The following is a 56,319-nucleotide window of genomic DNA, read 5'->3' as shown; positions in this document are numbered from 1 at the left end:
ACCCCGAGTATGCGGACTCGCGTTTGGCCGGCAGCGTCGACGGGAACCTGTCGAGCGCGTCGAGGATCTCGACCTGGGCGGCCTCGTTGTGGCGTGCGCGGTCGAGCAGCGCCGGCAGCGAACCGATGTTGTGCGTCCCGAAGACCACGTCGACCCACGGCGCCCGCTTGAGGACGGTGTCCTTGTCCTTCTGGGCGAGGCACCCGCCGACCGCGATCTGCATACCGGGACGGCTCGATTTGACGGGCGCGAGATGCGACAGATTGCCGTAAAGCTTGTTGTCCGCGTTCTCCCGGATCGCGCAGGTGTTGAACACCACCAGATCGGCCTCGGCGCCGTCGGCCGCACGGACGTATCCGGCGCCCTCCAGGAGGCCGGAGATACGTTCGGAATCGTGCACATTCATCTGGCACCCGTAGGTACGCACCTGATAGCTGCGCGTCTGATGAGCCGGCTCGCCGACTGGCGATGTTGCCAGGTCGCGGGGCTCCGAGAGGTCGATACTCACTCCTACCAGGGTACGGATCGGTGCAAATCGACTCCTGAGGACATCATTGCGACACCCCGAGGCGACGTTTCGCGTTCCAGCGCGACTGAGGCCGATTACGCGGTTAGGGTGCCTTATGACCGTTTCGCCGAATGACGCGTCGCAGACGCAAGCAGCATCGGGAACCACCGGGTCGCCGATGATCGTCATGAAGGATGTGCAGAAACACTTCGGTTCGCTGCACGTGCTCAAGGACATCAATCTCGAAGTGCCGACCGGGCAGGTCGTCGTGGTGCTCGGGCCGTCGGGCTCGGGCAAATCGACCCTGTGCCGAACCATCAACCGGCTCGAACCCATCGACAGCGGCGAGATCTACGTCGAAGGGAAACTGCTTCCCGCCGAAGGCAAGGACCTCGCCGGGCTGCGCGCCGACGTCGGCATGGTCTTCCAGTCCTTCAATCTGTTCTCGCACAAGACGATCATCGACAACGTCACCCTCGCGCCGACCAAGGTGCGCAAGAAGAGCAAGGCCGACGCCACCAAACAGGCTCTCGCCCTGCTCGAGCGCGTGGGCATCGCCACCCAGAAGGACAAGTACCCCGCGCAGTTGTCCGGCGGACAGCAGCAGCGTGTGGCGATCGCGCGATCGCTCGCCATGGAACCCAAGGTGATGCTGTTCGACGAACCCACCTCCGCGCTCGACCCCGAGATGGTCAACGAGGTGCTCGACGTGATGGTGTCCCTCGCCAAAGAGGGCATGACCATGCTGGTGGTGACCCACGAGATGGGCTTCGCACGCAAGGCGGCCGACCGCATCATCTTCATGGCCGACGGCGCAATCGTCGAGGACACCGATCCGGAATCCTTCTTCACCCAACCGAAGTCGGAGCGGGCCCGCGACTTCCTCGGCAAGATCCTGGGCCACTGAGATGGCACGCAACTCGACAAAACGTCTCGGTGTTCTCGTGTTCGCCGTGGCGATCGTCGGCGGATTCCTTGCCGCGTGCGGCAGCACCGAACCGCGCAACCTGCTCGATTCCATCCGGGACGGCAACGTGGTCCTCGGCGTGAAGTTCGATCAGCCCGGCCTCGGCCTGTACGACCCCGAGACCGGCGGGGTCGACGGCTTCGACGCCGATGTGTCGACGTACGTCGTGAACGCCATCGCCGATCAACTCGGCGTCGACCATCCGAAGATCACCTGGCGTGAGACGCCGTCGGCGCGCCGCGAGGCGATGATCGAGAACGGCGAGGTCGACATGATCGCCGCCACCTATTCGATCAACGCGGCACGGTCGAAGAAGGTCGACTTCGGCGGGCCCTACCTCACGACCTATCAGGGCCTGCTGGTCCGCGAGGACGACGACTCGATCAACACCCTGACCGATCTCAACAAGGGCAAGAAGCTGTGCTCTGTCTCGGGGTCGACGTCGGCGCAGAACGTCAAGGCGCAACTGCCGTCGGTCCAACTCCAGGAGTACGACACGTACTCGGCCTGCGTCGAGGGACTACGCCGGGGCAAGGTCGACGCACTGACCACCGACGAGGCGATCCTGGCCGGCTACAACAACTTCTGGGGTGAACAGTTCAAGCTCGTCGAGATGACCTACCCCAAGGCAGCGTGTGTGACGAGCAGCGGCAAGAAGGTGCTGAAGAAGGCCGGCGCGCCGTTCTCCACCGAGCGCTACGGCATCGGGCTCGGCAAGGGCGACACGGCGTCGCAGGAAGCGATCAACGCCGCCCTCGACAAGATGCTCACCCCCGAGGCCGGCGGAACCTCACCGTGGACCAAGGCGCTGCAGGACAACCTCGGCACCTCGTATGTGGACATGATCGCCACCCGCGCCGAACGCAACGACAGCTTCTCCTACAAACCCGACCCGGGCAATCTCGAGTTCCTCGACTCCCCGTCGACACCGTGCCCGGCCGATCTGCAGTGAGGAAGGTGACACGACATGAGTGAACTCTGGGAATCCATGGGGCCAGAACTCTGGCCTGCATTCTGGGTAACCCTTCAGCTGACCTTCTTCTCCGCGATCGGCTCGCTGGTCTGGGGAATCATTCTCGCCGGCATGCGTGTGTCGCCGGTACCGGTGATGCGCGGATTCGCGACCGTGTACGTCAACGTCTTTCGCAACACACCGCTCACGCTGATCATCCTGTTCTGTGCCATCGGCCTCTCCTACAACCTGGGCGTCACGTTCTCCTCGACGCTCAAGACCAACAACTTCTGGCTCGCCGTGGTCGGCTTCATCGCCTACACGGCGACCTTCGTCTGCGAGACACTTCGCTCCGGCTTCAACACGGTGCCCCTCGGCCAGGCGGAGGCGGCGCGGTCACTCGGACTGTCGTTCACCCAGGTCTTCGGGGTCATCGTGCTGCCGCAGGCGCTCCGGTCGGTGATCGGTCCGCTCGGCAGCGTCCTCATCGCCCTGACGAAGAACACCACCATCGCCTCCGCGATCGGTGTTGCCGAGGCGTCGCTGTTGATGAAGACAGAGATCGAAACCTACTCCGACCAACTGTTCTTGATCTTCGGCATCATCGCCGTCGGATTCATGATCATCACCCTCACCGAAGGATTCATCTTCGGCTGGCTGGCCAAGCGACTGGCGGTGAAGCGATGAGCGCCGACGCAACCGTCCTCTATGACGCACCCGGGCCCAAGGCCCGGATGCGCAACCGCATCATCGCGGTCGTCTTCATCGCAGTCCTGATTGCGATCGCGGCATGGGTGATCATCGTGCTCGCCGGCAACGACCAGTTCCTCGGCGAGAAGTGGAGCCCCTTCCTCAAGTGGAGCACCTGGTCGGGGTACATCCTTCCCGGCCTGTTCCGCACGTTGGCGGCAGCGGCGGTATCCATCGTCCTCGCCCTGATCCTCGGTGCGGTGCTGGGTATCGGACGACTCTCCGATCACCTATGGGTACGCCTCGTCGCCGGGTTCTTCGTCGAAGTGTTCCGGGCAATTCCGGTGCTGATCCTGATGGTCTTCACCTGGTTCCTGTTCGCGATCTACGGCATCGTGCCGGCGTCACAGTTGGCCTTCGCCGCGGTCGTGACCGGATTGACGCTCTACAACGGGTCGGTCATGGCAGAGATCCTGCGCTCGGGTATCAACTCGCTGCCCAACGGCCAGACCGAGGCGTCCAAGGCCCTGGGTCTGCGCAAGGGACAGATGATGCGCGTCATCCTGCTGCCGCAGGCGATCACGGCGATGATGCCGGCGCTGGTCTCTCAAATGGTCGTCGCGCTGAAGGACAGTGCGCTCGGCTACATCATCGGCTACTCGGAGATCATCCGGTCGGCACTGCTGTCGTCGGCCCGCTACGGCAACTACATCCCGGCGCTGTTCGTGGTCGCGGTCATCATGATCGCCATCAACTTCGCTCTGTCGTGGTTTGCGACCTGGTTGGAGAAGCGGCTGCGCTCGGGTCGCCGGAAGGTCGACACACCCGACCACGACCAGGCCGACGCCGCCGCGATGGAGAACATGCCGTTCATTGCCAAGTCGTCGCGGTCAACCGGCACTTAGGGCGTGTCTCCTAGGCGTACCTCGAGCTCCTCGGTCACGACGTCGATCGCCATCGACTGCGCGTAGCCCCGCCGAACCAGCATGCCGACCAGCCGGCGAAAGGCCTTGTCGCGCTCGGCCGGGTCGGCAGCCACGCGCTCGGCCGCGGAAGGGGTCAGTTTGCGCGCGACGAGGCTCGCGGCCATCGCCCGTTCGTCGTCCGGGTCCACCTCCGCGAGGGTGGCGCTGATGGTGGATTCGTCGATTCCCTTGGCCCGCAACTCGTGCCGTAGTGCCACCCGACCGCGGCCCGAATGCGCGTGCCGCGAGCGCACCCATTCCGTGGCGAAGTCGGTGTCGTCGATGAGCTGGTGACGGTCGAGCCGAGCCATCACGTCGGCGACCGTGTCCTCGTCAAAACCCTTGCGCGCCAGCCGCTGCGCCATTTCTTGGCGAGAACGCGCTCGGACCCCGAGAAGCCGTAGCGCCGCGTCCCAGGCACTGGGACCGGTGGGCTCCTCGGGGTCCGAGGCGTCGGTCATCCGGTTCAGAACTCCACCGGGGCAGGTGCGACATCGTCGGCGTCGACGACCGCGCCGATACCCAGTTTCTCTTTGATCTTCTTCTCGACCTCGTCGCGGATGTCGGTGTTCTCGAGCAGGAACTTGCGGGCGTTCTCCTTGCCCTGGCCGAGTTGATCGCCCTCGTAGGTGAACCACGAGCCGGACTTGCGGATGAAGCCCTCGGCCACGCCCATGTCGATCAGCGAGCCCTCCTTGGAGATGCCCTGGCCGTAGAGGATGTCGAACTCGGCCTGCTTGAACGGCGGCGCCACCTTGTTCTTGACGACCTTCACCCGCGTGCGGTTACCGACCGCGTCGGTACCGTCCTTCAGCGTCTCGATGCGCCGGACATCCAGTCGCACAGACGAATAGAACTTCAGCGCCTTGCCGCCCGTGGTGGTCTCCGGCGAGCCGAACATCACGCCGATCTTCTCGCGGAGCTGGTTGATGAAGATGGCCGTGGTCTTGGAGTTGCTCAGCGCCGAGGTCATCTTGCGCAGCGCCTGGCTCATCAGGCGGGCCTGCAGGCCGACGTGGCTGTCTCCCATCTCGCCCTCGATCTCGGCGCGCGGCACGAGCGCGGCCACCGAGTCGATGACGAGGATGTCGAGCGCACCCGAGCGGATCAGCATGTCGGCGATCTCCAGTGCCTGCTCGCCGGTGTCGGGCTGCGACACCAGCAGTGCGTCGGTGTCGACACCGAGCCGGGCCGCGTAGTCGGGGTCGAGCGCATGCTCCGCGTCGATGAAGGCCGCGATACCGCCCTGCGCCTGCGCGTTCGCCACGGCGTGCAGCGCCACGGTGGTCTTACCCGAGGACTCCGGTCCGTAGATCTCGACGATGCGTCCACGCGGCAGACCACCGATGCCGAGCGCGACGTCGAGCGCGATCGAGCCGGTCGGGATGACCTCGATCGGCTGGCGGGTCTCCTCTCCGAGCCGCATCACCGATCCCTTGCCGAAGTTCTTGTCGATCTGCGCGAGAGCCAGGTCGAGAGCCTTCTCGCGGTCTTGCGGGGCTGGTGCCATGGGGTTTCTCCTCCGTTGTCCGGCAGGTGACTTCTGTCCGGCTGGTGATTTCGATGTCCGGGATTTCACGTCTGCACGTTATCTGCGGGCTATGACAAAACTGTTCTTCTGCGGCATTGCGTTCTTCTGTGACACTCTCTTGGACGCGAGAGCCTCGCTCCCGGTTCCCTCTGACCCACAGCATGGACGAACACGTGTTCGATGGCAAGGCGACACGCGCGTCAGATCTGCCCGAGTCCCGACGATCGGTTAGCGTCATCTGCGTGGTGGGGCAGGTCGGGGCGAGAGTGGATCAATCGATCCGTCTCAGGGGCAACCCCTGGGTACATTCCACAGTTGGTCTCTGCGTCCGACGCCGGACGGCACGCTTCGCGTGCTTCACGGCGCCGCTGCTGCACGTTCCGGTCATCCCGACCGGCCCTCATCCGTGAGGCCTTGCGCCGATGGCAACAACCCGAGCACCGCGGCCACCCGATCGACCTGCCCGGTCCGGCACCGATCGATTCCCTCCCCTACGAACTGCCCGTCCTCACCGGTGTCGACGATGTCGCGGCCTGGCTGGCTCTCACACCGGCGGAGGTGGATTGGTTCGCCGACCGCGGGTCGTGGCTGACCACAGCACGCCCGGCCCTGCGGCACTATCGGGTGTCCCACCGCGAAAAGCGCACCGGCACAAGGATCATCGAAGCACCCAAACCCATGTTGCGGGAAACACAGCGCCGGATCCTGCGCCGTCTCGTCCAACGGATTCCGGCGCATCCGGCTGCGCGCGGCTTTGTTCCCGGCGGCTCGACCGCGGCCTTCGCGTGGGCGCACAGCGATCGACCGGTGGTCCTGCGCGCCGACCTTCGCCATTGTTTCGAGTCGATCACCGTGTCGCGGGTCCGACACGTGTTCGCGCAGGCGGGATATCCGGCGGGTGTCGCACGGGTACTGGCCGAACTGTGCACCACCACGACACCTCCCGACCAACTCATCGACGTCGATCCCGCGCACGCCGGGTTGCTGCGCCGACGCCATCTCCCGCAGGGTGCGCCGACGTCACCACACCTGGCGAATCTCGCATTGCTCCGCCTCGACCAACGACTCGACGGATACGCCCGACGAAATCAGTTGCGTTACACACGATATGGCGACGACCTGGCAGTCTCCGGGGATGCCATGGACGCCGACCGCGCGCTGTGGACGCTGCTCCGGATCGTCGAGGACTGCGGGTTTGTCGTGCACCCGGAGAAGGTGCGCATCATGCCGGCGCACCAGCGTCAGCGCCTGGCCGGCCTCGTGGTCAACGACCGCCCGCAGGTGTCGCGCGAAGACTACGACCGGCTGCGGGCCTTGCTGCACAACGCGGCCCGGCACGGCCCCGAATCACAGAACCACAGCGCCCACCCGGATTTCCGCGCGCATGTGTACGGCCTCATCGCCTGGGTCGGCGCGACCTCCGAAACCCGACGCAGACGTCTGCTGGACATGGCCGACCACGTGCACTGGTAGGCGCCTACCACCGTTGCTTCGGCACGTCGAAGTCCCGGCAGATGGCCACCCACACGTCGCGTGGGTCCTCCCCGTCGTCGATGGCCTGTGCGCCCGTGCGGCCACCGAACTCGGTCAGCACATGGTCGACAAGGATCGAATCTGCCGACGGCACACCGAATTCCGCAGTCATCAGATCGGTGAACTCGGTCAGGCGCACGGTCCCACCCTACGTTCCCTCCCGGCGGCGATGGCGACCACGTGTCGTGCCACCGCGACCGGGTCGACGACATCCGCGTTGGACGCGCCGATGCGCCGTGCAGCGTCGGTGAATCCGGGATCGGCAAGGATCGTGCGGGCGGCATCGGTGATCGCGTCGGCGGTGACCGGGCGCACCAAACGACCCGCCCCCAGACGGTTCACCCGGTTGGCGAGTTCCCACTGGTCACCGCCGCCCGGCACCGTCACCACCGGCACTCCGGCGAGCAGCGCCTTGGCCAGCATCCCGTGCCCGGCACCGCACACCGCGAGGTCGGCGTCGGCGAGGATCTCGTCTTGACGGCCCAGGCCGGACACCACCGTCATGTTCGGGTGCCCGGTAACCACATCCGGCGGGTCGAGCGACGAAACCACCACGCGGACCGGCGATTTCAGCTCCGACAACCCGCGCAACGTCGCCGTCACCATGTCCTGCGCTCCGGTGACCGCGGTCGACGGCGCGACGATCACCAGCGGCCCGGGCCCCCTCGGCGCGTCGAACGACTCGTCGGTGGGCTCCCACAACAGCGGTCCGATCAGATGGGTGCGAGCCGGCCAATCCGGCCGATACACCTCCAGTCCGGGAAGCGTCGCCACAAATCGGGCGTCGGGGCAAGACCCGGCGCCGGTCAATCCGACGGTGGCGCGGGCGCTCTCCCGCTGCCGCTCCCCCTGACGGACCGACGTGGCGCTCAAGGCGCGCATCGCGCTGTCACGTAACCGTCCGCGAACGCCGGTGCCCGCAGCGAGTCCCGAGCCGACGGGTGGCAATCCCTTCGACGGCAGATACAGCGGGTGCGGCGACAGCTCGATCCACGGCAGCCCACACATCTGGGCCGCCCAACCGCCTGCCACGGTGATGACGTCGGAGATCACCAAGTCGTGATCACCGCTGTCGATCAACGGCCGGAGAGCAACCGCCATCCTGGCCGCACGCGCGGACAACTTCTCGCCGGCATCGGCATCATCGTCGTTCTCGGCCACGGCGAGTCCAGGCAACTCAGTGATGTCCACCTGGCGCCGACGAGCCGCATCCTGCCATCGCAGGCCGGTGAAGACGGTTGGCGCATCGCCTCCGGTGGCGAATCGCTCGGCCAGCGCAAACGCCGGAAAGGCATGTCCCGCATCGGGACCCGCGACTATCGCAACGCGCAGCGTCAGCTACCCGCTTGTCCGGGCTCTTTGGTGACCGACGGAGGCGCCGGAGCCGCGGCGGGCGGCGCAACCGCGCCCTGAGCGCCCGCGGACGGGAGGGCCTCACCGCGCATGCTCGCACGGATCTGCTCCAGTCGTGAGTGTCCGGCCATCTGGATGCCCGCCTGCTCGACCTCCGCCATCCGACCCTGCACCGAGTTCTGGGCCAGCTCGGCCGACCCGAGTGCGTTCGCGTATCGACGTTCGATCTTCTCGCGGACCTGGTCGAGGTTGGGGGTGTTGCCCGGCACCGACAGCTCGCTCATCTGATTGAGCGAGGCGCTCACCTGCTCCTGCATCTTCGCCTGCTCCAGCTGGCTGAGCAGCTTCGACCGCTCGGCAAGCTTCTGCTGCAGGACGAGTGCGTTGCGTTCGACCGCCTTCTTGGCCTGCGCGGCGGCCTGCAGCGACTGATCGTGCAGTGATTTCAGGTCTTCGACGCTCTGCTCCGCGGTCACGAGCTGGGCAGCAAATGCCTCCGCGGCGTTGGTGTACTCGGTCGCCTTCTGCGTGTCACCGGCGGCCGCGGCCTGATCGGCCAGCGTCAGCGCCTGCCGGGTGTTGGCCTGCAGCTTCTCCACCTCTTCGAGCTGGCGGTTGAGCTTCATCTCCAGCTGACGCTGGTTGCCGATGACCGACGCGGCCTGCTGACTCAACGCCTGGTGCTGACGTTGCGCATCCTCGATGGCCTGCTGGATCTGCACCTTGGGATCGGCGTTCTCGTCGATCTTCTGGTTTCCGAGTGCCATCAGGTAGCGCCACATCTTCACGAACGGGTTCGCCATGCTCGTCGTCACTCCAATTCAGCGGTAGAGAACTTTGCACCCCAATTTAGCGTCTGAGACGGCGCAATGGTGGCGGCGTCATCTGCTTGACGCCGTCGGAGACGGTCTCAGGCTGCGGCGAGTGCCGTTGCCTTGCGATGATCGGCCGGGGCCGGGATGACCACGGTGGACTCGAACTCGGAGCCGGCCAGTTCGGCAGGCCGCATCGCGTTGCCCGCGTCGAGGAGCAGATCGGCGATCTCCACGTCGAGCGCATCACAGATGGCCGCGAGCAGTTCGCTCGACGCCTCCTTCTGTCCGCGCTCCACCTCCGAGAGGTAGCCGAGGCTCACCCGGGCGTCGGTGGACACCTCGCGCAGCGTCCGGCCCTGGTCTGTACGCACCCGGCGCAGGCTCTCGCCCAGTGCCTCGCGCAGAAGCATCGCCATCGAGACCCCTCTCCGTCTGATTCCCCTGACCTGCCACCCATACGGGTGCACTCAGGTCATTCAACGCACCGGCCGGTCGTTCCGTTCCCCGACGATCCGTTTGAACGACAGTAGTCGAAGTTCTGGCCGGGCGCCGTTCACACCCCGGTCTGTCGTTCGGACGCGTCATCGCGCAGCGAACCATTGCGTCCAGGCGCCGCGTCGTGATCTCGGGTCGACTCCGACTCGTCCTCGCGCCCCTTGGTCCGGGCCGACCAAGCCTGCCACGTGTAGTCGAGACCGCTGAGCACCGTGATGACCAGAGCAACGCCCATGATGATGTCCGCCGCGACCTGCCAGGCACCACTGAGCGGAAGTAGATAGAGCCCGATCGACACCGCTTGCAGGAGGGTCTTGAGCTTGCCACCGCGACTGGCCGGGATGACGCGGTGCCTCAGCACCCAGAATCGCAGGGCCGTCACCCACAGCTCGCGCGCGAGGATCACCGCAGTCACCCACCACGGCAGGATGTCGAGGATCGACAGCCCGATCAGCGCCGCCCCGATCAGCGCCTTGTCGGCGATCGGATCCGCGAGTTTGCCGAAGTCTGTGATGAGGCCGCGTTCGCGCGCCACTCGTCCGTCGTACCGATCGGTGAGCGCGGCCACCGCGAAGATCACCGCCGCCACGATCCGCCACGTGGTGCTCTCGCCGCCGTCGACGAACAATGCGATCAGAAAGATCGGGACCAGGATGATCCGGAACACGGTGAGGGCGTTCGCGATGTTCATCACCGGCACCGGGTCGACCGGATCGGTGATGTGGTCGGGACCACGTCCCGCATTCGCGATGGGGTGCTCGCCGACCGCCCGCCGCATCCGTTCGGTCATGGGCACACGCCCTGCCGTGTCGCCTGTTTGCCGGCAAGGTGGTAGATCCGCACGTGCCCAGCGTATCGGCCCGTTCCATACGCGGTTGCGACGAGGTCGGAACCAGCCCCGGACACTCCCATGCCGAGAAGGCAAGATGTCCGTATGCACAGTGACGCCGACGGCACCGGAACGCCTGCCACGACCCCCGGGTCGACCGTGATCCGTCGCGCACGAACCTCCGACGTACCGCGCATCAAGGAGCTCATCGATCAGTACGCGGGCCGCATTCTCCTCGAGAAGAACCTGGTCACCCTCTACGAAGCCGTCCAGGAGTTCTGGGTCGCCGACGTCGACGGCGTGGTCGTGGGATGCGGTGCGCTCCACGTGCTGTGGGCCGACCTCGGCGAGGTGCGCACCGTCGCCGTCGACAATGCCCATGCCGGACGCGGGATCGGCCACGTTCTCGTGGGACGCCTCATGGACGTCGCACGTGAGCTTCAGCTCTCCCGGGTCTTCGTGCTCACCTTCGAGACCAGCTTCTTCGCCCGGCACGGATTCGTCGAGATCGAGGGCACCCCCGTCACCCGCGAGGTGTTCGAGGAGATGTGCCGGTCCTATGACACCGGCGTCGCCGAGTTCCTCGACCTGAGCTACGTCAAGCCGAATACGCTGGGTAACACCAGGATGCTGGCCAACCTCTGACCCGACCCCCATTCGACCCAACACCACCGAGGAGCACACAGTGGCGATCTTCGCCGTCCACTACACATATCGCCCCGCCAAGGCAGCGATCCGTGACCAGCACCGCGCGCTGCACCGCGAGTGGCTCGGCGAAGAACACAGCGCCGGCAACATCCTCATCGCCGGCCCCTACCCCGACGGCACCGGCGCGCTGATCCTCGTCCGCGCCGACGACCTCGACGGTGCCGAGGCATTTCTCGCGAACGATCCGTTCAACGCGCACGAGGCCATCGACGCCGTCGAGGTCAAGGAGTGGACCAACATCTACGGTCCGTTCGGTGACTGATTGCTACAGCCTTCGCGTCACGGCTCCGACGGTCGCTGCTTCTCCGGTTCTGACGGCTCGGCGGCTTCCACCTGTTCGGCATCCGGCTTCTTCGACGACAAGAGGCTGGCCACCGTCGTGATCACCAGCGTGCCGACGATGACGCCGAGCGACATCGGTGTCGATATCTCCGGGACGCTGACGTGCTCGCCGCCGTTGATGAACGGCAGGGTGTTCTCGTGCAGCGCGTGCAGCACGAGTTTGACGCCGATGAACGCCAGGATGAACGACAGCCCGAAGGACAGGTAGACGAGGCGGTCGAGCAGTCCGCCGAGCAGGAAGTACAGCTGGCGCAGACCCATCAGTGCGAACGCGTTGGCCGTGAACACCAGGTAGGCCTCCTGGGTCAGTCCGTAGATCGCCGGGATCGAGTCCAGGGCGAACAACACGTCGGTGAACCCGATGACGATGAGCACGGTGAGCATCGGGGTGGCCAGCCGCTTGCCGTTCACGCGGGTGAACAGCTTGTCGCGGTCGTATTCGTCATGGGTGCGCAGGACTCGCTTCACGAACCGCTCGAGTCGGCTTTCGCGCTGCTCCTCGTGTTCGACGGGATCGTCGCTCTCACGCAGCAGCTTGATCGCGGTGAAGATGAGGAATGCACCGAACAGGTAGAACACCCAGCTGTAGGCATTGATGGCCGCGGCACCGACCGCGATGAAGATACCGCGCATCACCAGCGCCATCACGATGCCCAGGAGCAGCACCTTCTGCTGATACTCCTTGGGCACGGCGAACTTCGACATGATGATGACGAAGACGAACAGGTTGTCGACGGACAGTGCCTTCTCGGTGACATAGCCGGCGTAGTACTCACCGCCGTAGGTGCCACCCCACTTCCACCAGACGAAGAGGCCGAAGATCAGTGCGATCGTGATGTAAACCGCCGACCAGGTACCGGATTCCTTCAGCGACGGCGCGTGGGGAACACGCACGTGGGCAAAGAAGTCGAAGACGAAAAGCGCCAGGATCACCACACAGGTGATGACCCAGACGGTGGGCGAGACAACCATGAGACCTACTACCTCCAGCGCGCAGCGTTACGTTGCGATGCCAGAGGTCTCTCCCGCCCGGGGGTTGAACCGGACCGGCGCATCCGGGCCGGGACATGAGCACACGGTGTTCGGCACCGGATGACATCTCGACCGTATTGACGGAAACGCCACGAGATCGGGGATACTCCCCTCTTCGATCGTTGCCCAGCCTAACCGAACAATTCCGACATGGAAACCCGGCCGGTCCTATTCGGTGGTTTCGCCCGCGTCGTCACCGCCACCGGTGATCGACGCGATCACACCGGCCAGGTCCTCCGGCTTCACCAAGACCTCACGCGCTTTGGACCCCTCGCTCGGTCCGACAACGCCGCGGGTCTCCATCAGATCCATGAGCCGCCCGGCCTTCGCGAATCCGACGCGAAGCTTGCGCTGCAGCATCGACGTCGACCCGAACTGACTGGACACCACGAGTTCGATGGCCTGCAGGAGATCGTCGAGGTCGTTGCCGATGTCGGCGTCGATGTCCTTCTTGTCACCGGCCTTCGCCGTCGTCACGCCCTCGGTGTACTCCGGATCGGCCTGTTCGCGGCTGAAGTCGACGACCGCGCCGATCTCCTCGTCGGTGATGAACGCACCCTGCATACGGATGGGCTTGTTGGCGCCCATCGGCAGGAACAGTCCATCGCCCATGCCGATGAGCTTCTCGGCGCCGGGCTGATCGAGGATCACGCGCGAATCGGTGAGCGAGGACGTCGCGAACGCCAGCCGCGAGGGCACGTTGGTCTTGATCAGGCCGGTCACAACGTCCACCGAGGGACGCTGGGTGGCCAGGACCAGATGGATACCGGCAGCACGCGCCTTCTGGGTGATGCGCACGATCGCATCCTCCACGTCGCGTGGCGCGGTCATCATGAGGTCGGCGAGCTCGTCGACGATGGCCAGGATGTACGGATACGGCTTGTACACGCGTTCGGAGCCGAGCGGCGTGGTGATCTCGCCGGAGTTCACCTTCGCGTTGAAGTCGTCGATGTGGCGGACGCGCGACGCCTTCATGTCCTGGTAGCGCTGCTCCATCTCCTCGACCAGCCACGCCAGCGCCGCCGCCGCCTTCTTCGGCTGTGTGATGATCGGGGTGATGAGGTGCGGGATGCCTTCATACGGCGTGAGCTCGACCATCTTCGGGTCGATCAGGATCATCCGCACCTGGTCGGGTGTGGCACGCGTGAGCAGCGACACCAGCATCGAGTTCACGAAGCTCGACTTGCCCGATCCGGTCGATCCGGCGACCAGCAGGTGCGGCATCTTGGCCAGATTGGCGCTGACGAAATCGCCCTCGATGTCCTTGCCGAGGCCGATCACCAACGGATGCTTGTCTTTTCGGGTCGATGACGCGTTGAGCACATCGGCCAGACGCACCATCTCCCGATCGGAGTTCGGCACCTCGATACCGACTGCCGACTTGCCCGGGATCGGCGCCAGCAGGCGCACGTTGTCGGTGGCGACCGCGTAGGCGATGTTGCGCTGCAGCGCGGTGATCTTCTCGACCTTGACGCCGGGTCCGAGTTCCACCTCGTAGCGGGTGACCGTCGGACCGCGCGTGTAGCCGGTCACCGCGGCGTCGATCTTGAACTGTTCGAGCACACCGGAGATGCGGTCGATCATGTCGTCGTTGGACCGGCTGCCCTGCTTGGGTGGATCTCCGTCGATCAGCAACGACGACGGTGGCAGCCGATAGTCGCCCTCGGGCACATCGGGTGCCGCAGGCGCGGCGGCCGGTTCCTTCTCCACGCGAGGTTTGCGGGGCGCTCGCGGCTTGCGCGGTGCCGGTCGACCGATCTCCTCGGTGATCTCGTCGACAATGGGTTCGGTGACCTCGTCGACGATCTCGTCGGTGGGTGCATCCGCGAGGCTCCGCGACGTGGCGCGCGATCGGCGGCTCGGGGTGACGTCGGGGGGATAGTTCTCATACGGATCACCGGAGTAGGCACGGTCACGAATCTGGCCGGCGGTCATACCGCGAGCCGAGCCCGCCCAGTCCGGCTCGTCGTAGCCGTCCACGTCGTCGTAGTCGACCGGGCCCGCATCGTCGTAGTCGTCGGAGTCGTAGTCGTCGTCGATGTGCTCGGTTCTCGCGGAACGGCCGGACGGATCTCCGAGTCCGAAGTAGCCCGCCGCAAAGTCGATGACCTCACGCACGGTCCGCCCGCTCAAGAGCAGCACGCCGAACGCGGCGCACAGCAGCAGGATCGGTACCGAGATCCAGATGGTCACACCGTTGGTGAGGGGTGTCCCGACCGCGAATCCGAGGAACCCGGACGCCCCGGACCGTCCGGGTAGGTCGATGGGAGCGCCCGCGATGAGGTGCATCAGGCCGAGGATCGGGAGCACCACGAGCAGACCACCACCGATGTAGCGGGCCCGGCGCTCCGGCGCGGGCGGTCGCCGCATCAGCACCACCGCGAGCGCCACGAGCGCAACGGGCAGCACCAGCACCACCGAACCGATGATCGCCCGGATCAACGCGTCGACGAACGCACCCACCGGTCCGGCCGCGCCGAACCACACGCTGGCACCGACAAGCAGTGCGAAGGCCAGCAACCCGAGCGCGACGCCGTCCCGGCGGTGCGAGTGGCCGGCCGAGGTTCGGTTCTGGTCGCGTCGACGTCGTACGAGGGATTCGCTGTCCTCGAAGCCGCCGTCGTCGGAGCCGCCGTCATATCCGACGACGTACCCCGTGTCGTCGCGATACTCGCCGTCGGGCGCGTCGAAGTCCGTCAACTCCTGGTCGTCATAGTCGTCGTAGTCTGCGCGCGCGTCGGCGCGCGGTCCGCTGCCGATGGTCGAACCGGCCCGTGCCATGCTGCCGACGCCCTTGGCGAGCAGCGACCACCCGGCGCCGATGCCCTTGCCGACCGATGCCGCGCCGCTGGCGGCGATCGACCGCCGGTGCAGGTCGGCCGATTCCGCTACCGCAGCGTTGCTTGGTGCCGGCTTTTGGGTGGTCTTCTTCGCGCGGCCCGACGCCGACGCCTTCCCGGTGCCCTGATTACCGGTGCCCTGACTACTGGTGCGCTGCCTCCCGGCGGTCTGCCCGGTCCGCGACGAGCGCGTTCCCCCGGACTTCGCGGACGACGTTCTGCCCCGGGACGTTGTCGTCCCACCACGCGACGCGGACGCGCGTGAACCCGTGCTCGCTCTCGAAGCCATGCCGACAGCCTAGTATCAGAGAGTCACCGCAGTCACATGAGCAACACCGGCAACACGATCGCGTATCGAATTCGTGACCCCTTCGAGTCAGCGTCCCTTCGGCGTTGCTGACGATCGTGGAGGCAGGAAGAGTGCGGCCGCGTCTCGGAAACCGCACTTGTCGCGAGAAACCTCAGGTGTGGCCACAAACCGCTGGTGCGCCTCGGGTTTCTGACCAGACACGCGGTTTCTGACATCGCGACACGCCGAACGAGGTCCCGTCCCAGCGCAGTCCTCGGAACCGGGGACACCGTCGTCGAACGAAGGAATCGCGATCCGCCGCCACAAAAAGTAGGGGAAGAAACTTCTTCCCCTACCCTTGGAGTCCTCCCCCAGAAAATTCTCGCGGACGACTACGAACCTCGGGGAAGAAACTCTTCCCCTAGATTTTGCGGGCCGGACGCTGGCGCATTTGCCCAGTGCACAGCGTCGGTCACCTAACTCTTCGAGTCAGAAGCCGCGCTTGCTGGCCTTCACCGCGGCAACCGCGGCATCGTCGCCAGAGAATTCGAGGTCAACGGGCGCGCGACCGAACGCGAATAACGTCAGTTCGCCCGGGGTGCCGGTGATGGTGACCGGATCGCCGTGGCCGACCGTCACGAGGTCCTCACCGGAGTCGGTTCGCAACGTCACCGTCGCCGGCACGTTCTTCATCGCCATCTTGCCGATGCTGCGGGCCGGGGTCCGCAGGTCGGAACTCAGCTGCTCGGAGAGTTGCCGTGGCACCCATGGTCCGTCGGGATCGGCGCCGCCGCGCAGCACATCCTCGTGGTGGACGAACATCTCCCCCAGGTTGGCCCAGCGATCGACCAGCTTGAACGGTGAGTACACCGGTGGACCGCCGGCCAGTTCGTCGAGGAGGACGTCCCAGTCCTTGGCAGCGGCGGCGCTGCGGACCTTCTCGGTGTGCGGGGCGAACTGTTTGATCAGGATGCCCGGACCGGTGTCGAGTCGTCGTTCGCGAACCACGAGGTGCGCCAACAGGTCTCGGGTGGTCCATCCTTCACAGAGGGTTGGGGCGTCGGGCCCCTTGGCTCGAAACGTGTCGACGAGGGCTGCGCGTTCATCTTGGGCACTGGTCACTCCGCCCACCCTAGCCCGACAAAGGAACGTGTGCGGAACATCGTCCCAAGCAGGGGCTAGCCGTTCACCGCGAGCACGGTCGGCACGATCATCGGCCTGCGTCTGTACGTGTCGGACACCCAGCGGCCGACGGTGCGGCGGATGGTCTGCGCGATGCGGTGCGTGTCGGCCACGCCCTCGGCGGCGAGGGCATCGAGGGTCTTGTTGACCAGATCCGCGGCCTCTTTGAGTGCGCTGGGATCGTCGGAGAACCCGCGCCCGGACACCTCGGGAGCACTGACCGGTCGGCCGGTGGTCGCATCGACGGCGACGGTGATGGCGATGAATCCGCCCTCACCGAGCACGAGTCGCTCGGACAACGTCGACTCGCCGACGTCGCCCACCGACAGTCCGTCGACGTAGACATGGCCGACCGGAACGCGTCCGACGATCTCGGCCCGACCGTCGACCAGGTCGACGACGACCCCGTCCTCGGCGAGCACCACCCGGTCCTCCGGGACTCCGGTCGCGACGGCGAGTGCGGCGTTGGCGCGCAGGTGTCGCCATTCGCCGTGCACCGGCATCACGTTCGACGGCCGGACGGCGTTGTACAGATAGAGCAGTTCGCCCGCCGAGGCGTGACCGGACACGTGCACCTTGGCGCTCTGTTGGGTGATCACGGTCGCTCCGCGCTTGGCGAGACCGTTCACCACCGCGAACACCGAGTTCTCGTTGCCCGGGATCAGCGACGACGCGAGGACGACGAGGTCGTTGGCGCGGATGTTGATCTGCCGGTGCTCGCCACGCGCCATCCGCGACAGCGCCGAGAGCGGTTCGCCCTGCGAGCCGGTCGAGATCAGCACCACCCGATGGTCCGGCAGGGTCGCGGCGGTGTCGAGGTCCACCACCACGCCGTCGGGCACCTGCAGATAGCCGAGGTCCTGTGCGATCTGCATGTTGCGCACCATCGACCGCCCGACGAAGGTGACCCGCCGGTTGTGGGCGTCGGCGACGTCGATGATCTGCTGGATGCGATGGACGTGGCTGGCGAAGGAGGCCACGATCACGCGCTGTTTGGCCTTGCCGATGACCTGGTCGAGCACGCTGCCGATCTGACGCTCCGGCGTCACGAACCCGGGCACCTCGGCGTTGGTGGAGTCGACCAGGAACAGGTCGACGCCCTCGTCGCCGAGTCGGCTGAAGCCGGCCAGGTCGGTGAGCCGACCGTCGAGTGGCAACTGGTCGAGTTTGATGTCGCCGGTGTGCAGGACGACGCCCGCCGGAGTGCGGATGGCGACCGCGATCGCGTCCGGGATGGAATGGTTGACCGCGAAGTACTCGCATTCGAACGGCCCATGCGTGGTGCGTTCGCCCTCACGGACCTCCACCAGACGCGGCCGCAGCCGGTGCTCGCGACACTTGGCTTCGACCAGCGCCAGCGTGAACTTCGACCCGATGACCGGGATGTCGCCACGCAGGCGCAGGAGGAACGGGATGGCGCCGATGTGGTCTTCGTGACCATGAGTGAGGATCACCGCATCGACGTCGTCCATCCGGTCTTCGATGTAGCGGAAATCCGGCAGGATCAGGTCGACGCCGGGCTGGGCGTCCTCGGGGAACAGCACGCCGCAGTCGACGATGAGCAGCCGACCGCCGTATTCGAAGACGGTCATGTTGCGGCCGATCTCACCGATGCCACCGAGCGCGACCACCCGTAGCGCACCACGCGGCAGTCGCCGCGGCGTACCACCCGGCTGCGTCACCGGTTCGGCGGTCGACCGAACGGCCGGACGAGACTCCCCGCGCTCGTGACGTCCCTTGCGTCGCGACGATTTGCCGCCACCCGATTCCGGTTGATTCACAGCATGTTTGGGCCCCTTGCCACGACCACCATCGGCGTTGCGCGCGGGCTCGGCGGGCGGCTGCTCGGGCGGCCCGGCCTTGCGGGTCGCTGCGCGGCGGCGATTGGGCGGCTGACGATCGGGGCCGGTCATCAGTTCAACAGACCCGCGGCGCGGAGATCGGCGATGAGCAATTCGATCTGCGGCCCATCGGCGGGAACCTGCGGCAATCGCGGGTCCCCGACATCGATGCCGAGTATGCGGAGCGACGCCTTGACCATGGTCACGCCACCGAGCCGGCCCATCGCGTTCACCAGGGGCAGCATCGACGTGTTCAAGGTGCGGGCCGCGGCGAGGTCGCCCTTTTCGACGGCGATCTGCATGTCGCGCAGGCGATCAGCGACCAGATGCCCGATCACGCTGACGAATCCGGTCGCACCGATCGACAACCACGGCAGGTTCAGTGCGTCCTCGCCCGAGAGGTACTCCAGCTCCGTGGACGCGATGATCCCGGCGGCCGAATGCAGATCGCCCTTGGCATCTTTGACGCCCTTGATCTTCGGGTGTTCGGACAGGGCCAGCATCGTCTCGTTCGCGATCGGCACCACCGAACGCGGTGGGATGTCGTAGAGCAGCACGGGCAGGTCGGTCGCATCGGCGACGGTCCGGAAGTGCGCGAGCAGACCAGCCTGCGGGGGCTTCGAGTAGTAAGGCGTCACCACGAGCAGTGCGTGTGCGCCGACCTTCTCGGATTCGACGGCAAACCGCACGCTCTCGGCGGTGTCGTAGCTGCCCGCACCCTGGGTGATTCGCGCACGGTCGCCGACGGCATCGAGGACGACGCGCAGCAGGTCGAGTTTCTCGGGCACGGTCGTCGTCGGCGATTCACCAGTGGTGCCCGACACGACGAGTCCGTCGCAGCCCTTGGCGACGAGATGATCGGCCAGTTCCGCGGCCTTGTCGAGGTCGAGTGCACCGTCGGGTGTGAATGGGGTCACCATTGCCACGACATTGGTCCCGAAGGGATGCGAGTGCAGCTGTTCGGAGACGGCGTTCATGGTGCTCAAGGCTACCGTCTCAGCCTTCGAGCACGAATGGTGAGGTCGCGACCTCTGTCCCGTCGGAGAGCGTCCCGATCTCGAAGTCCCCGAAAACGGTCGGCGCCACCGCCATGAGTTGACGAAGACACTCGATCGCGAGCTGTCGGATCTCCACATCGGCGTGCTCGGTGGCCCGCATTCCGACGAAATGCCGCCAGGACCGGTAGTTGCCGGTGACGACTATCTTGGTCTCGGTGGCGTTCGGCAACACCGACCGTGCCGCCTGTCGTGCTTGCTTTCGACGGAGGATGGCGTTCGGCACATCCGCGAACTTCGCCTCGAGCGCCGTCAACAGCTCGGTGTAGGCCGCACGGCTCGCGTCGGTGGCCGCGGTGAACTTCGCCTCGAGTTCGGGATCACCCACGATTGCGGGCGGCGCCACCACGTTCGAATCGTGCTCGGGCACGAACCGTTGGGACAGCTGCGAATACGAGAAGTGCCGGTGCCGGATCAGTTCGTGCGTGCACGACCGCGAGATGCCGGTGATGTAGAAGGTGACCGACGCGTGTTCGAGCAGCGACAGGTGCCCGACCTCCAGGATGTGGCGCAGGTAGCCGGCGTTGGTCGCGGTCCGCGGGTTGGGCTTGTCCCAACTCTCGTAACAGGCGCGACCGGCGAACTCGACGAGCGCCTCACCGCCGTCGGCGTCGGTGCTCCACGAGACGTCCTCAGGCGGTGAGAACTGCGTCACGGCCACCATCTTCACCTTGAGCGGCACCAGTTCCGACACGCCGCGCCTCCGTTTCTCGCCCCGCTGACGGTTTTCAGCCCGCTCGATTGTCCCCCACCGGAGGACTCCGGTCGCCGCCACCCCGCAGCCGGAGTCCTCCGAGGGCCGATCAGGTCGCCGGGACCGCGCCGTCGGCGAGGTTTCGGTGAACCTTCGGCGACCGGGCGGTAAAGTCCCCAGCGCAGCGTCGGCAGTGAGGCAGGACACGCTCGCCTCTCCTGCTGCGGCGGCGCATCATGAGCGCGCATGTGTCGGCAGCCCACCGATATCCCGGCTCTGCCGGGTCGTCGGTGACAACTCTTTCGGGGGCGAAGATTTCACCACAGACACCGAACGCCAACGAGCGTGCGGGAACATCACGACGTACTTTCCTGCGCTCCGGGGTCGCGGTCGCGGGGACCGCGGCAGTCCTCGGTCAGGCATCAGCGCCGGCGTCGTCGGCGCCGGCCCGAGGCGTGTTCGCGCACGGGGTCGCGTCCGGCGACCCGCTCCCCGACCGCGTCATCCTGTGGACTCGGGTGACGCCGACCCCGGCCGCGACACCTGGCTCGGGCATCGGTCCGGCGGCCGACGTGGTCTGGGAAGTGGCGCGCGATGCGTCGTTCGGGACAGTGGTCGCCACCGGACGTCGCACCGCCACGACGGACACCGACTTCACCGTGAAGGTCGACGCCGCCGGACTGGCCCCGGACACCCGCTACTTCTATCGGTTCCGCGTCGTGTCCGGTCCGGCGTCGGGCGCGGTGTCGCCGACCGGCCGCACCCGCAGCGCTCCAGCCACCGGAGCCGACGTCGGCTCGGTGCGGTTCGGAGTGGTCTCCTGCTCCAACTGGGAGGCAGGCTATTTCGGCGCGTATCGCCATTTGGCCGGGCAGCCGGATCTCACCGCGATCGTCCACCTCGGAGACTACATCTACGAGTACGAGACCGGCGGCTACACCGGCAAGACCGGCCCGGTACGCACGCATTCACCGCGCAACGAGACCGTCAGCCTGCGCGACTACCGGATGCGGCACGCCCAGTACAAGACCGACCCCGACCTTGCGCGGCTCCACATCATGCATCCGTGGATCTGCACGTGGGACGACCACGAGTCCGCCAACGACGCCTGGTCGGGCGGCGCGGAGAATCACCAGCGCAACGAGGGGTCGTGGGCGGCGCGCAAAGCGGCTTCCGAGCGGGCGTACTACGAATGGATGCCGGTACGTCCGGTGGTCGATGCGGGCGGACGTCACCTGTACCGCCGTCTGCGGTTCGGGACGCTGCTGGAACTGTCGATGCTCGACCTGCGCACCTACCGCGACGTCCAGGTGCCGGCGACCTCGCGCAAGATCGACGATCCCGGCCGCTCGATCACGGGCCGCGCTCAGATGGATTGGCTCACCAGAGGTTTGGTCACCTCCGACACCCGATGGCGCATCGTCGGCAACCCGGTGATGATCACGCCGGTGCTCATTCCGCCGCTCGAACCCAGGACCACCGCCGCGGTGACCGACCTCCTCGGGGTTCCGGGCGCCGGCGTGCCCTACAACCCCGATCAATGGGACGGGTACACCGCCGACCGCAAACGACTCCTGAATACGTTGCGCGCCAACAACATCGACAACGTCGTGTTCATCACCGGCGACATCCATTCGTCCTGGGCGTGCGACATTCCGGTGGATGCCGCGACGTACCCCGGGAGTGGCAGCGTCGCAACCGAACTCGTCGTCACCTCCGTGACGTCCAGCAACATCGACGACATCCTGAAGGTGCCGGCCAACACACTCGGCGCGGCCGTGCCGCCCGCCTTCATGACCGCCAATCACCATGTGCGATGGAATGATTTCGACGCCCACGGATACGCGGTCCTGACTGTCACACGAAACGCCACCCAGATGGACTGGTTCTTCGTGAACGAGAAGACCGATCCGAACACCGGCCAGACCTACGCGCGGTCGTTCCGGGTCGGCAGCGGATCGCAACGCGTCCAGCCCGTCGCGCGTCCGGCCCGCTGAACGAGAGGACAACGATGTCAACGACTTTCACCCGACGTATCGGTACCGCAGTCGCGAGCCTGGCTGCCGTCGCGACGCTGATTGCCACCCCGGCTGTGGTCGGGTCCCCGCTCACCGGCACGGCGCATGCCCTGCCCGCCGACCTCGCGGTGCACGCGGTGCAGCTGACCGGCACCGAGAACACCCGGACGTTGGCGTACTACCGTGCCGCGGACGGCCGTTACGTCGACGACCTGGTGATCCGCAGCGACAACCTGTCCGCGATCACACCGGCCGATGGTCGCGCCCTCGCGCAGCGTCGGGTGCGAACCGTGATCGATCTGCGCACCCAGATCGAACGTGCGCTCCAGCCCGACCGTCCGGTTCCGGGCGCCACCACCAAGGTGTTCGACGTCTTGGGCGGCGCATCCCCGACCACCCTGGTCGACCTGTCGAGTGCCTACAGGGCCTTCGTCACCGATCCCGGTGCGCGACGGGCATTCCGAGACACCCTGCTGGAGATCAAACGCACCACCGCAAGCGACAACTCGGTACTGTTTCACTGCTCGGCGGGCAAGGACCGCACCGGCTGGGCGTCGGCAGTGCTGCTCACGCTTCTCGGCGTCGACCGCGCAGGCGTCGAACGAGATTATCTGGCCAGCAACACCTTCCGGCACACCAGCCCGGCGGATCGGTTGAACGGCGTCAACATCGCCTGGCTGCGCACCGCCTTCGCCACCGCGGACCGGGTCTACGGCAGCTTCGACAACTACGTCCGACGCGGCCTGCGCCTCACCTCGCGGGACATCGCAGCCCTGAAGAGTCAGTTGTTGAAGTCTCCGTACAGGTCGTCCTTCAGCGTGTTGACCATCGGCGGCTGATCCGAAGAGTACTGTCTTAGGCCTCCTGAACTGCGACGACTCGCGGGCCCTGCATCGCCCGCACCTCCTACCACCTGCTGGTTGAGTCGCCACCACCCCGCTGGTTGAGTAGCGACGAGCGAGCTTGCGAGCCCGCCGCGTATCGAAACCTCGGGAGCCGACAACGTCAGCGACCACTGGGCTGCGGACACATCCACCTTGTCGGATTTCGATACACCTCGCCCTATGGGGCTCGGCTACTCAATCAGCAGGAGATCAGCCGGCGTGAAGGCCCAGCGATTAGCCGTCGACGATCGCCGACAGCTTGGCGTAGGTGTCGGGCCACCCGTGCACTGCGATGGACTCGATCCCGAGCGCTTTCACCGGGTAGTCGTTGCCGCCCTCGTCGAGGCGGTCGCCGAAGAACAGGATGTCGTCGACCCCGAGGTCGAGGATCTCCATGAGCTTGTTCGCGCCGTAGGCCTTGTCGATGCCCTTCTTGGTGACGTCGACCGACGTCGAACCGCCGCTGCGCACCTCGAGGTCGGGCAACAGTTCCGCGGCATAGGCGCGTAGTGATTCCTTCTTGGCGCCGTCGGGGTCCCAGGCGGACTTCGCGTCGACCGGCGCGGACTGTCCGAGCGCACTGAAGGTGATCTGGCTGCCCCGGTCTTCGAGGATGGGTCCCCACGTCTCGGCTTCCCAGAGCCCGAGTTCGCGTGCACCTGTCTCCAGGACGTCGAGGGTGCGCTTCTTCTCGTCGTCGCTCAGGTATTCGGCGTAGACGGTCTCCCATTCCGAACCCGACCACCGCACGTACTGCGTGCCGCAGGTCGGCATGAGGTGGAGGTTCCCCATGGCGTCGAACTCACCGAGCCGGTCGAGGACCTGGGTCTGGAACTGGCCGAAGCGGCCACCGGAGATGATGCAGCCGAGGCTGCGGTCGAGCATGCGGCGCAATAGTGCCACCATGTCGTCGGCCAGGGGACTCTTGGACGGTGCCAGGGTGTCGTCGAGGTCGAACATCACCAGGCGGTACTCACTGCCCTGATACGAAACCGTCATGGCGCAAGCATGTCATCCCCCGCGAGTGCGATGCGCGGCGGGATCGCAGCGCAATCACCCGATTGTGTCCACTGTCACCTCGAGGAGACGCACCGCTTCGAGACGATTCACCCGCGCCAGTGTCATGGCGGCGATGACCGCGCCCGCGATCGAGCGCGCCCGTGACATCACGTCGGCGGCGTGCGCGGCGGGCAATCGCGCGGCCACCCCCGCCGATATCGCCGCCAGCAGTTCGGCGTGGTAGGCGGCGATGACGCCACGGACGGCGGCATCGTCGTTGAGAGTGGTCGCCGTCGTCGCGACCAGTAGGCAACCGGTGGGTTCGTTCGCGTCGCCGAGTCGGGCGATCGCGGCCGACAGGCCGGTCAGATACTCGACGAGGGCGTCGGGATCCACCCGATCGGCCTGCAAGGGACGCAGCCGGGGACGGACGACGACGTCGAGGTAGTCCTGCACCGCCGCATCGAAGAGTCCGCGCATGCTCCCGAACGCGTGGTAGACGCTCGAGCGCGAGAGACCGGTCGCCCGCTCGACATCGGTGACCGAAACCGCGTCGAAGCCCTTCTCCCAGAACAGATTCCGTGCGGCAGCCACCACCTCGGCGGTGTCATAACCAGGTGACCTTCCCATGACCTCGTTCCCCGTCGTACACGTCGCTGCTTGTCCGACCACCAGTATAGCCGTATTGTGTAACGAGTAGTCCACAAAAGGAGTCGAACCCATGTTGGTCGTCGCCGCCATCTTGGCCCTGGTCGCCGCCGCGATTCACGTGTACATCTTTGTGCTCGAGTCGGTGTGGTGGACCACGCCACGGGGTCGGGCAGTCTTCGGGACCACCGAGACTCAGGCCGTCGAGACACGCCAACTCGCCTTCAACCAGGGCTTCTACAACCTCTTCCTGGCCGTGATCGCGGCCGCCGGCGCGGTCGCGCTGTTCCTCGATGAGTCGGCGGTCGGCGCGACGCTGGTGATCGCCGGATGCGGATCGATGACGCTCGCCGGCGTCGTCCTGCTTTCCTCCGACCGCACCAAGACCCGTCCCGCGCTGATTCAGCTGGCCGCTCCCCTGCTCTCACTCGTGGCGCTGGCAGGCTCCGCTCTCTGACGCCGCTCATCTCGACTCGACGAAAGGTCCCCATGTCGCACAACAGCACTCACATCCAGCTGGTCAACCGCCCGGTCGGCTGGCCGACCGCCGACGACTTCCGCACGGTCACCATCGAATACGGCCCCCTTCGCCCCGGACAGGTGCGGGTGGTCAACGAGTTCGTGTCGGTCGACCCGTACATGCGCGGCCGGATGATCGACACGCGCAGTTACATTCCGCCGTTCGCACTGGGCGAGACCATGACCGGCGGTGCGGTCGGACGTGTCGTGGAGACCACGGTCGACGAGTTCCCCGTCGGCTCCCTGGTGTCACATCAGTACGGCTGGCGTGACGTGGTCCAGGAGGACGCGGCCGGCTTCCGCGTTGTCCCCGAACCGCCCGAGGGCGTCGCGTCGTCGGTCTACCTCGGCATGCTCGGCATGACCGGCCTCACCGCCTACGTCGGGCTGCTGACGGTCGCGGCGATGCAGCCCGGCGACACCGTCTTCATTTCCGGAGCGGCCGGTGCCGTCGGGACGGCCGCCGGTCAGATCGCACGGCTCAAGGGTGCCGGTCGGGTCATTGGATCTGCTGGTTCCGCCGAGAAGGTCGCGCTGCTGACCGAGCGCTACGGCTACGACGCGGCGTTCAACTACAAGGACGGACCGAGCGTGCGCAAACAGCTGCGAGCTGCCGCTCCGGACGGCATCGACGTCTACTTCGACAACGTCGGAGGCGACCATCTCGAGGCCGCACTCGATTCCTTCAACGACGGCGGCCGAGCAGCACTGTGCGGTGCAATTGCGCAGTACAACAACACATCTCCGACGCCGGGTCCGTCGAACATGGCCAACATCATCACTCGCGGACTGACACTCACCGGATTCACCATCGGCCACTACCTCGACCAGGCCCCCGAGTTCACCGCCACGATGAGCCAGTGGTTTGCCGAGGGCAAGGTTGTCCACGACGAGACCGTGGTCGAGGGAATCGACAACGCGGTCGACGCTTTCCTCGGCCTGATGCGCGGCGCGAACACCGGGAAGATGGTGGTCAGGACGTCCTGAGGGCGTCGGCCAGATCGCCGCGATCGCCGATGTGCACCGCGTCGAGGCCAAGCCATGTGGCCATCTGCTGCAGATCAGCGGAGAGGCGCTCCGCGACAACGGTTTCCGGGCGTCCGCTCTCCAGGAACGCGCCGAGTACCTGGAGCACCCCCGACTTGCGATCGGCCTTGAGGTCGACGCGTGCGACGATGTCGTCGCCAAGAAGGTACGGCAGCACGTAATACCCGTGTACCCGTTTGTGTTCGGGAACGTAGATCTCGATGCGGTAGCGGAAGCCGAAGAGTCGTTCGGCGCGGGGCCGGAAGAAGACGAGCGGGTCGAAGGGCGACAGGATCGCCGCGCTGTCGACTCGACGCGGGATACGCACTCCCGCATGCAGATACGCCTCGTCGCGCCAGCCGTCGACCTGCACCGGGACAAGTTGTCCGGCGGCGACGAGGTCGGCGATCGCGGGCCGGACGTCGGCCGTCTTGGTGCGGTAATAGTCGGCGAGGTCCGCGGCGGTGGCGACACCGAGTGCAGCGGCGGCACGTGCGGTGAGTTCTCGGTGCGCGTCCTCTTTCGACACCTGCAGACCGGCGAGTTCAGCACCGACGACGCGTTCGGTGAGATCGTAGTGGCGCACGAAGTTCTCGTTGCGAACAGCCGACAGGTCGCCCGCCGCGAACATCGCCTCACAGACGTGCTTGACCTCGCCGCGGTGCCACCAACCGCCCGGAATACCGGCCGGTCGCTCGATGCCGAGGGTCTCCTCGATCTGCTTGGGTGTGCTCGGCCCACGTTCGGCGATGACGGCGTGCACATCGGTGGCGAGGTCGCGGTTGCGTTTCATCACCTCGCGCGTGTAGCGGTAGCGTCCACCGCGGAATTCGTCTCGGCGCCAACCGAACAGCGGCCAGTCCTCGATCGGGATCAGCGCGGCCTCGTGTGCCCAGTACTCGACGAGGAGGCGGTTGCCGCGACGTGGTCGCCAGGCCGCGCGGTCGAGCAGGTCCCGGTCGTAAGGTCCGAGCCGGCTGAACATCGGCATGTAATGGGCTCGAGCGGCAATGTTCACCGAGTCCATCTGGAAGAGTCGCGTCCGCCCTATGACGCGTTTCAGGTGCGTGAGGGTCGGATCGGCCGTCGGTGGCTTGTCCGTGAATCCTTGTGCGGCGAGCACGATTCGGCGCGCCTGCGCGAGCGAGAGATCGCCTCGGCTCATCCGCGCACGAGCGCGTGCCGGACGTAGTCGACAAAGCGATAGCGCAGGCCGGTCGTCGACGACAGCCATTCGCCCGCACCTGCGGTGTCCCAGCGGTATGGGTCGATCTCCGGTGCAAACGCGTCCGCGCCCTCCACCAGGATGTCGATCTCGGTGACCCGCAGATGTGTCGCGATCTCCATCGACGCCTCGTAGATCTGGCCACCGCCGATCACGGTCACCGGACCGTCAACCAGCGCGAGCGCATCGTCGACGGTGTGCACGATCTCCGCGCCGTCGGCCGTATACGTCGCCGACCGGGTGATCACCACATTCCGACGACCGGGCAAGGGGCGGAACCGGGCCGGTAGCGATTCCCACGTCTTGCGGCCCATGATCACGGGGTCGGCGCCGGTGAGCTCCCGGAAGCGACGCATGTCCTCGGGGACCCGCCACGGGATGGTCGAGTCACGGCCGATCGCGCCGACGCGGTCTTGCGCCCACAGCAGTGTGATGGTGGCGGCCATCAGACCGCCACCGGCGCCTTGATCGCCGGGTGACATTGATAGCCGACGATCTCGATGTCGTCGAACTCGTAGTCGAAGATCGAATCACGCTGCCGCAGTTGCAGTGTCGGGTACGCGAACGGTTCGCGGGAAAGTTGCAGCCGAACCTGGTCGACGTGGTTGTCGTAGATGTGGCAATCACCGCCGGTCCAGACGAATTCGCCGACGTCGAGTCCCGCCTGCTGCGCCATCATGTGGGTCAGCAACGCGTAGGACGCGATGTTGAACGGGACGCCGAGGAAGAGGTCGGCGCTGCGCTGATACAGCTGGCAGGAGAGTTTGCCGTCGGCGACGTAGAACTGGAAGAAGGCGTGGCACGGCGGCAACGCCATCTGCGGGATCTCCCCCACATTCCAGGCCGACACGATGTTGCGCCGCGAATCCGGGTTCGTCTTGAGCAGGTCGAGGGCGGCCGAGATCTGGTCGATGTGCTCACCCGACGGAGTGGGCCAGCTACGCCACTGGACGCCGTACACAGGCCCGAGCTCACCCTGCACGTCGGCCCACTCATCCCAGATGGTGACGCCGCGCTCCTGCAGCCAGCGCACGTTCGAGTCGCCGCGCAGGAACCACAGCAACTCGTAGACGATCGACTTGAGGTGCACCTTCTTGGTGGTGATGAGCGGGAACCCCGCCGACAGGTCGTAGCGGAGCTGGTGCCCGAACAGACTCCGGGTACCGGTGCCGGTGCGATCGGCCTTCGGCGTCCCCGAGTCGAGGACCAGCGCCAACAGATCCTCGTACGGAGTCGGGATGGTCTCGGTCGAGGAGATGTCGCGGATCGCCGTGCTCACGATCATCCAGTGTAGAGCCACACCCGCTGATCGAGCCGGTACCGAGCCCCACAGGGCGAGGCACCGTGTCGAGATCACTCGCGTGTGACATCTGAGGCGCACGTGACTGACGAGGTACCCTCCAACCGTGCCTCCCCGGAGTCGTACTCGTGCCAATCGCTACGCCCGCCGTCGGCGATTGCGCGTCGCCGCTCGCGACAACGATCTCACCGACGTGCAGTGGGCCGCACTCACGACAGCGTGGGGCGGGTGTGCGTACTGCGGGGCGTCGGGCACCCCGCTGCAGCGCGACTGCATGCTCGCCATCTCGCGCGGCGGCAGCTACACGCTGGCCAACGTGGTGCCCTGCTGCGGGTCGTGCAATGCCAGCAAGTGCAACACCGAGGTGACGACCTGGATGCGTCGCAAGAAGCTCGACGAGAAGGCCTTCCTCGTGCGCCAGATGGAGATCTCGCGCGCACTCATCTCGAGTCCTGCCGAGCCGGATGTGGGCCCGGACACCACGGACGCAAGCCTGTGAGATGAGCGGCGTGGGGGCGCTCTGCGGAACTGCGCGGCCGAGAATGGGCGTTGGAAGTCACGAGGCAACGATGCCGCCATGACCACCCCGAGCACCACGACTCCAGCCCACAAGGCCAGAGCGCTGCTCGGACCCGGAGCCACGAGCATCCGGCAAACCCAGAGGAACTTCATGACGCACCCCACCCCTGCCACCACTCTGATCACCCAGATCACGCACACGGCGTGCGCAGCCCGCACCGCACCCGCGACTTCCGACGAAGCGGTTGCCCTGGCCTCCTCGGTCAGCGACCTCGTCGCCGCGGCTCGCGTTTCGGGTCTTCCCGACGCCGCGATCGACGCCGCCCTTCGCGGCGCGCGCGCCGACGCGGTCAGCGCACTGCCCACCCACACCTACCGGGTGGTCGCGGTCGAGGACAGCGTCGGTGCCCGCCACTACGAGGTCCGTTCGACCGTCGACGACGAGCGGGTCGTCGGCTTCTACAGCCCCGACATCGCTCGGGACGCGGCGCGCATTCTCAACACCGGCATGTGCCCGGAGTCATGGCTGCCGGCGGGCGACCGACTGCGCTGATCGCCCGCACGATCACAACTCTTCCGCCTTCAGCGCCACGATCAGCCGCTTCAGGGTGTCGCGGGTCGACGCCAACTCTGCGGGCTCCACGGTGTCGGCGAGACGGTCGTTGACGACTGCTGCGCGGGCGGTGATCGCCCGGAGCACTTCACGACCGTTCTCGGTCGTTTCCAACAGTGGTGACGTCCGGTGGTCGGGGTTCGCTCTCAACTCAGCCAGTCCGGCGGCGACCAGATCGTTTGCCACACGCTGCACGCCTTGACGTGTCACACCAAGGCGGCGAGCCGCTTGGGGAACGGTCAACGACCGCTCGGAGACCGCGCTGAGCAACTGCCATCGCGCCTGCGTTTGGCCTTCCTCTGCCGCAACAGCTTCACCCGAGCGTCGCAACAGGCCGGCGAGTTCGAAGACGTCGGCCACCAGCAATGCCATCTCGTCTGCCATGAGATCCCCTTTCCGATCTTGACAAGATGTTGTCAATATGGCGTAGTGTTGTCAATGTCCGGCTCACCGGCCGGATGTCGCCACACCCTCGCATCGGAGAACCCCATGACCACAGCGCTGACGAATCTTCAACGCGCACAGCAGGATGCCGTCGCGAATCGCCCAGCGATCCACGGTTTCCCCCATCTGGCGGAGACACTGCGCCGCGCGGGCGTCCGCACAAACACCTGGTGGCTTCCGGCGATGCAGAGTCTCTATGAGACCGATCTGGGCCCTGTCGTCGTCCAAGGCACGCCGCTGATCGACGGGATGGCCGAGGTTCCGTCATTCGACAGCACAGCCCTCATCGCGGCACTGCGCGCCGATCAGGCGGGCCGGACAACCTTTCCCGAGTTTGCCGCAGCCACATGGCGCGCCGGTGTGATTCGCTACGTCGTCGACCTCGAGAACAGGACGTGCACCTACTTCGGTCTGCACGACGAGAGCTACGTCGAGCACTATGCAGCAGTGGAGCTTTCACCTGACGGGCAGGCCACCAATCAACCCATCAGCGCAGCGGCGACAGTCGCTCCGAGTTCCCAGCACGCCTCGAGGTCGTCCTTCGACGGTTTGCCCGAGACGGTGACGTACTCGGCCGCCTTGGTCCAACCCAATCCGGTGGTGATCGAGTCCACCGCTTTCTCCGCGCCCTCGGTGCCCTCGTTGCCATGTAGGTAGAGACCGAACGGACGGCCTTTCGTCGAATCGAGGATCTGGTAGTAGCTCACGTCGAAGGCGTGTTTCAGTGCGCCGCTGACGTATCCGAGGTTCGCCGGACTCCCGAGCAGATACCCGTCGGCCTCGAGGAAATCGCTCGCAGACACCGACAGCGCGGCCCGCCGCACCACGTCGACGCCTTCGATCTCGGGGTCGGTGGCTCCACTGATCACCGCCTCGAACATCGCCTGGCAGTACGGCGACGGCGTGTGATGGACGACCAGGAGTTGCGTCACCGCGTGCTCCTCGCTCGGCCCGCGATTGCCAGCAGTCGATCCTCAGCGCTCGACGATGCAGGCTCGACCGCGGGGCCGATCATCCCCATCGCCCGGAACTCCTCGAGGATCGGCGTCGCTTCGGTCAGCACATAGTCGGCCAGCGCATCCGACGGCACCCACTCGATTCCGATCCCGACCGCGAGGTCGTGGGTGTGCAGCGTCAGTTCCATCGCGCGCATCGTCAGGAGCTGATGCCCCGGGCGCGGTCCGGCGCGATGATCAACCAGCTCATCGAGGTCGGCGTCGCCGGCAGCCTCACGCAGCATGGTCTCGTACGTCCAGAACTCGCCGACCGGATCGTCGACGATGTAGTCGGTGCCGCGCGTCGCCACCGTGTCCGCGGCACTCGCACCGGCCAGAAGCATCGCGTACCGGTGGCCACCGCCGATCGTGTGGTTGATCAGATCGCGGTTGGTCCATTCACCGCAGCCGCTTGGTCGGTCCAACGCGGCCGGACCGACCTGTGCGAGCGCGTCGGCCCAGAGCTGTTCGGCGTCGTAGAGCGCGCGAACCGTGTCGGTCACCCGGGCTGCTCCTCGCCGTGGAACTGGGCGACGGCGCGCTTCATCATTGCGCGCGCACGACTGCGGTCTCCGGCGTAGTCGTAGGCGCGCGCGATACGATAGGTGTTGCGCCAATCGGACGGATCGGCCTCCCACTCCGCCTTGACCTGGGCGAACAGCTCATCGGCCGCGTCGCGTTCGATACGTCCCGACGCACGGCGCGGCAACTCCGAGACGTCGAGCTCACGGCCCTCGTCGGCCATGATCGCCGCGAGACGCTGATGCTCGATGCCGGCGCGAAGCGTCGCGTAGACCAGCCACACCCCGATGATCGGCAGCACGATCATGCCGATGCCCAGGCCGATCCCGGCGACGGTTCCGGTGGCGATCAGCCCGATGCCCCGCCACCCAAGCAGGACGAAGTAGACCACGAGAGCCACCACCATCAGGCCGATCATCCACACGATCGGCCGCGCGTCGCGCGGGCGGGAAGCCTTGTCCTGCTTGGGTTTTCCGGTCACCGGCTCACAGATCCATCAGTTCTTCGAGGCCGACGGTGAGTCCCGGACGCGAGCCGATCTCGCGGACACCGAGCAACACACCGGGAGCGAACGACGAACGGTCCAGGGAGTCGTGCCGGATGGTCAGCGTCTCCCCTTCGGTACCGAGCAGCACCTCCTGATGGGCAACAAGCCCGGCGAGGCGCACCGAATGCACACGCACACCGTCGACCACCGCACCGCGGGCGCCGTCGAGTTCCTCGGTGGTGGCGTCCGGACTCGGTCCGACGCCCGCGTCTGCACGCGCCTGCGCCACCAGCGCAGCCGTGCGGTAGGCCGTTCCCGACGGCGCGTCCGCCTTGTACGGGTGGTGGAGTTCGATCACTTCGACGGAGTCGTAGAAGCGCGCGGCCTGCGCGGCAAACCGCATCGACAGCACCGCCCCGATCGCAAAGTTGGGCGCGATGAGCACGCCGGTGCCGGGACTGTCGGCCAGCCAGCCCGCCACGATGCGCAGGCGCTCCTCGGTGAAGCCGGTGGTTCCGACCACAGCGTGAATCCCGTTGGAGATGAGGAACTTCAGGTTGTCCATGACGACGTCGGGGTGGGTGAAGTCGACGACGACCTCTGTGTCGGTGTCGGTGAGGAACTCGAGCGCATCGCCCTTGTCGACACCGACGGTGTACGTGAGATCGTCGGCCCGATCGACCGCGGCGACGATCGCCCGGCCCACCTTGCCGGCACTGCCCAGCACACCTGTCCGGATACCGCTCGCCATCTCTGCCCTCTCGTCGTCGGTCTCGCCAAGTCAGTGTAGTGATCGAGACCGATGGGTCCGACGGTCGGCGGGCACCTGACGGCGGAGGATTGCTGTTGTGAACTCGCCGGGCTCCTCACCCGCCCGGCCGATGACCGATCCATCTTCAGCCCAGATCGACGATTGCCCGGCGGTGTCGGCGTAGCCCTCCCCGGTCGGACCGGCGAAGCTCGCCAACACCACCGGCACCTTTGCCGACGTCGCGATGTGCTGCGCCCGACGTTCTTGCTCGTCGAGCTCGTTTCGGTGGTGCACGACACCGCACGCATAGACATCGATGCCCAACGCAGTCAGTTCTCGGGTGTGCTGTTCGATACCGGTGTCTCGGCAGATCGCCAGTCCGACACGCCATCCGTGCACGTCGATCACGGCCGGCCCAGCACCCCGCTGAAAGTGCTGCGCCTCCCCGGCACCCAGATTGACCTTTCGGTAAGCGATCCGCAGCCCATCCGCGTCGACCTGCACAGTGGCTATCGACGGGCCACCGACTGGCGCGCCGACCAACGCGATCCCGTGCACGTCGGCGCACGCGTCGATCAGCGGCCGCAGGACTGCACGATCACGCAACACGTCCACAAGTGCGGCATCGAAGCGATACCCGGTGAGCGACAGTTCCGGAAAGACGATCAGATCTGATGCGGCCGCACGGATCATCGCTGCATGCGCCGCCACTGTTGAATCCAGATCCCCGACAAGTGCGGGCTGCCCGGCAGCGACGCGAAGGATGCTCGCTGCTCCAGTCATTGCAGAAGTATCGCCGACTTGTCACTGTGTCACCGCACAACCGCGTTCCGCGGAACGTTCAGTAGATCGGCGCGCCACCACGGCGATGGTCGAAGACGAGTGACGTGGTGGTGCCCGCGACCTCACGTCGGCCGTTGAGCATCTCGACGAACTGCCGCAGCGTCTCGGTGTCGGCGGTGGCGACGTGGAGTAGGTAGTCGTCGGTGCCGGCGAGGAAGAACACGTCGATCACCTCGTCGTGGGTGGCGATCTCGCCGACGAATCGGCGGATCTGCCCCCGGGCATCCGATTGCAGGCTCACTGCGACCATGGCGCGCAGCGGACGGCCGACCGCCGCCGGGTCGACGTCGGCGAAGAATCCTCGGATCACCCCGCTGTCGATGAGGCGCCGGACCCGGCCGTGGCAGGTGGACGGGGCGATGCCGACCCGCTGGGCGAGCTCGTTGTTGGGCATGCGCGCATCGGCCTGCAGAAGGCGCAGCAGCGCGCGGTCGGTCGCGTCGAGTTCGGCAGGCTGAACATCCTTCGAAACCGGGGGCACCAGAACCTCCTCAACTAGCTAATCTTCAGTAGCTTCCACATCTGTGAGAATTTTCTACATCAATATTGTACTGATTCCGATGTTCCTTCAGTCTGGTTACACGTTCAGCGACGAGCGTTCCCCGAAACAGCCCGAAGCACCAACACGACGAATCGGAGACATCATGCGCGTCGGAATCCCCACCGAGATCAAGAACAACGAGTACCGCGTCGCCGCGACCCCCGCAGGTGTCGCCGAACTGCACCGTCATGGCCACGAGGTCGTGGTGCAAGCCGGCGCCGGTGAAGGCTCGGCCATCGACGACCGCGACTTCAAAGCCGCCGGTGCCCAGATCCTCGGGACCGCTGCCGAGGTGTGGGAGCAGGCCGATCTCCTCCTCAAGGTCAAGGAGCCCATCGAGGCCGAGTACGGCCTCATGCGTGCCGACCAGACCCTGTTCACCTACCTCCACCTCGCGGCGAGCCGGGCCTGCACCGACGCACTGCTGTCGTCGGGTACCACCGCGATCGCCTACGAGACGGTCCGTGCTGCCGACGGCTCGCTGCCGCTGCTCGCACCGATGAGTGAGGTCGCCGGGCGTCTGGCGCCACAGGTCGGCGCCTATCACCTCATGCGATCTGAGGGCGGACGCGGCGTTCTCATGGGTGGCGTGCCCGGCACCGAACCCGCGCAGGTCGTCATCATCGGCGGTGGCGTCAGCGGCGTGAACGCGGCGACCATCGCGGTTGGCATGGGTGCGCAGGTCACCGTCTTCGACCTCGACATCACCAAGCTCCGCGCTGTCGACGCCCGATTCGGCGGACGCGTACACACCCGCTACAGCACGTCGCTCGCGCTGTCGGAGGCCATCGTGACCGCCGACCTCGTCATCGGCGCGGTCCTGGTGCCGGGCGCCAAAGCCCCTGTCCTCGTCCCGAACTCACTGGTGGCGCGGATGAAGCCGGGCGCGGTGCTGGTCGACATCGCGATCGACCAGGGCGGCTGCTTCGAGGACTCGCGTCCCACCACGCACGACGACCCGACCTTCTCCGTCCACGACACCGTCTTCTACTGTGTGGCCAACATGCCCGGCACCGTGGCACGCACCTCGACGCAGGCGCTCATCGGCGCAACCCTCCCCTACGTCTTGCGCCTCGCCGATCAGGGCTGGGAGCAGGCCTGCCGGTCCGACGCCACCCTGGCCGCCGGACTCAGCACGCATGCGGGAGAGCTGTACTCACCAGAAGTCGGTGCGGCACTGGACATCCCCGTCGCAAACGCATAGTCAGAAGCGCACAGTCGTCGTTCCTCGTTGTCGGCCGCGCCAGCCGTAGCGTCGTTCGGTGATGTCGCCGTGACCGTCGTATCCGACACGCAGCACGGTCGACGCGCGGGTGCCGTAGCCGGGCATGTTGACGAAAATCGGTGACAGGTCGGCCTCGAACGCCTTGGGTACGCCGGTATCCGGCAATCGTGCCTTGTCCGGACGGCGCTGATCGGCGAGCAATTCGAGATAGGGTTCAACAGAGGATTCCGCACCCGAATCCGCCTGCACCAGAACGGCCATCGCCGCGGCGCCGTCGGTCACCTTCGGCCAGTCGCTGTCCAACGCGCCGTTCGACAGACCGTGTACTCCGTCCGACACGCGCTCGGCCCTCGGTTCTGGGCGATTGGTCATCCACCACATCTGCGCTTCGTCGGCAACGAGCAGGTTGACCGGATCGAAGTCGGCCGCGTCGGCGCGTGCAGCGAGAGCAAAGGATTCGGGCGTACCGGCCCCGAGCAGGAAGTCCACCGGCAACTCCCCACGCGAACGCACACCCAACCGCTTCGCCGGCCCGACGCGGACATTGGTGACCATCGCTGCGCGCGCAGGAGTTTCGGCGTGGATGCCCATCCAGGTGCCGCCGGCCAACACGTCACGTCCGCCGATCACCGGCAAATCCGACCATCGAGCCAGGGCCCGCGTCCGACGCCGGTGGAACTCATCGCGATTCGCCGCGACGACAAGTCGATACCGCGGGTGGGCGTTCCAGGCGAACAAGATCAGACACATGGGAACTCAGTCGCTCTGCTCACCGATCGGAACGTACTGACTCATGTTCGCCAAACGTCGTTGGGCACCGGCGATCTCCCGCACGGCTTGCGCGACCAGGCTCCGATCCAATGGGGAAAGCCGCCGCATCGACAGTTCGTCGGTGACCTGCTCACCCTGATCGAACTGCGCCACCTGATACGTCAACCGGACACGTTGCAGCACATCGAACACCTCGATGAGAGTGCCGGCCTGATCGTCGGAGAGCATTTCGCTGCCCGACGCGGCCACCAATCGCGACCGGGTGTCCAACGCACTCGACCCGACGCTCAATGCAGCCCACCGTGCGATGTTGACCACCGGCGTCAGGGCGTGGTGCTTGATGTCGAAGGTGTCGTTGCGCGTCAACACATCTCGGATCGACCGCATCCGCGCCTTGGTGGCCAGCGATTCCTGTAGCAGAAGACTCAGGGTGCGCGGGTGTGAACGCAGATCACTCAGCATCTCGCCCGCGGCGCCCGGACCGGATGCACCCCAGATCGCGCGGGCATCGAGCATCAGCGACGTGAAGATCATGCCCTTGTTCTCCAGCGGATCGTCGATCCAGCCGACCGCCGCCGTCCGCCACTGTGTGTGCGTGCGGGTGAACAGCGGCATCGACGCCAGCGCACCGTTGGTGTCGATACGCATCCCGGCGTCACGCAACACGTCGTCGAGACGCCCGAACGCCGCGCGGTAGCCGGCCACCTCGTCGTCGGACACTGAATCTGCGAGCGACACAGCAGAATCCACATCCGAACTGAGCACCGGTTCACGGCGCGCATTGCTGCCCAGCGACAACCAGGTCAGCGCTTTGGCGTTCACCGCCGGGTCGTCGGCGAGGACAAGTTCGAGGCCGCGACGCACGATGGTGTCGTTGATGAAGGACAGCACCCGGGTGATCTCGTGCACCGGCCGCCCACGACGCACGAGGTCGGCTACGAGCTGCGGCGTTCGGCGCGCGTGCCCGGCCACATCCGCGGCGGTGGTCGCGCGCGCGATCTGTCCACGCAGCGTCATCCCCGTACCGGCCGGTGCCGCAACGAAATCCGACGGTGCGACCACCCCGATCACGACACCCGCGGCATCCACCACCGGGATCACCGCCAGATTGCGTTCCAGCAATTCGGTCAGTGCCTCGACCGACGGCGTGTCGTGCGGTACGACGAGGGCAGCGGTGTCGAGCACCTCGACGAGGGGGGTGTCGAGGCTGCGCCCTTCCGCGACCACCCGCACACGGATGTCGGCGTCGGTCAGCAGTCCGTGCCGACCGTCGTCGAGCGGCACCACCATGTAGTCCTGGCCACGATCGGTCATCAGCGATGCCGCGTCGCGGACAGTGAGGTCGGGCGTACCGACGACCGGCGGTGTGTGGATCAGCTCGGCCACCGTGCCACCGACCGCATCGACGGCATCGCGCCGCCGAGCGACCGTCAGCTTGTCGACACTCCTGTCCATACCCGAAATACTAGGAGAAACGGCCCGCCACCCGGGTCACCGGATGGCGGGCCGCCTCAGATCAGACGCGCAACGATCAGGCGTCGGCGGTGGCCGCCTCGGCCGGAGCCTCGTCCTTGCTCTCGTCGACCGGGACCAGGCTGATCTTGCCGCGGTCGTCGATGTCGGCGATCTCCACACGGAGCTTGGAGCCGACGTTCACGACGTCCTCGACCTTGTTGATCCGCTTGCCCTTGCCGAGCTTGGAGATGTGCACCAGGCCATCGCGACCCGGGAGCAACGACACGAACGCACCGAAGGCGGTGGTCTTGACGACCGTGCCCAGGAAGCGCTCGCCCACCTTCGGCAGCTGCGGGTTGGCGATCGCGTTGATGCGATCGATCGCAGCCTGCGCCGACGGTCCGTCGGTGGCACCGACGAACACGGTGCCGTCGTCCTCGATGGAGATGTTGGCGCCGGTCTCCTCGGTGATGCCGTTGATCGTCTTGCCCTTGGGGCCGATCAGCTCACCGATCTTGTCCATCGGGATCTTCACGGTGGTGATGCGCGGCGCGTACGGGCTCATCTCGTCGGGCTCGTCGATGGCCTCGGCCATCACGTCCAGGATGGTCAGCCGGGCGTCCTTGGCCTGGCTGAGCGCACCCGCGAGCACCTGCGACGGAATGCCGTCGAGCTTGGTGTCGAGCTGCAGGGCGGTGACGAAGTCCTTGGTGCCGGCGACCTTGAAGTCCATGTCGCCGAAGGCATCTTCGGCGCCGAGGATGTCGGTGAGGGCGACGTAGCGGGTCTCCCCGTCGACGGTGTCACTCACGAGACCCATCGCGATACCGGCCACCGGGGCGCGCAGCGGCACACCGGCATTGAGCAGCGACATGGTCGACGCACACACCGAACCCATCGAGGTCGAACCGTTGGAGCCGAGCGCCTCGGACACCTGACGGATCGCGTATGGGAAGTCCTCGACGCTCGGGATGACCGGCGACAGGGCACGCTCGGCGAGCGCGCCGTGGCCGATCTCGCGACGCTTCGGCGATCCCACACGACCGGTCTCACCGGTCGAATACGGCGGGAAGTTGTAGTGGTGCATGTAGCGCTTGGACGTCTCGGGTCCGAGCGAGTCGATCTGCTGCGCCATCTTGACCATGTCGAGGGTGGTGACGCCCAGGATCTGGGTCTCGCCACGCTCGAACAGGGCGCTTCCGTGCGCACGCGGGATCACGGCGACCTCGGCCGACAGCGACCGGATGTCGGTGATGCCGCGACCGTCGATGCGGAAGTGGTCGGTCAGGATGCGCTGGCGCACCAGCTTCTTGGTGACCGAGCGGTAGGCCGCGCCGATCTCCTTCTCGCGGCCCTCGAACTGCTCGCCGAGCTGTCCGAGGATGTCGTCCTTGAGCTCGTCGGTCTTCTCGTCGCGCTCCTGCTTGCCGGGGATCGTGAGGATCTCCGACAGGCGGTCCTTGGCGGCACCTTCGACGGCGTCGTAGGCATCCTGTGCGTACGGCGGGAACAGCGGGAACTCGCCGGTCTCCTTGGCCGCAGCGGCGGCCAGCGACTTCTGCGCCTCGCACAGACGCGCGATGAACGGCTTGGCAGCCTCGAGACCCTCGGCGACGATCGCCTCGGTCGGGGCCTGCGCGCCGCCGGCGATGATGTCGATGACGTTTTCGGTGGCCTCGGCCTCGACCATCATGATCGCGACGTCGGCGGTATCAATGGACCCGCTCGCTCCGCTCCCGGCGTCCGAATCGCCTTCACCGCCCACGATGCGTCCGGCGACGACCATGTCGAAGACGGCGCCTTCGAGCTGTTCGACGGTCGGGAACGCGACCCACTGGCCGGCCTTGTTCTCTTCCGTGGGGATGAGCGCGACGCGCACGCCGCCGACCGGACCGGAGAACGGCAGGCCCGCGAGCTGGGTGGAGGCCGACGCCGCGTTGATCGCGACGACGTCGTAGAGGTCATTCGGGTTCAGGCTCATCACCGTGACGACGACCTGGATCTCGTTACGCAGACCGTCGACGAAGGACGGGCGCAGCGGGCGGTCGATCAGGCGGCAGGTGAGGATCGCGTCGGTCGACGGGCGGCCTTCGCGGCGGAAGAACGATCCGGGGATACGTCCGGCGGCATACATCCGCTCCTCGACGTCCACGGTCAGGGGGAAGAAGTCGAAGTGCTCCTTCGGGTGCTTCGACGCCGTGGTCGTCGACAGCAGCATGTTCTCGTCGTCGAGGTAAGCGGTCACCGAACCGGCGGCCTGCAGGGCGAGACGCCCGGTCTCGAAACGGATGGTGCGGGTACCGAAGCTGCCATTGTCGATGATGGCGGTGGCTTCGGTGATGGCCTCGTCGTAGTCTTCGAGACCTTCGGTGGTGGTCACATCTGTCATGTGGGGTGTAGATCCCTTCGTGACGGCCGCATCGTGCGGCCGTGGTGATGGCCGCATCGGGCGGCCTGTTTATGCGGATATGGGCAGGTCACGTACACGTACTCGCGCACGCGAAAACCAGCCCGGAACGTGCCATGTGAGTCGACGGCCGGAGTGAATGCTCAGACGGCCATCGATCGAAGCGGCCGGAACAATCTGGGTTCCGGCGGCCACTACCGAGGACCGATCTTCATTCGTCGTCACGCCCGTAGGACTGCACGGCAACGATCCATCTGTCAGTTTATCATCGCGCGGTCACAGGTCCTGACAGTACAAACCGGCCGCGTCTCCGAGGTCGGGAAACGCGGCCGGTGTGCGAAAAATGTGGTCTCAGCGACGCAGGCCGAGGCGCTCGATCAGCGAGCGGTAGCGCTCGATGTCGACCTTGGCGACGTACTTGAGCAGACGGCGGCGACGGCCGACCAGCAGCAGCAGGCCACGACGGCTGTGGTGGTCGTGCTTGTGCTGCTTGAGGTGCTCGGTGAGGTCGGTGATACGCTTGGTCAGCATCGCGACCTGCGCCTCGGGGGAACCGGTGTCGGTCTCGTGGAGGCCGTACTCGGTGAGGATGGTCTTCTTCTCGGCAGCAGTCAGTGCCATGGTGTTCTCCTGAACTTCTCAGTGCCGCGTTCGCAAACTCCTGACGTGCCGCCGCGGACTGCAGCAACGCCGATTGACCAGGCTACCAGCGGCAACCGCGGGCACCCAAATCGTCACTGCTCGGCGGTCAGGATCGCCCGGGTCTTGTCGACGTCGGCGGCGATCGCATCGATGAGCGCGTCGACGCTGGAGTAGGCCTCCATCGCGCGGATGCGGCTGACGAAGTCCACGGCGACGTGCTGTCCGTACAGATCGGCAGACGCGTCGAGGACGAAGGCCTCCACCGTCCTGGTGCGGCCCGAGAACGTGGGATTGGTACCCACCGACACGGCTGCCTGATAACGCTCCCCCGGCGCCACCTGACCCACCACGGGTCCGGCGCCGAGAACCGTGAACCACGCTGCGTAGACACCATCGGCCGGGATCGCCGCGTACATGGGAGGCGCGACATTGGCTGTCGGAAAACCCAATTCACGACCGCGTCCGTCACCACGAACAACCACACCCTCGACGCGATGCGGCCGCCCGAGCGCCTCGGCGGCGGCGTCGACATCGCCGGCCGCAACACACGACCGGATGTAGGTGGAGCTGAAGGTGACGGCATGCTCACCGAACAACGAGATCGCCTGCACCTCGAACCCGAACTTCGCCCCGAGTTCGGTCAGCTTCGCAACATCACCCGCGGCCTTCTTGCCGAACGTGAAGTTGGCACCGACCACGACGTCGGCCGCGTGCAGACTCTCGACCAGCACATCGTGGGCGAAGTCCTTCGGAGAGCGCGACGCCAGCTCCGGCGTGAACGGCATCACACAGAAGACGTCGATGCCGAGTTCCTCGGCGAGTTCGGCCCGGCGGGTCAGCGTCGTCAGTTGCGGCGGATGCGAACCTGGCCGGACCACCTCGGCCGGATGCGGATCGAACGTCATCAGCACCGACGGCACACCACGCTCGCGCGCGGCTGTCGTCGCCGCACTGATCAATTGAGCGTGACCGCGGTGCACTCCATCGAAGACACCGATGGTGACCACGCATCTCCCCCAATCCGCAGGGATGTCGTCGAGACCTCGCCATCGCAACACGCGCACCAGCCTACGACCACGACGGTCTGCAAACCACCGACAGCCCGACGCCGTTGGCAAACAGTTCGCCCGCAATCCATCACGATGTCGGACATCGGCGCCCACCACCCTGACGCCACCGCCTGTTGACTGGGCTGTGTGCCCGTCGGGAACGATAGAGTCAAGGCATGCCGAATTCCCGCGCGTCCACACCGCGAACGAAACCGGCGGCCACCGAGCGACCGGTGACCGAGCTGTCGTCGGTCACGCAGGATTACCTCAAGATCATCTGGACGACCCAGGAGTGGGCCGACGTCAAGGTGACCACCAAGATGCTCGCCGAGAAACTCGCGGTCTCCCCCTCGACGGCGTCGGAGGCGATCCGCAAACTCGCCGACCAGGGCCTGGTTTCGCATGAACGCTACGGCGCGGTCACGCTGACGGAGGAAGGCCGGACCGCGGCGATCCTGATGGTGCGCCGTCATCGGTTGCTCGAGACATTTCTGGTGCGCGAACTCGGCTACGGCTGGGACGAGGTCCACGACGAGGCCGAGGTTCTGGAGCACGCCGTGTCCGATCGACTCATGGCTCGGCTCGACGCGAAACTCGGCCACCCCGACCGGGATCCGCACGGCGATCCGATCCCGGCCCTCGACGGCTCGGTGCCCAGTCCAGACCTGCGCCTCCTGTCCGACCTGGAATCCGGCGAATCCGGCACGGTGGCAAGGATTTCCGACGACGACCCGGAGATGCTCCGCTACTTCGACGAGGTCGGGGTGGCGCTCGACAGCGTTCTCACCGTCGCCGAGAAGCGACCGTTCGCGGGCACCATCACCATCTCGGTCGACGGCGACGGACACCTCGATCTCGGCGACATCGCCGCGCGAGCCATCTATCTCGCCGATCACTGATTCGGCGGCCGTCGCGGACCACCATCACAAAGACCTCACTTGTGGTCAGGGACCGTCGGCAGTTCCGAAGGTCTCTGGACAGAAACGAGGTCCCTGTCGCAGCGCAGTCCTCGGACTGGGAACATCGTCGTCGAGCACAGAAGTCGGCGCGCCCACATGGCAGCAACGGTGGGACCGTGGAAAACGTTGTAGTAGAACGTACCCTCTGGGTGACACCTTCTGCTACGACGTTGGCCAGTCGGCCTTGAGGTGGGAAGAACGCGGCCGCCATGCGGGCCGGAGCTTCGGCGCGAGGGGCACCGCGACAACCGGTGCCGAATTGGAGAACGAAGGTGTTGCAGCACTCGCGTTCTCCAACTCAACTCGAGTTCTCGCAGCTCGAAGAGCCACACCCTGTGTCGCGTCGGCTCAACTGCGTACAGCACAGATTCTCCACCGAACACATGGTGTCCTCGGCACCTCCTTGACACGCTGCATTTCCCCAGTTCAGAGGGCTGTCACCGAACTCGTCGGATCAGCTCCCGTTGAGCGCGTCGACCCACGTCGGGATCATCGACACTCCCCAGGCGATCAGCCAGACGACCGCCACGACCGCGGCGAGCACCACGAGCCAGGCCAGCACACGGGCCACCGCGTTACCACTCTGGCCGATGAGGATCTTCACGAACTCGACGAAGATGTCGATCAACCGCACCAAAGTCATCATGTTGCAACGCCTTTCAGATCCCCGATGGTCATGTCCCCGACGGCCATGTCCCCGATCGTCATGTCATCGTGACGTTAGAGAACGTCAGAACGGGCCAGCACACGATGGAACCGAGGAAGGAGATCACCTTGTCGGTGGTGCTGTCGACGTCCGACAGATGCGACGTATGGGTCACGGTCCAGATGACGCCGACGATGAAGTAGGGAATGCCGATCAGGATCAGGGCGCCGATGAATTCCGACACCTTCATCTCGTGGTCGAGGACGCGACTGACGTAGCCCCACAACGAGGTCGGCGTCGTCCGGGTATCAGACAAGAGGCTTTCCTTTGCGAATCCGGCGACGCAGGTCGCGCATCACGATGTAGAAGCCGCCGAACCGAAGTGGTCGCGGCAGAAAGCGATTGACGAAACCGACGAACAGGAAGAGGTTGTCGTAGCGTCGCTGATCGATCGGCCGCCAGCGGAAGCCCAGCTTCTCGCGGAACAGGGGTGGCAGCGAACCTATCGTCAGGAACCGAAGCAGCCCACGTAACGGCAGGCCGAGTAGCGGATTGATCATGCGAAGGTCGACGAGGTCGTTGATGAATTTCGCCTGCTGCTCGTCGTAGCTGATCCGCTCGCACGCAACGTTCCAGTAGTGGTCGAAGTCTGCGCGGGTTGCCGGCCACATGTCGTCGGTCACCTGCAACGTCGTGGCCAGCGGACGTGCACTCTGATAGAACTTCTCGGCCTGCTCCGGATCCATGCGACCGTGCAGCAACTGGTGAGTGTCCTCGAAACCGATGAACAGGCATGCTGCGACCCACATCTGGAGTTCACGATCGAAGGCGTTGTACTTGACCGGCGACGACTCGGTGCTCCGGACCTGCCGATGGGCCCAGTTGATCGCCTCTGCGTAGGCCGCTCGTTCTTCGTCGGTCCCCAGGATGGCCACCGCCAGATACTGTTCGGTGGTTCGCAATCGCTTCCACGGATGCTTCATCAACGCGCCCGACTCGACCTTGGACTCCATCACGCCGTAGGCGACCTCCGGCCAGCCGAGTTGCATGGCGACGTTGGCCGCCGAACCGGCTGCGGCCCAAAAGTCGAACGCGTCTTCCAGGTGGCCACGCACAAAGTACTCGTCAGCGCGACGCTGCGGTGTTCTGACCGTGATCCGGGTCTGCTCCACAGAGAGATGCTCTGTCGCGGTCGTGAGGTCGGGCAGATACCTACTGCCCCCTGGTCTGCGTGCCACGCTTGTCATCTCGACCCCCATCGTTGCGTGCAAAACAATCTGAATACTGGTGTAGTCAGACCAACGTGCGCCTGTTCAGGGCTACTGTCAAGCAGTTCCGACGATCGGATGCGCAATTGGGGCCATTGGTCCCGAGGGAGTACTCGGACGCATGTACTCAGCCGGCCTGAGTAGAAGCACGCATGCAGCGACGATCCGGACGGGCGACAGTTTCTGTCATGACCAATGAGATTCCTCAGTCCGCGACGACCACCGCCTACTACATTCAGGCCGCCATCGCGTTCGGCGTCAGCCTCGGCGCCTCGATCATCGGCATCGCCTATCTCCCTCTCGACGCGTGGCAACGCGGCTTCCTCGCGATCACCCTGCTGTTCCTGACCTCCAGCACATTCACCCTCGCGAAGGTGGTCCGGGATCGTCAGGAGCAGACCAGTGTCCGCGCCCGCCTCGATGGGGCCCGCGTCGAGAAACTCATCGCCGAGCACGACCCTTTCAAGGGCGTCGCCTGAACGCCTGGTCAGCGCAGGGTCGCCGGGCGCACCACCATCACCGAACTCGCCCGGCGACCTTTCTCCTGGACAAGCGCGATGGCCCGTTGTGCGGGGTCGACGACCACGTAGACACCCTTGATGCCAATCGGATCCAGCCAGCGGCCCTGACTGATCGACTCCGCCTCGTCGTTGTCGATGTCGCGGCGCGGGAACGAGATCTTGACCGCCTCGTCGATGTCGAGGCTGACGTGCGGTCGCTCGGCGACCTGCTCGAGAGTCAACGCATGATCCAGCGTGAACGGTCCGACGGCCGTCCGTCGTAGTGCTGTCAGATGCCCGCCGACGCCGAGCGCAACGCCCAGATCCCTTGCCAGTGAACGGATGTAGGTACCCGCGGAGCAGTCGACCACGACATCGAGGTCGATGAACTCGCCCTCACGCCGGATCTCGACGACCTCGAAACGCGAGACGGTCACCGGGCGGGGGGCGAGATCGAAGTCGGCACCCGTGCGTACCAGGGCGTGGGCGCGCCGACCGTCGACCTTGATCGCACTGACCTTGGCCGGCACCTGCTGGATATCGCCGGTCAAGGTGGCGATCTGTGCCGTGATCTCGCCGTCGGTCACCGATGAGGCGTCTGCCGAGGAGATGACCTCACCCTCGCGGTCGTCGGTGGTGGTGGCCGCACCCAGCCGGATGGTCGCGGCGTACGACTTGGTGGTCAGCGACAGCAGGCCGAGAAGCTTTGTCGCACGCTCGATTCCGATGACGAGAACGCCGGTGGCCATCGGGTCGAGGGTGCCCGCGTGTCCCACGCGTCGAGTGTTGAAGATCTTGCGGCAGCGCGAGACCACATCGTGGCTGGTGATGCCCGCCGCCTTGTCGACGATAAGCAAACCGGCGTTCTCGATCGATGCGTCCGCCATGTCACACCAGCGCGATCGAGGTCATGATGAGGCCATCGTCGATCAGCCACCGACCCGGAAGTTCCAGCAACGGCGTTCCCCCGTCCGCCGCGGCGGGGTCGATGAGAATGCGTGTTCGGAAGGTGCCCGACGTCGCGTCGGCCTGTTCGAACGTGATGTGCGCATCCTCGAAACCGAGCCAGCGTCCGGTCACCGGAAACCATGCCTTGTAGGTGGCCTCCTTGGCGCAGAACAACAATCGGTCCCAGTGGAGGTCCGACGATCGCGTGGCGAGCACCGCACGTTCCTCGGGGAGACTCGTGTGATCGAGCACGCCGTCGGGCAGTCGATCATGGGGTTCGGCGTCGATCCCGAGCGATCGGACCTGCATCGAATAGGCAACCACCGCACCACGATATCCATCGCAGTGGGTCAGACTGCCGACCACGCCCGACGGCCACACCGGCGATCCCTTGTCTCCGCGCAGAATCGGCTCCGGACCGAAGCCCAACTGGCCCAACGCCTGTCGGGCGCAATGGCGCGCGGTGGTGAATTCACGACGACGCTTGTCGACCGCCTTGGCTACGAGACTGCGTTCGGCCGGCAACGGTTCGAGTCCGGGCGGATCCGAGAAGGCCTCGGCGGACGCGACTCCCGCGGGCACCAATCGTTCGATCACGAATACTGACTCCCTGCTCGTCGTGCGCGCCGCTCCTCGATCCGCCGCCGGAACTCGGCGGCGCGCTCAGCATAGTCGGGTGGGAGTTCGAACCGGGCACCGTGCTCGGGAAGGTCTTCGGGCCGCAGTCCCTCGTCGGGGATGATCTTGCGCAGCAACGGTTGCGGCAGCCCCCGACGCTTCCATTCGCGTGGGTAGCCGACGGACACCTCTTCGAACCGGATGTCGTCGTACCACGTGGTCCGCGGGATGTGCAGGTGCCCGTAGACGCAGCAGGCCGCATTGAAGAGGGTATGCCAGTCCGCGGTCAGTTCACTGCCGCACCACAGCGCGAATTCTGGGTACATCAGGGCGTCGGTGGGTTCGCGGCGCAGCGGCCAGTGGTTGATGAGGACCGTCTTCTCGGTGGGGTCGAGCGCTTCGAGCCGCGTGCGCGTCGCCTCGACGCGGGCACGTCCCCATGCGTCGCGCGTCGGGAACGGTTCCGGCGATAGTAGGAACTCGTCGGTGGCCACCACGTTGCGCTCGCGCGCCAGAGCGAGAGCGGTGAGTTTGTTCGCGGTGCCCTCGGGCCGGAAGGTGTAGTCGTAGAGCAGGAACATCGGCACCACCCGCACCGGTGGCGTCCCGTCGCCCGGGTCGAACAGCGGGTAGATGTCCTCGGGTGTCACGACGCCGAGGTCGCGGCACGCCTGCACGAGGTAGTCGTAGCGGGCCACGCCGAACACCTGGAGCGGATCTTTGGCAGTCGTGTAGAGCTCGTGATTACCGGGCACCCACACGACGGTGTGGAAACGGGTGCGCAGACGGCGGAGGGTGTCGACGATGTCGTCGGTGCGCTCGGCCACATCGCCGGCGACGATCAGCCAGTCGTCGGGTGAGGACGGCCGGATCTGGTCGACGATGTGCTCGTTACCCCGATGCGCGACGTGCAGATCGCTGATCGCCCACAGAGTTGCCACAAGGATCCATCGTGCCAGACCGAGTGGTACCGACGCCGCTCCGCACGCATCGATCCGCATCCGAGGGGCCGACGTGAGAAACTTCACCGGTGTCCTACGGCGTGAGCGACCCGACCTGGCGTCCGCCGACGCCCAAGCCTGGTTTTTCTGATCGCGGCCCGTGGCTGGTGCGCGGGATCATCAGCACGATCCTGCTGGTCGCACTCTTCATGGGATACGCACTCGGACTGCAGGTGGTCAGCGAGATGGAACCGGCGCCCGACTGGGGTTTCTGGTTCGTCGAAGCCGGCTTCTGGGTCGCCTTCGTCCTCGTCCTGCTGATCTGGGGCCGCAAGGTCGCCCAGCGCATTCTGTCCGCCGTGGTCGCGATGATCTTCGGCGCGGCCTACCTCGTGCTGGTCAGTCCGACCTTCCACCGCTGGCTCTTCGTCGACCTCGATCTCAGTGCTGATGACCTGGCCCGCATCGAACCGTGGGTGGCGAGGTCGATCTATGCGGCGCTCTACTGCGGATGCATCTTCGGGTGGACCATTGCCCGTCGACGCAGCGGATTCGCGTTCCTCGGCATCTTGATCGTCGGTCCGCTCATCGCCGTTGCTGCGTGGCAGATACCGAAGATCGACTGGACGGCAGACGCTCCGGCTGTTTTCTACCAGCAGTCCGCGGTCGACTTGGCCGTCGTGGTCGGTGGCATTCTCATTTTCTGTGTGGTCGACGCGTTCCGTCTGTTCGGCCGATCGTCCGACGGCCCAGGCACGACGCAGCCACCGGCCAACCAGTGGCAGTCGCAACCCACCCAGGCATTCGACCCCCACTATCAACAGCCCGCCTACCAGCAGACCCGCTACGACGATCGCAGGCCACCAGGCGCCTGGTGATCAGGCGGTCTCGGCACCCACGCGATGCCACCGCCCGGACCTGATGCGCCAGACCACCGTGGCGAGACGCACCAGCATGAACACCACCAGCCCCGACCAGATGCCGGCCAGGCCCCAGTCGAACACCAGCGACAGCCAGATCAGCGGGAGGAATCCGAGCAGTGCGCCGGCCAGCGTCGCCGTTCGCAGGAACGCGGCGTCGCCGCTGCCGAGCAGCACGCCGTCGAGCGCGAACACGACGCCGGCAATCGGCAGCATCGCGACGAAAAACCACCACGGCACGCCGATCGCGTCGAGAATCGCGGCGTCGGAGGTGAAGACGCGGGGAATGATCGACGCCCCCGCCGCGAACACGCCGGCGGCAAGCCCGGCGGCGACCAGCGATACCACGGTCACGCGTCGTGCGACCGATCCGGCGGCCCGCACACTGCCGGCACCGAGCGCCGCGCCGACGAGCGCCTGGGCGGCGATCGCGAGCGAGTCCAGGAACAGCGACATGAATTCCCACAGTTGCAACACCAACTGGTGAGCGGCGACCTGTGCGACACCGAAGCGTGCGGCGACCGCAGCGGCCGACAGAAAGCAGATCTGGAACGAGAGACTGCGCACGATCAGGTCGCGGGCCATCACCAATTGCTTGACGATCACCGGCCACCGCGGCCGCAACGCCGACCACGCGGAATCCGTTGTGCCGCCGATGCTCTCGCGCACGATGCGGACCGTGAACAGTAGACCGGTCAGCGATTGGCCGACGACGTTGGCCACCGCGCTGCCGGGCAGACCCAGTCGCGGAAAGGGTCCGACGCCGTGCACCAGGCCGACGACGAGTACCGCGGCCACCGACAGCCCGACCGCCACGTAGATCACCGGGCGACGGGTGTCCTGGACGCCGCGCATCCATCCGTTGCCCGCCATCGACAGCAAGATCAGTGGCACGCCGAAGACAGCGATCCGCACCCACCCGGCGGCGTCGTCGGCCACGACAGCGGCATCCGGCGACGATGAGCCGACCAGCGCTCGCAGCACCATCGGAGCCAGCGGATAGGCAACCGCGACGATGGCGACGCCGACCCCGAGTGCAATCCAACTCGCTTGCACACCTTCGACAATCGCGCCCGGACGGTCGCCCGCACCGAATCGTCGGGCCGATCGGGCAGTCGTTCCGTAGGACAGGAACGTGAGCTGGGTACTGATGATGGAGAGCACCAGGGTGGCCACGGCCAGCGCGGCGAGTTCGTCACCGCCGAGTCGTCCCACAACGGCCAGGTCGAGCAGCAGGTAGAGGGGTGGCGCGATCAGCACGGCCAGCGCCGAGACCGTCAATGTGGCGATCCGCCGCACGCCCGCGTCGCCGATGTCGGTCAGAGCGACGTCACCAATCGGGCGACCACTTCCGCGGCTGTCCCCTCGTCGCTGTATCCGGACGCCTGGCGATGACCACCACCGCCGTGTGCGCGCGCAATCGGCACGAGGTCGACGATGTCCTTGGAGCGCAACGACACCGTCCACTTCCCGGGCTCGATCTCCTTGAACACCGCGGCCACCTCCGCCTCGCCGGCGGTCCGCACGATATCGATCACGCTCTCGGACTCCGACCAGCTCATCCCGGCCAGCGCCTGCTGATCCACCACGGCGTACACGAGACCTTCGCCGTTGCAGGCGTCCGGTTCCAGCCGAGCCGACCCCAGCACCTCCGACATCATGGTGAACCACACGAACGGGTGCGTGTCGAACAGAGCCCGGCTCCACTTACGGGCGTCGACACCCATGTCCAGCAGCCGTGCCGCGACCCGGAACGACTCCGGCCGAGCCCACTTGAACGACCCGGTGTCGGTCGTCAGACCTGCATACAGGCAGGTGGCGATGTCCTCGTCGAGTTCGACGTGCAGTTCGTCGAGGACCTGCAGCACCAGCAGCGCCGTGCAATCGGCGTGCGGGTCGATGAAGTCGAGGTCGCCGAAACCCGTATTCGACGCGTGATGGTCGATCGTGATCGACCGCTCCGCCGCACGGAACGACGCTTCCAGCGCCTCGAGCCGATCGGCCGTGGCCGCGTCCACGGACACGGTCACCGGATGCCCGTGCACGTCAACGGCGTCGACGAGCAGCTTGCTGCCGGGCAGGCGACCGAGGACTGCCGGCAGCTGCTCGCCGCCGGGATAGGAGACCTCGACCTCGACACCCAGACGGTCGAGCGCGAGCCCGAGCGCCAGGCCGCTACCGATCGTGTCGGCATCCGGGCGCACGTGACACAGGATCGTCACCGCCTTCGCTGCGGCGAGTTCGGCGGCGATCTCCGCGGGCGAAGAAGGACTCACTCGTGGGTACCCTCTTCGTCGGGGGTGCGGTACGGATCGGCATCGCCGGCCGGGCGGGCGTCGCGCGCCTGCCGGGCGACGAGTTCATCGTTGGCGCGCGCCCGTGCGACCAGTTCCTCCATCTGCCGCGCCGCGTCGGGCACGGTGTCGAGGACAAATCGCAGGGTCGGCGTGAAACGAACGCCGGTTCCGGCACCGACCTTGGACCGCAGGACACCGGTCGCCTTCGCGAGCCCCGCCGCCGCACCGTCGAAATCGGGTTCGACGTCCAGGGATTCGCCCATCACCGTGTAGTACAGGGTCGCGTCATGCAGGTCTCCCGATACACGCGCATCGGTGATCGTCACGTAAGCCAGTCTCGGGTCCTTGATCTCGTGCGCGATCGCAGACGCCACGATCGACGAGATCCGCTTGGCCAAGCGCTGTGCCCGTGCCGGGTCAGCCATCTCCAGTCCTCCCTCGCGGTGTGAAAAAAGGTACTCCCCTTCCCGATTCGGCACCGCGTTGCGGTCCGTTCGGGAAGGGGAGCAGGTCATGCGTCAGTCGCGTGCCTTCTCCTGCAGCTCATACGACTCGATGACGTCGCCGACCTTGATGTCCGAGTACGTCAGCGTGAGACCGCATTCGTAACCGTCGCGGACCTCGGTCACATCGTCCTTCTCCCGCTTGAGCGAGGCGATGGTGAGGTTCTCGGCGATGACGATGTTGTCACGCAGCAAGCGCGCCTTGGCGTTGCGCCGGACGATGCCCGACTGCACCAGACAGCCGGCGATGTTGCCGACCTTCGACGACTTGAAGATCGCGCGGATCTCGGCGCGGCCGAGCTCCACCTCTTCGTAGATCGGCTTGAGCATGCCCTTGAGCGCGCTCTCCACCTCGTCGATGGCCTGGTAGATCACCGAGTAGTACCGGATCTCGACGCCCTCACGGTTGGCCAGCTCGGTGGCCTTGCCCTCCGCGCGGACGTTGAAGCCGATGATGATGGCATCCGAGGCCGCCGCCAGGTTGACGTCGGTTTCGGTGACACCACCGACACCGCGACCGATGACGCGCAACTGCACCTCGTCGTCGATCTCGATACCGAGAAGCGCCTCTTCGAGGGCCTCGACGGTACCGGCGTTGTCGCCCTTGAGGATCAGGTTCAGCTGACTGGTTTCCTTCAGCGCCGAATCCAGGTCCTCGAGGCTGATCCGCTTGCGGCTGCGTGCGGCCAGCGCGTTGCGCTTGCGCGCATTGCGGCGGTCGGCGATCTGCCGAGCGGTGCGGTCCTCTTCGACGACGAGCAGGTTGTCACCCGCGCCGGGCACCGACGTGAAGCCGATGACCTGAACCGGGCGCGACGGCAGTGCCTCGGGCACGTCCTCGCCGTGCTCGTCGACCATGCGTCGGACGCGCCCGTAGGCGTCGCCCGCGACGATCGAGTCGCCGACCTTGAGCGTTCCGCGCTGCACGAGCACGGTCGCCACCGGACCGCGACCGCGGTCGAGGTGCGCCTCGATGGCGACGCCCTGGGCGTCCATGTCCGGGTTGGCACGCAGATCCAGCGATGCATCTGCGGTCAGCAACACGGCCTCGAGCAGAGCGTCGATGTTGGTGCCCTGCTTGGCAGAGATGTCGACGAACATCGCCTCGCCGCCGTACTCCTCGGGAATGAGGCCGTACTCGGTGAGCTGACCGCGGATCTTCGACGGGTCGGCGCCTTCCTTGTCGATCTTGTTGACCGCCACCACGATCGGCACGTCGGCCGCCTGCGCGTGGTTGATCGCCTCCACCGTCTGCGGCATGACGCCGTCGTCGGCGGCGACCACCAGGATCGCGATGTCGGTGCTCTTGGCACCGCGGGCACGCATGGCGGTGAACGCCTCGTGACCCGGGGTGTCGATGAACGTGATCAGGCGGTCGTCACCGTTGAGGTGGGTGTTGACCTGGTAGGCACCGATGTGCTGGGTGATACCACCGGCCTCGCCCTCGCGGACGCTGGCATTTCGGATGGTGTCGAGCAGTCGGGTCTTACCGTGGTCGACGTGGCCCATGACGGTGACCACCGGCGGGCGCTGTTCGAGATCCTCGTCGTCGCCCTCGTCCTCGCCGTAGGTGAGGTCGAAGCTCTCGAGGAGTTCGCGATCCTCGTCCTCGGGGCTGACCACCTGCACGGTGTAGTTCATCTCCGAGCCGAGCAGCTCCAGCGTCTCGTCATTCACCGACTCGGTGGCCGTGACCATCTCGCCGAGGTTGAACAACGCCTGGACCAGCGATGCCGGATTGGCGTCGATCTTGTCGGCGAAGTCCGACAGCGACGCACCGCGAGCGAGACGGATGGTCTCGCCGTTGCCGCGGGGCAGCCGAACGCCACCGACGGCCGGTGCCTGCATGTTCTCGTACTCGGCGCGTTTCGCCCGCTTCGACTTGCGACCCTTGCGCGGGGCCCCACCGGGGCGTCCGAAGGCACCAGCAGCGCCACCGCGACCGCGGCCACCGCCGCCGCCACCCGGACGTCCGCGGAAGCCACCACCGGGAGGACCACCGGGAGCACCGGTCGGCGCACCGCCACCGCCGCGGTAGCCGCCACCACCGCCGGCGCCGCCACGGCCACCGCCCGGACCGCCACGGCCGGGACGACCGGCGTCGGGGCGACCGGCGCGACTGGGCATCGCACCCGGATTCGGGCGCGGGGGCATGCTGCCGGGACTCGGACGGGGTCCGCCCTGGCCGGGAGCCGGACGGCCCCCGCCGGGACGCGGACCACCCTGACCGGGAGCGGGACGACCGCCGCCCGGACGCGGACCACCCTGACCGGGGCCGGGGCGCGGAGCCACCGGACGCGGCGCGGGGGCCGGAGCAGACGAGTACGGGTTGTTGCCGACGCGAGGCGCACGCGGTCCCGGCTTGGGACCGGGACGCGGACCCGGTGTCGCAGACCCCGGCTTGGTCGAACCCTGTTGGGCCGGTGCGGACTGCGCCGATCCCGACTGGGCGGCCGGTGCGGCAGGCTTCGCCGAGGCCGCCGGGGCACTCGGAGTGGGCGCGGGGGCCTGTGCTGCTGCGGGGGCCGGTGCCGACGCCGCAGGAGCGGGAGTGGCCTCGGCCACGGGGGCCGGCTTGGCAGCTCCTGGCTTGGGTCCCGGCGCGGGCGCCGGACGAGACGGCGCACCCGGCTTGGGAGCGCCGTTGGCACGGGGGCCGGGCTTGGCGCCCGACGATGCGGACGGCTTTGCGCCACCGTCCTTGGCGGATCCCCCGTCGCTACCGGGGAAGGATTCACGCAGTCGACGGGCCACGGGGGCCTCAACGGTCGACGACGCCGATTTGACGAATTCGCCCTGCTCCTTCAGCCGCTCGAGCACTTGCTTGCTCGTCACGCCGAGTTCCTTGGCCAATTCATGCACGCGGGCTTTGCCTGGCACTGCTCTCCTCACTTGGAGGCCGAGCGGCTTGCCCGCCACGGCCTCGATTTATGTCCGATACATGCTCATCGTGGGGACTTCACGGGGTGCTCATGTCTTCTGCTACCTGTTCCGGCTCCGGAGAGCCTTGTGTGTCGATGACCGCACCGAGCTGTTCGGTGAGGTCCGCCGGGTCCACAGCCAGGCCGCGTACCCGAAGTGCCGGTGCGAACGCCCTACGTCGCATCGCTGCGGACAAACAGTCCGCCCGCGGATGCAACCAAGCGCCCCGACCCGGCATGGTCTTCGCTCGATCGACGACGATCACCGGCGACCCGTCGCGTACAGCCACGACGACCCGAGCCAGTTCTGAAGCCTCTGCCCGCTGCCGGCATCCGATACACGTTCGGACGGGCCTGCGGCGAGCGGAACGATCACGTCGGCCTCCGTTGGACGGAACCGACGACTTTCGCTGAACCATCGATCAGTCTAGCGCGAACCTGTCGCTCCAGGACAACTGGCCGTCACCGACCCTGTCCCGGGTCGCCCTCGGCGTCGGCATCCGACCGGATGTCGATGCGCCAGCCGGTGAGGCGGGCGGCGAGTCGGGCGTTCTGTCCTTCCTTGCCGATGGCGAGCGACAGCTGATAGTCCGGCACCACCACCCGCGCCGCCTTGGCGGCCGCATCGACGACGTTGACCGAGACAACCTTCGCGGGCGACAGTGCATTCCCGACGAAGACGGCGGGATCGGTGTCGAAATCGATGATGTCGATCTTCTCGCCGGCGAGTTCGCTCATCACGTTGCGCACTCGCTGACCCATCGGGCCGATGCAGGCTCCCTTGGCGTTGAGTCCGGCGACCCCGGTGTGCACCGCGATCTTGGACCGGTGACCCGCCTCCCGCGCGACCGCGACGATCTCCACCGACCCGTCCTCGATCTCGGGAACCTCCAGCGAGAAGAGTTTGCGCACCAGGTTGGGGTGTGTCCTCGACAAGGTGATCTGGGGGCCACGCGGTCCGCGCGAGACCCCGACCACGTAGCACTTGATGCGCTCGCCGTGGACGTACGACTCGCCCGGGACCTGTTCGGCAGGCGGGATCACGCCCTCGGTGCTGTTGGCGTCGCTGCCGATCTGCACGATCACCATCCCGCGCGCATTCGCCCGGGCATCCTGTTGGACCACCCCGCCGACGATCTCACCCTCGTGGGTGACCAGGTCACCGAAATTCTTCTCGTTCTCCGCGTCACGAAGACGCTGGAGGATGACCTGCCGCGCCGTCGTGGCGGCGATCCGGCCGAAGCCTTCGGGGGTGTCGTCCCATTCGTGGACGACGTCGCCGTTCTCATCGAGC

At 66.3% G+C, this 56,319-nt stretch carries 60 protein-coding genes and 1 pseudogene (2 of these 61 running past the window's edge); 18 read left to right on the top strand and 43 right to left on the bottom strand.

The window, feature by feature from the left end; genetic code table 11:
* Positions 1-508, bottom strand: partial view of a tRNA (N6-isopentenyl adenosine(37)-C2)-methylthiotransferase MiaB gene (gene miaB, locus MKW15_RS07555; protein ID WP_374246651.1) — the beginning only. It extends 1,061 nt beyond the left edge of the window; 508 of the gene's 1,569 nt are visible here — the first part of the coding sequence; the start codon lies at positions 506-508; the stop codon falls past the left edge of the window.
* A 178-nt stretch (positions 509-686) separates the two neighbouring features.
* On the opposite strand from miaB, the gene MKW15_RS07550 reads away from it, so the two are divergent.
* From MKW15_RS07550 to MKW15_RS07535, 4 genes are read left to right on the top strand one after another with little or no spacing between them, the layout of a single operon-like run.
* Positions 687-1,415, top strand: coding sequence for an amino acid ABC transporter ATP-binding protein (locus tag MKW15_RS07550; RefSeq protein WP_240857037.1), 729 nt, complete (start codon positions 687-689; stop codon positions 1,413-1,415).
* 1 nt (position 1,416) lies between these two features.
* Positions 1,417-2,427, top strand: a complete 1,011-nt coding sequence (locus tag MKW15_RS07545; protein ID WP_240856968.1) for a glutamate ABC transporter substrate-binding protein — start codon at positions 1,417-1,419, stop codon at positions 2,425-2,427.
* 15 nt (positions 2,428-2,442) lie between these two features.
* Entirely contained in the window at positions 2,443-3,114 is a 672-nt protein-coding gene (locus MKW15_RS07540) for an amino acid ABC transporter permease (protein ID WP_240856967.1), read from the top strand.
* A complete protein-coding gene (locus MKW15_RS07535) occupies positions 3,111-4,022 on the top strand; it encodes an amino acid ABC transporter permease (protein WP_240856966.1) in 912 nt (303 codons plus the stop codon). The genes MKW15_RS07540 and MKW15_RS07535 overlap by 4 nt, the downstream gene beginning before the upstream one ends.
* Here the strand turns inward: MKW15_RS07535 and MKW15_RS07530 are convergent.
* Together MKW15_RS07530 and recA are read right to left on the bottom strand one after the other, a co-directional pair.
* Complete coding sequence (locus tag MKW15_RS07530; RefSeq protein ID WP_240856965.1) at positions 4,019-4,543, bottom strand: regulatory protein RecX; 525 nt, start codon at positions 4,541-4,543, stop codon at positions 4,019-4,021. The two genes, MKW15_RS07535 and MKW15_RS07530, sit on opposite strands and share 4 nt — an antisense overlap.
* Positions 4,544-4,548: 5 nt before the next feature.
* The gene (recA, locus tag MKW15_RS07525; RefSeq protein ID WP_240856964.1) at positions 4,549-5,592 is read right to left on the bottom strand and encodes a recombinase RecA; all 1,044 of its coding nucleotides are present in this window, start codon (positions 5,590-5,592) and stop codon (positions 4,549-4,551) included.
* 201 nt (positions 5,593-5,793) lie between these two features.
* On the opposite strand from recA, the gene MKW15_RS07520 reads away from it, so the two are divergent.
* Positions 5,794-7,086: a reverse transcriptase family protein gene (locus MKW15_RS07520; protein WP_374246647.1), complete on the top strand. Its 1,293-nt coding sequence runs from the start codon at positions 5,794-5,796 to the stop codon at positions 7,084-7,086.
* Between the two features lie 4 nt (positions 7,087-7,090).
* Here MKW15_RS07520 and MKW15_RS07515 read toward each other — a convergent pair whose 3' ends face one another.
* The 5 genes from MKW15_RS07515 to pgsA form a co-directional block, all read right to left on the bottom strand.
* Entirely contained in the window at positions 7,091-7,285 is a 195-nt protein-coding gene (locus tag MKW15_RS07515) for a DUF3046 domain-containing protein (RefSeq protein ID WP_240856962.1), read from the bottom strand.
* Complete coding sequence (locus MKW15_RS07510; protein WP_240857036.1) at positions 7,276-8,478, bottom strand: glycosyltransferase; 1,203 nt, start codon at positions 8,476-8,478, stop codon at positions 7,276-7,278. Before MKW15_RS07510 ends, MKW15_RS07515 begins: the two co-directional genes overlap by 10 nt.
* Before the next feature lie 2 nt (positions 8,479-8,480).
* Positions 8,481-9,302: a PspA/IM30 family protein gene (locus MKW15_RS07505; RefSeq protein WP_240856961.1), complete on the bottom strand. Its 822-nt coding sequence runs from the start codon at positions 9,300-9,302 to the stop codon at positions 8,481-8,483.
* A gap of 107 nt (positions 9,303-9,409) precedes the next feature.
* Positions 9,410-9,730 (bottom strand): helix-turn-helix domain-containing protein, encoded by a 321-nt coding sequence (locus MKW15_RS07500; RefSeq protein WP_240856960.1) that lies wholly within the window; start codon positions 9,728-9,730, stop codon positions 9,410-9,412.
* Positions 9,731-9,867: 137 nt separating this feature from the next.
* Positions 9,868-10,599 (bottom strand): CDP-diacylglycerol--glycerol-3-phosphate 3-phosphatidyltransferase, encoded by a 732-nt coding sequence (pgsA, locus tag MKW15_RS07495; protein WP_240856959.1) that lies wholly within the window; start codon positions 10,597-10,599, stop codon positions 9,868-9,870.
* Positions 10,600-10,743: 144 nt separating this feature from the next.
* Between pgsA and MKW15_RS07490 the strand changes: the two genes are divergently transcribed.
* Both MKW15_RS07490 and MKW15_RS07485 read left to right on the top strand, forming a co-directional pair.
* Entirely contained in the window at positions 10,744-11,283 is a 540-nt protein-coding gene (locus MKW15_RS07490; RefSeq protein WP_240856958.1) for an amino-acid N-acetyltransferase, read from the top strand.
* A gap of 40 nt (positions 11,284-11,323) precedes the next feature.
* Positions 11,324-11,608 (top strand): YciI family protein, encoded by a 285-nt coding sequence (locus tag MKW15_RS07485; RefSeq protein WP_240856957.1) that lies wholly within the window; start codon positions 11,324-11,326, stop codon positions 11,606-11,608.
* A gap of 17 nt (positions 11,609-11,625) precedes the next feature.
* On the opposite strand, the gene MKW15_RS07480 is transcribed toward MKW15_RS07485, so the two are convergent.
* The 6 genes from MKW15_RS07480 to thyX form a co-directional block, all read right to left on the bottom strand.
* Positions 11,626-12,660, bottom strand: a complete 1,035-nt coding sequence (locus tag MKW15_RS07480; RefSeq protein ID WP_240856956.1) for a TerC family protein — start codon at positions 12,658-12,660, stop codon at positions 11,626-11,628.
* Between the two features lie 228 nt (positions 12,661-12,888).
* Positions 12,889-15,849: a DNA translocase FtsK gene (locus tag MKW15_RS07475; protein WP_240856955.1), complete on the bottom strand. Its 2,961-nt coding sequence runs from the start codon at positions 15,847-15,849 to the stop codon at positions 12,889-12,891.
* Positions 15,850-16,338: 489 nt separating this feature from the next.
* On the bottom strand, positions 16,339-16,971 hold the full coding sequence (locus MKW15_RS07470) for a TIGR03085 family metal-binding protein (protein WP_240856954.1): 633 nt from the start codon (positions 16,969-16,971) through the stop codon (positions 16,339-16,341).
* 56 nt (positions 16,972-17,027) lie between these two features.
* Complete coding sequence (locus tag MKW15_RS07465; RefSeq protein WP_240856953.1) at positions 17,028-18,944, bottom strand: ribonuclease J; 1,917 nt, start codon at positions 18,942-18,944, stop codon at positions 17,028-17,030.
* A complete protein-coding gene (gene dapA / locus MKW15_RS07460) occupies positions 18,944-19,849 on the bottom strand; it encodes a 4-hydroxy-tetrahydrodipicolinate synthase (RefSeq protein WP_240856952.1) in 906 nt (301 codons plus the stop codon). The genes MKW15_RS07465 and dapA overlap by 1 nt, the downstream gene beginning before the upstream one ends.
* Positions 19,850-19,868: 19 nt before the next feature.
* A complete protein-coding gene (gene thyX, locus MKW15_RS07455; RefSeq protein ID WP_240856951.1) occupies positions 19,869-20,621 on the bottom strand; it encodes an FAD-dependent thymidylate synthase in 753 nt (250 codons plus the stop codon).
* A gap of 236 nt (positions 20,622-20,857) precedes the next feature.
* Between thyX and MKW15_RS07450 the strand changes: the two genes are divergently transcribed.
* On the top strand, positions 20,858-22,618 hold the full coding sequence (locus tag MKW15_RS07450) for an alkaline phosphatase D family protein (RefSeq protein ID WP_240856950.1): 1,761 nt from the start codon (positions 20,858-20,860) through the stop codon (positions 22,616-22,618).
* A 14-nt stretch (positions 22,619-22,632) separates the two neighbouring features.
* Positions 22,633-23,478, top strand: a complete 846-nt coding sequence (locus MKW15_RS07445) for a tyrosine-protein phosphatase (RefSeq protein ID WP_240856949.1) — start codon at positions 22,633-22,635, stop codon at positions 23,476-23,478.
* A 279-nt stretch (positions 23,479-23,757) separates the two neighbouring features.
* Here MKW15_RS07445 and MKW15_RS07440 read toward each other — a convergent pair whose 3' ends face one another.
* Entirely contained in the window at positions 23,758-24,522 is a 765-nt protein-coding gene (locus MKW15_RS07440) for an HAD-IIB family hydrolase (protein WP_240856948.1), read from the bottom strand.
* A 54-nt stretch (positions 24,523-24,576) separates the two neighbouring features.
* Positions 24,577-25,152, bottom strand: coding sequence for a TetR/AcrR family transcriptional regulator (locus tag MKW15_RS07435; protein WP_240856947.1), 576 nt, complete (start codon positions 25,150-25,152; stop codon positions 24,577-24,579).
* A 91-nt stretch (positions 25,153-25,243) separates the two neighbouring features.
* On the opposite strand from MKW15_RS07435, the gene MKW15_RS07430 reads away from it, so the two are divergent.
* The gene (locus tag MKW15_RS07430; RefSeq protein ID WP_240856946.1) at positions 25,244-25,627 is read left to right on the top strand and encodes a DUF1304 domain-containing protein; all 384 of its coding nucleotides are present in this window, start codon (positions 25,244-25,246) and stop codon (positions 25,625-25,627) included.
* A gap of 32 nt (positions 25,628-25,659) precedes the next feature.
* Entirely contained in the window at positions 25,660-26,676 is a 1,017-nt protein-coding gene (locus MKW15_RS07425; protein WP_240856945.1) for an NADP-dependent oxidoreductase, read from the top strand.
* Here the strand turns inward: MKW15_RS07425 and MKW15_RS07420 are convergent.
* From MKW15_RS07420 to MKW15_RS07410, 3 genes are read right to left on the bottom strand one after another with little or no spacing between them, the layout of a single operon-like run.
* Entirely contained in the window at positions 26,663-27,880 is a 1,218-nt protein-coding gene (locus MKW15_RS07420; protein WP_240856944.1) for a winged helix-turn-helix domain-containing protein, read from the bottom strand. The genes MKW15_RS07425 and MKW15_RS07420 overlap by 14 nt on opposite strands.
* The gene (locus MKW15_RS07415; RefSeq protein WP_240856943.1) at positions 27,877-28,386 is read right to left on the bottom strand and encodes a dihydrofolate reductase; all 510 of its coding nucleotides are present in this window, start codon (positions 28,384-28,386) and stop codon (positions 27,877-27,879) included. Before MKW15_RS07415 ends, MKW15_RS07420 begins: the two co-directional genes overlap by 4 nt.
* Positions 28,386-29,219, bottom strand: a complete 834-nt coding sequence (locus MKW15_RS07410) for a thymidylate synthase (RefSeq protein WP_240856942.1) — start codon at positions 29,217-29,219, stop codon at positions 28,386-28,388. Before MKW15_RS07410 ends, MKW15_RS07415 begins: the two co-directional genes overlap by 1 nt.
* 127 nt (positions 29,220-29,346) lie before the next feature.
* On the opposite strand from MKW15_RS07410, the gene MKW15_RS07405 reads away from it, so the two are divergent.
* The gene (locus tag MKW15_RS07405; protein ID WP_240856941.1) at positions 29,347-29,739 is read left to right on the top strand and encodes an HNH endonuclease; all 393 of its coding nucleotides are present in this window, start codon (positions 29,347-29,349) and stop codon (positions 29,737-29,739) included.
* Between the two features lie 171 nt (positions 29,740-29,910).
* Positions 29,911-30,312, top strand: a complete 402-nt coding sequence (locus tag MKW15_RS07400) for a hypothetical protein (RefSeq protein WP_240856940.1) — start codon at positions 29,911-29,913, stop codon at positions 30,310-30,312.
* Positions 30,313-30,324: 12 nt separating this feature from the next.
* Here MKW15_RS07400 and MKW15_RS07395 read toward each other — a convergent pair whose 3' ends face one another.
* Positions 30,325-30,756, bottom strand: a complete 432-nt coding sequence (locus tag MKW15_RS07395) for a MarR family winged helix-turn-helix transcriptional regulator (protein ID WP_240856939.1) — start codon at positions 30,754-30,756, stop codon at positions 30,325-30,327.
* A 54-nt stretch (positions 30,757-30,810) separates the two neighbouring features.
* Here MKW15_RS07395 and MKW15_RS07390 point away from each other — a divergent pair.
* Positions 30,811-31,227 (top strand): annotated as a pseudogene (locus MKW15_RS07390) (DUF1398 family protein); the annotation flags it as partial.
* 68 nt (positions 31,228-31,295) lie between these two features.
* On the opposite strand, the gene MKW15_RS07385 reads toward MKW15_RS07390, so the two are convergent.
* From MKW15_RS07385 to MKW15_RS07360, 6 genes are all read right to left on the bottom strand, one after another.
* Positions 31,296-31,697 (bottom strand): flavodoxin family protein, encoded by a 402-nt coding sequence (locus tag MKW15_RS07385; protein ID WP_240857035.1) that lies wholly within the window; start codon positions 31,695-31,697, stop codon positions 31,296-31,298.
* A 47-nt stretch (positions 31,698-31,744) separates the two neighbouring features.
* The gene (locus MKW15_RS07380) at positions 31,745-32,314 is read right to left on the bottom strand and encodes a TIGR03086 family metal-binding protein (RefSeq protein ID WP_240856938.1); all 570 of its coding nucleotides are present in this window, start codon (positions 32,312-32,314) and stop codon (positions 31,745-31,747) included.
* A complete protein-coding gene (locus MKW15_RS07375; RefSeq protein WP_240857034.1) occupies positions 32,311-32,751 on the bottom strand; it encodes a hypothetical protein in 441 nt (146 codons plus the stop codon). Before MKW15_RS07375 ends, MKW15_RS07380 begins: the two co-directional genes overlap by 4 nt.
* A gap of 67 nt (positions 32,752-32,818) precedes the next feature.
* Positions 32,819-33,571, bottom strand: a complete 753-nt coding sequence (gene dapB, locus MKW15_RS07370) for a 4-hydroxy-tetrahydrodipicolinate reductase (RefSeq protein WP_240856937.1) — start codon at positions 33,569-33,571, stop codon at positions 32,819-32,821.
* 30 nt (positions 33,572-33,601) lie between these two features.
* Positions 33,602-34,354, bottom strand: a complete 753-nt coding sequence (locus MKW15_RS07365; RefSeq protein WP_240856936.1) for a carbon-nitrogen hydrolase family protein — start codon at positions 34,352-34,354, stop codon at positions 33,602-33,604.
* A 58-nt stretch (positions 34,355-34,412) separates the two neighbouring features.
* A complete protein-coding gene (locus tag MKW15_RS07360) occupies positions 34,413-34,895 on the bottom strand; it encodes an Lrp/AsnC family transcriptional regulator (RefSeq protein ID WP_240856935.1) in 483 nt (160 codons plus the stop codon).
* Between the two features lie 163 nt (positions 34,896-35,058).
* Here MKW15_RS07360 and ald point away from each other — a divergent pair, with 163 nt between their 5' ends.
* A complete protein-coding gene (gene ald / locus MKW15_RS07355) occupies positions 35,059-36,159 on the top strand; it encodes an alanine dehydrogenase (RefSeq protein WP_240856934.1) in 1,101 nt (366 codons plus the stop codon).
* On the opposite strand, the gene MKW15_RS07350 is transcribed toward ald, so the two are convergent.
* The 5 genes from MKW15_RS07350 to MKW15_RS07330 all read right to left on the bottom strand — a co-directional run bounded on the left by MKW15_RS07350 (position 36,160) and on the right by MKW15_RS07330 (position 42,513).
* Positions 36,160-36,930, bottom strand: coding sequence for an NRDE family protein (locus MKW15_RS07350; protein ID WP_240856933.1), 771 nt, complete (start codon positions 36,928-36,930; stop codon positions 36,160-36,162).
* A gap of 6 nt (positions 36,931-36,936) precedes the next feature.
* Positions 36,937-38,406 (bottom strand): putative nucleotidyltransferase substrate binding domain-containing protein, encoded by a 1,470-nt coding sequence (locus tag MKW15_RS07345; RefSeq protein WP_240856932.1) that lies wholly within the window; start codon positions 38,404-38,406, stop codon positions 36,937-36,939.
* Positions 38,407-38,482: 76 nt separating this feature from the next.
* Positions 38,483-40,795, bottom strand: coding sequence for a polyribonucleotide nucleotidyltransferase (locus tag MKW15_RS07340; protein WP_240856931.1), 2,313 nt, complete (start codon positions 40,793-40,795; stop codon positions 38,483-38,485).
* A gap of 369 nt (positions 40,796-41,164) precedes the next feature.
* On the bottom strand, positions 41,165-41,434 hold the full coding sequence (gene rpsO, locus MKW15_RS07335; protein ID WP_240856930.1) for a 30S ribosomal protein S15: 270 nt from the start codon (positions 41,432-41,434) through the stop codon (positions 41,165-41,167).
* A 113-nt stretch (positions 41,435-41,547) separates the two neighbouring features.
* On the bottom strand, positions 41,548-42,513 hold the full coding sequence (locus MKW15_RS07330; RefSeq protein ID WP_240856929.1) for a bifunctional riboflavin kinase/FAD synthetase: 966 nt from the start codon (positions 42,511-42,513) through the stop codon (positions 41,548-41,550).
* 167 nt (positions 42,514-42,680) lie between these two features.
* On the opposite strand from MKW15_RS07330, the gene MKW15_RS07325 reads away from it, so the two are divergent.
* Entirely contained in the window at positions 42,681-43,403 is a 723-nt protein-coding gene (locus MKW15_RS07325) for a metal-dependent transcriptional regulator (RefSeq protein ID WP_240856928.1), read from the top strand.
* A gap of 514 nt (positions 43,404-43,917) precedes the next feature.
* Here the strand turns inward: MKW15_RS07325 and MKW15_RS07320 are convergent.
* Genes MKW15_RS07320 through MKW15_RS07310 form a run of 3 tightly spaced genes read right to left on the bottom strand, consistent with a single transcriptional unit; the run spans position 43,918 to position 45,356 of the window.
* Positions 43,918-44,109, bottom strand: a complete 192-nt coding sequence (locus MKW15_RS07320; protein WP_240856927.1) for a hypothetical protein — start codon at positions 44,107-44,109, stop codon at positions 43,918-43,920.
* 58 nt (positions 44,110-44,167) lie between these two features.
* Complete coding sequence (locus MKW15_RS07315) at positions 44,168-44,359, bottom strand: hypothetical protein (RefSeq protein WP_374246688.1); 192 nt, start codon at positions 44,357-44,359, stop codon at positions 44,168-44,170.
* Between the two features lie 58 nt (positions 44,360-44,417).
* A complete protein-coding gene (locus MKW15_RS07310; protein WP_240856926.1) occupies positions 44,418-45,356 on the bottom strand; it encodes an oxygenase MpaB family protein in 939 nt (312 codons plus the stop codon).
* Between the two features lie 209 nt (positions 45,357-45,565).
* Here MKW15_RS07310 and MKW15_RS07305 point away from each other — a divergent pair, with 209 nt between their 5' ends.
* Positions 45,566-45,856, top strand: a complete 291-nt coding sequence (locus tag MKW15_RS07305; RefSeq protein WP_240856925.1) for a YiaA/YiaB family inner membrane protein — start codon at positions 45,566-45,568, stop codon at positions 45,854-45,856.
* Positions 45,857-45,864: 8 nt separating this feature from the next.
* Here MKW15_RS07305 and truB read toward each other — a convergent pair whose 3' ends face one another.
* From truB to MKW15_RS07290, 3 genes are read right to left on the bottom strand one after another with little or no spacing between them, the layout of a single operon-like run.
* Positions 45,865-46,764, bottom strand: coding sequence for a tRNA pseudouridine(55) synthase TruB (gene truB, locus MKW15_RS07300; protein WP_240856924.1), 900 nt, complete (start codon positions 46,762-46,764; stop codon positions 45,865-45,867).
* Between the two features lies 1 nt (position 46,765).
* Positions 46,766-47,422 carry a 4'-phosphopantetheinyl transferase family protein gene (locus MKW15_RS07295; RefSeq protein WP_240856923.1) on the bottom strand — a complete coding sequence of 219 codons (657 nt, stop codon included), beginning with the start codon at positions 47,420-47,422 and terminating at the stop codon, positions 46,766-46,768.
* Positions 47,419-48,384 (bottom strand): metallophosphoesterase family protein, encoded by a 966-nt coding sequence (locus MKW15_RS07290; RefSeq protein ID WP_240857032.1) that lies wholly within the window; start codon positions 48,382-48,384, stop codon positions 47,419-47,421. Before MKW15_RS07290 ends, MKW15_RS07295 begins: the two co-directional genes overlap by 4 nt.
* 101 nt (positions 48,385-48,485) lie before the next feature.
* On the opposite strand from MKW15_RS07290, the gene MKW15_RS07285 reads away from it, so the two are divergent.
* Complete coding sequence (locus MKW15_RS07285) at positions 48,486-49,262, top strand: hypothetical protein (protein ID WP_240856922.1); 777 nt, start codon at positions 48,486-48,488, stop codon at positions 49,260-49,262.
* Here the strand turns inward: MKW15_RS07285 and MKW15_RS07280 are convergent, their stop codons facing one another.
* The 6 genes from MKW15_RS07280 to nusA all read right to left on the bottom strand — a co-directional run.
* Positions 49,263-50,642, bottom strand: a complete 1,380-nt coding sequence (locus MKW15_RS07280) for an MATE family efflux transporter (RefSeq protein ID WP_374246686.1) — start codon at positions 50,640-50,642, stop codon at positions 49,263-49,265.
* Positions 50,624-51,580 (bottom strand): DHH family phosphoesterase, encoded by a 957-nt coding sequence (locus MKW15_RS07275; protein ID WP_240856921.1) that lies wholly within the window; start codon positions 51,578-51,580, stop codon positions 50,624-50,626. The genes MKW15_RS07280 and MKW15_RS07275 overlap by 19 nt, the downstream gene beginning before the upstream one ends.
* On the bottom strand, positions 51,577-52,026 hold the full coding sequence (gene rbfA / locus MKW15_RS07270; protein WP_240856920.1) for a 30S ribosome-binding factor RbfA: 450 nt from the start codon (positions 52,024-52,026) through the stop codon (positions 51,577-51,579). The genes MKW15_RS07275 and rbfA overlap by 4 nt, the downstream gene beginning before the upstream one ends.
* A 93-nt stretch (positions 52,027-52,119) precedes the next feature.
* Positions 52,120-54,984: a translation initiation factor IF-2 gene (infB, locus tag MKW15_RS07265; RefSeq protein WP_240856919.1), complete on the bottom strand. Its 2,865-nt coding sequence runs from the start codon at positions 54,982-54,984 to the stop codon at positions 52,120-52,122.
* Positions 54,985-55,063: 79 nt separating this feature from the next.
* Complete coding sequence (locus tag MKW15_RS07260) at positions 55,064-55,444, bottom strand: YlxR family protein (protein WP_240856918.1); 381 nt, start codon at positions 55,442-55,444, stop codon at positions 55,064-55,066.
* Between the two features lie 43 nt (positions 55,445-55,487).
* A protein-coding gene (gene nusA / locus MKW15_RS07255; RefSeq protein ID WP_240856917.1) for a transcription termination factor NusA crosses the window boundary here: on the bottom strand, positions 55,488-56,319 show its 3' portion. It continues 182 nt past the right edge of the window; only the last 832 of its 1,014 coding nucleotides appear in the window; its start codon lies off the right edge, out of view; it ends in the stop codon at positions 55,488-55,490.

The organism is Gordonia gummivorans (genome assembly GCF_022513585.1).
GTDB lineage: Bacteria > Actinomycetota > Actinomycetes > Mycobacteriales > Mycobacteriaceae > Gordonia.
The sequence above is the reverse complement of the archived record's forward strand: the minus strand, read 5'-3'. Positions and strand labels throughout refer to the sequence as shown.

Excerpts from the sequence above, each read along its gene's own strand:
- MKW15_RS07345 (WP_240856932.1), bottom strand. The coding sequence starts at position 38,406 with ATGGACAGGAGTGTCGACAAGCTGACGGTCGCTCGGCGGCGCGATGCC.
- MKW15_RS07325 (WP_240856928.1), top strand. The coding sequence starts at position 42,681 with ATGCCGAATTCCCGCGCGTCCACACCGCGAACGAAACCGGCGGCCACC.
- MKW15_RS07500 (WP_240856960.1), bottom strand. The coding sequence starts at position 9,730 with ATGGCGATGCTTCTGCGCGAGGCACTGGGCGAGAGCCTGCGCCGGGTG.
- MKW15_RS07415 (WP_240856943.1), bottom strand. The coding sequence starts at position 28,386 with ATGGCCGCCACCATCACACTGCTGTGGGCGCAAGACCGCGTCGGCGCG.
- MKW15_RS07430 (WP_240856946.1), top strand. The coding sequence starts at position 25,244 with ATGTTGGTCGTCGCCGCCATCTTGGCCCTGGTCGCCGCCGCGATTCAC.
- MKW15_RS07535 (WP_240856966.1), top strand. The coding sequence starts at position 3,111 with ATGAGCGCCGACGCAACCGTCCTCTATGACGCACCCGGGCCCAAGGCC.
- MKW15_RS07435 (WP_240856947.1), bottom strand. The coding sequence starts at position 25,152 with ATGGGAAGGTCACCTGGTTATGACACCGCCGAGGTGGTGGCTGCCGCA.
- MKW15_RS07315 (WP_374246688.1), bottom strand. The coding sequence starts at position 44,359 with ATGAAGGTGTCGGAATTCATCGGCGCCCTGATCCTGATCGGCATTCCC.
- MKW15_RS07385 (WP_240857035.1), bottom strand. The coding sequence starts at position 31,697 with ATGTTCGAGGCGGTGATCAGTGGAGCCACCGACCCCGAGATCGAAGGC.
- MKW15_RS07545 (WP_240856968.1), top strand. The coding sequence starts at position 1,417 with ATGGCACGCAACTCGACAAAACGTCTCGGTGTTCTCGTGTTCGCCGTG.
- MKW15_RS07505 (WP_240856961.1), bottom strand. The coding sequence starts at position 9,302 with ATGGCGAACCCGTTCGTGAAGATGTGGCGCTACCTGATGGCACTCGGA.
- MKW15_RS07260 (WP_240856918.1), bottom strand. The coding sequence starts at position 55,444 with ATGGTTCAGCGAAAGTCGTCGGTTCCGTCCAACGGAGGCCGACGTGAT.
- MKW15_RS07320 (WP_240856927.1), bottom strand. The coding sequence starts at position 44,109 with ATGATGACTTTGGTGCGGTTGATCGACATCTTCGTCGAGTTCGTGAAG.
- truB (WP_240856924.1), bottom strand. The coding sequence starts at position 46,764 with ATGGCGGACGCATCGATCGAGAACGCCGGTTTGCTTATCGTCGACAAG.
- MKW15_RS07445 (WP_240856949.1), top strand. The coding sequence starts at position 22,633 with ATGTCAACGACTTTCACCCGACGTATCGGTACCGCAGTCGCGAGCCTG.
- MKW15_RS07420 (WP_240856944.1), bottom strand. The coding sequence starts at position 27,880 with ATGAGCCGAGGCGATCTCTCGCTCGCGCAGGCGCGCCGAATCGTGCTC.
- recA (WP_240856964.1), bottom strand. The coding sequence starts at position 5,592 with ATGGCACCAGCCCCGCAAGACCGCGAGAAGGCTCTCGACCTGGCTCTC.
- dapB (WP_240856937.1), bottom strand. The coding sequence starts at position 33,571 with ATGGCGAGCGGTATCCGGACAGGTGTGCTGGGCAGTGCCGGCAAGGTG.
- MKW15_RS07350 (WP_240856933.1), bottom strand. The coding sequence starts at position 36,930 with ATGTGTCTGATCTTGTTCGCCTGGAACGCCCACCCGCGGTATCGACTT.
- pgsA (WP_240856959.1), bottom strand. The coding sequence starts at position 10,599 with ATGACCGAACGGATGCGGCGGGCGGTCGGCGAGCACCCCATCGCGAAT.
- MKW15_RS07550 (WP_240857037.1), top strand. The coding sequence starts at position 687 with ATGATCGTCATGAAGGATGTGCAGAAACACTTCGGTTCGCTGCACGTG.
- MKW15_RS07365 (WP_240856936.1), bottom strand. The coding sequence starts at position 34,354 with ATGACTGGAGCAGCGAGCATCCTTCGCGTCGCTGCCGGGCAGCCCGCA.
- MKW15_RS07375 (WP_240857034.1), bottom strand. The coding sequence starts at position 32,751 with ATGATCGGCCTGATGGTGGTGGCTCTCGTGGTCTACTTCGTCCTGCTT.
- MKW15_RS07450 (WP_240856950.1), top strand. The coding sequence starts at position 20,858 with ATGAGCGCGCATGTGTCGGCAGCCCACCGATATCCCGGCTCTGCCGGG.
- MKW15_RS07480 (WP_240856956.1), bottom strand. The coding sequence starts at position 12,660 with ATGGTTGTCTCGCCCACCGTCTGGGTCATCACCTGTGTGGTGATCCTG.
- ald (WP_240856934.1), top strand. The coding sequence starts at position 35,059 with ATGCGCGTCGGAATCCCCACCGAGATCAAGAACAACGAGTACCGCGTC.
- MKW15_RS07310 (WP_240856926.1), bottom strand. The coding sequence starts at position 45,356 with ATGACAAGCGTGGCACGCAGACCAGGGGGCAGTAGGTATCTGCCCGAC.
- MKW15_RS07540 (WP_240856967.1), top strand. The coding sequence starts at position 2,443 with ATGAGTGAACTCTGGGAATCCATGGGGCCAGAACTCTGGCCTGCATTC.
- MKW15_RS07530 (WP_240856965.1), bottom strand. The coding sequence starts at position 4,543 with ATGACCGACGCCTCGGACCCCGAGGAGCCCACCGGTCCCAGTGCCTGG.
- MKW15_RS07520 (WP_374246647.1), top strand. The coding sequence starts at position 5,794 with ATGGCAAGGCGACACGCGCGTCAGATCTGCCCGAGTCCCGACGATCGG.
- MKW15_RS07465 (WP_240856953.1), bottom strand. The coding sequence starts at position 18,944 with ATGACCGGCCCCGATCGTCAGCCGCCCAATCGCCGCCGCGCAGCGACC.
- rbfA (WP_240856920.1), bottom strand. The coding sequence starts at position 52,026 with ATGGCTGACCCGGCACGGGCACAGCGCTTGGCCAAGCGGATCTCGTCG.
- MKW15_RS07400 (WP_240856940.1), top strand. The coding sequence starts at position 29,911 with ATGACGCACCCCACCCCTGCCACCACTCTGATCACCCAGATCACGCAC.
- MKW15_RS07340 (WP_240856931.1), bottom strand. The coding sequence starts at position 40,795 with ATGACAGATGTGACCACCACCGAAGGTCTCGAAGACTACGACGAGGCC.
- MKW15_RS07395 (WP_240856939.1), bottom strand. The coding sequence starts at position 30,756 with ATGGCAGACGAGATGGCATTGCTGGTGGCCGACGTCTTCGAACTCGCC.
- MKW15_RS07490 (WP_240856958.1), top strand. The coding sequence starts at position 10,744 with ATGCACAGTGACGCCGACGGCACCGGAACGCCTGCCACGACCCCCGGG.
- dapA (WP_240856952.1), bottom strand. The coding sequence starts at position 19,849 with ATGAACGCCGTCTCCGAACAGCTGCACTCGCATCCCTTCGGGACCAAT.
- MKW15_RS07305 (WP_240856925.1), top strand. The coding sequence starts at position 45,566 with ATGACCAATGAGATTCCTCAGTCCGCGACGACCACCGCCTACTACATT.
- rpsO (WP_240856930.1), bottom strand. The coding sequence starts at position 41,434 with ATGGCACTGACTGCTGCCGAGAAGAAGACCATCCTCACCGAGTACGGC.
- MKW15_RS07475 (WP_240856955.1), bottom strand. The coding sequence starts at position 15,849 with ATGGCTTCGAGAGCGAGCACGGGTTCACGCGCGTCCGCGTCGCGTGGT.
- MKW15_RS07425 (WP_240856945.1), top strand. The coding sequence starts at position 25,660 with ATGTCGCACAACAGCACTCACATCCAGCTGGTCAACCGCCCGGTCGGC.
- MKW15_RS07440 (WP_240856948.1), bottom strand. The coding sequence starts at position 24,522 with ATGACGGTTTCGTATCAGGGCAGTGAGTACCGCCTGGTGATGTTCGAC.